Here is a 57671-nt window from a genome sequence, read left to right on the forward strand (position 1 = left end):
GCTCTGTCGGGTGGCATTCGCCCTGATGAAAAATCAGAGCGAATACTTGTCAGCCTGAGAATTCAGGGTTGCGGGGCAACATAGAATCTCCCACAGGAGTACGCATTCCAATGTAGGAGCGAGCCTGCTCGCGAAACTTTTGCTTTTAACGGCTCAACAACGACGCAGCCCCTGCACCACTGAACAACCCCGCACTCACCCGGTTAAACCAGCTCTGCCCCTTGCCGCTGCGCAGATACCGCGCCGCGCCATGGGCACCCAGCCCATAAGCCAGCTTGCACAGCAAATCCAGCACGGTCCAGGTCGCAATCATCACCAGCAACTGCGGCAGGAACGGCTGCTCGGCACTGAGGAACTGCGGGAGGAAAGCGGCGAAGAACAGAATGTCTTTCGGGTTGCTCGCGCCCAGCATGAACGCGCGCCCGAACAGTGCGCGAAAGCGTGGCACTGGCGCAGCCTGGGGCACTTGAGCGCCGTGGGAGGGCAGGCGCGATTGCTGCCAGCTCTGCCAGGCCAGGTAGAACAGGTACAGCGCACCAACGATCTTCAAAGCGCTGAACAGCTGTTCCGATGCCAGCAGCAAGGCGCCTAAACCCAGCGCCGACGCACTGAGCAAGCAGATCGACGCAATAACGCCCCCCAGAAACGCCGGGTAAGAACGACGCAAACCGTAATTCAGACTGTTGCTGATCATCAGCAAAGACAGTGGCCCCGGGATCAGGATTACCACCAGCGCAGCGCCGCTGAACAGCAGCCAGGTTTCCAGACTCATCACTTTCCTCCATTTGCACAAAAGCCTCACCCGACGGGGTGAGGCTGTTTTGAAACTAGACGGCTTACAAGAAAATGAACTTGGCGATGAAGATCGCGCAGAGCACCCACAGACTGACGGAAATTTCCTTGTGCTTACCGGTGAAAGCCTTCAGCACCACATACGTGATAAAGCCCAGCGCGATGCCGTCGGCGACCGAGAAGGTCAGGGGCATCATGATCGCGGTAACGATCGCCGGAATGCTGTCGGTCGCTTCGTCCCATTCGATGTGCGCCATGCCGCCCATCATCAGCATCGCCACATAAATCAGCGCACCGGCGGTTGCGTAAGCGGGGATCATGCCAGCCAGCGGTGCGAAAAACATGGCGGCAATAAATAGCACACCTACGGTCACGGCGGTAAGACCAGTCCGACCACCAGCGGCTACACCCGCGGCACTTTCCACGTAGCTGGTGACCGGCGGAACACCGACCATTGCACCGAATACGCTGGAAGCACTGTCGGCTTTCAGGGCGCGGGAGAGGTTTTCGATCTTGCCATCCGCGTTCACCAGGCCGGCGCGCTGGGCGACGCCCATCAGGGTGCCGGCGGTGTCGAACATGTGCACAAAGAGGAAGGCCAGCACCACGCTGATCATGCTGACGTTGAACACGCCGGCGATGTCCATGGCCATCCAGGTCGGTGCCAGGCTCGGCGGGGCGGACATGATGCCCTCGTAGTGCACCAGGCCCAGGCCCCAACCCGCGAGGGTGACGGTGATGATGCTGATGAGAATCGCGCCGAACACTTTGTGGTAGCTGAGCACAGCGATCATCAGGAAGCAGATGGCGGCCAGCAGCGGGCCAGGTTCACGCAGGGAACCGAGTTTGATCAGGGTGGCCGGGCTGTCGACCACGATGCCCGCGGTTTTCAAGCCGATCAGCCCCAGGAACAAGCCCACGCCGGCGCCCATGGCGAAACGCAAACTCACCGGGATGCTATTGAGCAGCCATTCGCGGATCCGGGAAAAGGTCAGGAACATGAACAACACACCGGAAACAAACACCGCGCCAAGGGCGGTTTCCCAGTTGTAGCCCATGGTGCCGACCACGGTGTAGGTGAAGAAGGCGTTGAGGCCCATGCCCGGCGCGAGGCCGACCGGCCAGTTGGCGTACAGACCCATCAACAGGCAACCCAGCGCGGCGGCGATGCAGGTGGCGACGAACGCAGCACCGTGATCGATCCCGGCGTCGGCCATGATGTTGGGGTTGACGAAGATGATGTAGGCCATGGTGATGAAGGTTGTCAGACCGGCAATCAACTCGGTCTTCACCGTGGTGCCATGCAAGCTGAGTTTGAAGATGCGCTCCAGCCAGCCATTGCGTAATGGCGGCGAGAGTTCCAGCGTCGGGGCTTCGGATTTGCGGCTTTCCACAGCGAGTACTCCTCAAGAGTTTTATTGTTATTTCCAGGGCCGGACCCATGAGGGTGGCAGCGACCCTTTGAGGTACTTGCGAATTTGTTGACCGCTTGGTCAGGAACTCGCACGAAGTGGATTATGCTTTTGTATACAAATAAAGCAAATAATGTTTTTGGTTTTGTAGACGAAAAGTTTGTCGATCGGGATATATCGGCTATAGACGATCGATCCCACGCTCTACGCGGGAACGATCCGTTACTCGGTTGGCGCTTGGGTTTTACCCAGCGCCAGATTCACCGCCAGCCAGCCATTCACCGCCGTCTCCCCAGCCTCGGCAAACACCCGCTCCAGTAATTTCACCTGCTCACGCCGCAACGACTGCTCAAACCGCGCGCCATCGCCGGTCAGCTCCAGCAACCGCTTACGCTTGTCGGTCTCGGACGCGACACTGTTCACCAGATGCATTTCCACCAATTGACGCAGCGGAATGTTCAGCGCCTGCTTCGTCACCCCGAGCAATGCCAGCAGTTCCTTGACGCTCAAATTCGGGTAGCGCGCGATGAAAAACACAATGCGTTGATGCACCCGACTCAAGCCACGACGCTCGAGCATTTCGTCGGCTTTCGCAGTGAATGCCTGGTAACCGAAGAAAAACGCTTCCATCGCCTGTTGCTGAGTTGCGGGGTTTTTAAGGTCAAGCATATTGACGTATCCGTTCGGTCTGTCGTAATTTCGGTCAAGCAGTTTGACTCATTTTCCTCAGGCCTCGCTACCGGTGACCCCATGGCATTTTCCGAACGTATCTCGCGCCTTAAAAGTTCTTTGATCCGTGAAATTCTCGCCGCCGCCCAGCGCCCGGAAGTGATGTCATTCGCCGGCGGCTTGCCCGCCGAAGCCATGCTGCCAAAAGTCGAGTGGGCCGACATGCCGCTGTCCATGGGCCAATACGGCATGAGCGAAGGTGAGCCGGCGCTGCGTGAAGCGCTGGCAGCAGAGGCGCGGGCGCTGGGCGTACCCTGCGAGGCGAGTCAGGTGTTGGTGGTCAGCGGCTCCCAACAAACCCTCGATCTGGCGGCCAAGCTGTACATCGACAACGGCACCGAGATTTTGCTCGAGGCACCGACTTATCTGGCGGCGTTGCAGATTTTTCAGCTGTTTGGCGCCGACTGCATCACTGTCCCGCTGGAGGCTGATGGCTCGAACCTGGCGCAACTGCGAACTCGACTGGAGAAACACAAACCCGCCTTCATCTACCTGATCCCGACTTTTCAGAATCCTTCGGCCGTGCGCTACAGCGAAGCCAAGCGCGATGCCGTGGCAGCCTTACTGGATGAGTTCGGCGTGACCTTGATCGAAGACGAGCCTTACCGCGAGCTGACCTTCGACGGTGGCCGCGCCACGCCAATTGTCAGTCGCTTGAAAAAGGCCAGCTGGATCTACACCGGCACGGTGTCGAAAACCCTGTTGCCCGGACTGCGGGTCGGCTATCTGATCGCCAGTCCGGATCTCTTTCCGCACTTGCTGAAACTCAAGCAATCGGCCGACCTGCACACCAATCGCGTGGGCCAGTGGCAAGCGCTGCAGTGGATCGGCACCGACAAATTCCAGCATCACTTGAGCGAGCTGCGGGACTTCTACCGGGTTCGTCGGGACGCGTTCCAGTCAGCCCTGGAAACGCATTTTGCGGATTTGGCAGACTGGAACGTGCCGCAGGGCGGGCTGTTTTTCTGGCTGACGCTCAAGCAGCCGCTGGACACGCGTACATTGCTCAAGGCTGCACTGGCAGCGGATGTGGCGTTTATGCCGGGCGAGCCGTTCTTCCCTGAGCCGGACAACAATCCGGGGCATTTGCGCCTGAACTTCAGCCACATCGACCCGGCACGGCTGGACGAAGGGCTTAAAAGGCTGGCAGCGGTGCTGCGTCAGGCCCAGGCGGCAAAAGCGGCTTGAGGCTGCTGGTGCGAAGGGTGCAAAAACAAATAAACCGGCCACTGGGCCGGTTTATTTTTATCCGAAATCTGTACGGATTCAGGCGGCGGCAAACCGCTTGTCCAGATAATCGATGATCACCTTGGACTCATACATCCAGGTCGTCTGGCCATTCTCTTCGATGCGCAGGCACGGCACCTTGATCTTGCCGCCCTGTTCCAGCAGGGCCTGGCGATCCTGTTCGTTGTTCTTCGCGTCGCGCAAGGCCACCGGTACGTTCAAGCGGCGCAGGGTGCGGCGGGTTTTCACGCAGAACGGGCAGGCGTGGAATTGATACAGGGTCAGGCCCTTGGCAGCCGTGTTGACCTGAGCCTGAACCTCGGCAGGGCGCTGCTTTTTGCCAGGGCGGGTAATGAAGTCGATGAAGATGATCAGTTGGCCAAGGCCGACACGAAGCGCTTTAACGAACACGGTATAAGCCTCACAAGGGCAAACAGAAGGGGCGCAGCTTACCTGATTTTTCACAGGCGAAAAAAAACCGGCGATGAATGCCGGTTTTCTTCTGCTGCGAATTACTTGATCAGGCTGAGAAACTCGCTGCGGGTGGCCGCGTTTTCGCGGAACTCACCCAGCATCACCGACGTGATCATCGACGAATTCTGTTTCTCCACACCGCGCATCATCATGCACATGTGCTTGGCCTCGATCACCACTGCAACGCCCAGGGCGCCGGTGACTTGCTGGACCGCATCGGCGATCTGGCGGCTGAGGTTTTCCTGGATCTGCAGGCGGCGGGCGTACATATCGACGATCCGCGCGACTTTCGACAGGCCCAATACCTTGCCGCTCGGGATGTAGGCGACGTGAGCCTTGCCGATAAACGGCAGCAGGTGGTGTTCGCACAACGAGTAGAGCTCGATGTCCTTCACCAGCACCATTTCGCTGTTGTCGGAGCTGAACAAGGCACCGTTGGTGACCTCTTCCAGTGTCTGTTCATAACCGCGGCAGAGGTACTGCATGGCTTTGGCGGCACGTTTTGGCGTGTCGAGCAGGCCCTCGCGGGAGACGTCCTCGCCCAATTGGCCGAGAATCGCGGTGTAGTTCTGTTCCAGTGTCACAGAGGCTGATTCCATACGGGTTTCAGAGGGGTACTGTTTCTGTCTGTACCAATTTTGTGCCAATCAAGCTGTTTTCGAGCGTCCCGGGTTCGCCCCAGTCTGTGCTGGCGTTGATCCATCGGGTGAGGTCGATAGCAACATCTGAACGCTATGACCGAGCTGAGTGGCAATAAACGCAGGGTTCATCCCCGACATGGGGCACATGGTAGCGTATGTGTGCCGGCAGTTGTATTGCCGGCGGGCGCGAATCCCCAAATCGGTCATTTCGGGGTTGCGCATCCCGCTGCACCCTGTCGCCAAGGTGCAGCAGTGATGCTTCCCTGAAGCCTGATTGCTCATCAGGCCGAGCAGGTCGTATCAGACGTGAGTGATCGACAGATCGCTGATGATGCAGACAGAACCGTCTAGCGGGTCGGTGGTGTCGGAGTAATCGATCTGGTTGTACACGCCACCGTGGAAGGCGAGTGTTTTCGTATCCCAGGTATTGTCGAGGCGCATGATCGCGGAAGTGGATTGGACGCCGTTACAGCTGGCCGATACAGAGACGGCGCCACTCGAATTGGCGTGAATGTTGATTGCGAAAAGTGCACCGAGCGGCACGTTCTCCAACACCGTCGAGTTGACGGGATCGTCCTGGAGGTAGCTTGACCGGAACCCCATGGTGATTTTTCCTTTGTTCCAGAACACCTTTACCGGAGGTCGTTCTGAACCCTTCACATGAATCTGGCCGATCACGACTTTCTGCAGCGAGTTGACTTTGGTCAGTCGCATTTCTTGTCGGTTCCAGTGGTCCGCTGCGCTGGAGAACAACCAGTAACCTGGCTCCTTCCACTCGCAGCGGGTTCGTAGCGTGCTCTTGCTCGAGGCTCCAAGTGTCGGCGCCGTCATCTGCAGCGAACCATCGTCAAGCATCTTGACGACGTCGGGGCATTCGATCAGTGCGCGCCAGCCGATGAGCTCAAGGGCAATCGGGTTGGTGTCGGAGATTGGAAGCGGGGTAGCGATGGTGAAGTTGCTGATGTCTACAGTCATGGTTTTTGCCTCAGTCCATTGATGTCGCCTTTTGCTCTAATGAGCCTTGCGTTTGATGCAGGCCTGCATCCCTCTGCCCACTCAGTGAATGGGCAGAAGTGATGCCTGGCAGCTTCCGGTCGATTTCCCGTTGGCTTGAATACAAATATGGGTGTTCCCATATTTTGTGTCAATGGGTATTCCCATATTTTATTCCGTGCCTATATTTCAGGTACAAAAAAACCCGCGCTTGGCGGGCTTTTCCTGGATGTCGATTTTATCGCGAATACATGGCCCACCAAAAGACATGACCCAGGATCGCAATCTGCTGCTCCTGAATCTCGGCGAACGTGTAGTCCTCGTCCGGGTGCTCGTCACGGTTGAAGCTGCGTAGGCGAATCCCGCTGGGCAAGCGGTAGAGCTGTTTCACGCGGAGCTGGCCGTTGTGGTTGATCGCGTACATTTCGCCGTCGACGATGTCGCCCAACGAGTTCTTTCCGACGTTCATGCCAACGGTAGCGCCGTCGCGCAGGACCGGGAGCATGCTGTTTCCGCTCACCACCACGCACTTGGCGTTGTTGAACTGCACGTTGTTGTGACGCAGGTCTTTCTTGAAGAAACGCAGCCTGGCGCTGTCGTTTTCTGCGATCACGAACCGGCCTGAACCGGCCGCCAGCTCAACTTCACGCAGGAAGGGGACATAAATCTCGTCGTCATCCAGGGGCGTGCTGTCGTCCCAGGGCTGGATGTCTGACATTAAAACGCTTGGAGGAGGGCGATTCAACGGAGCAGCATCGGACACGCCTTTAAGCATGTCGCCGACACCTTCAGCCAGCCACATCGGTGAAACGCCACACGTTGAAGCGATCTGGGCAACAAAGGCTGTTGCCTTCGATTTTCCGCGCTCGAGGTCGGAGATTGAGGTTTGCGTCAGGCCTGCGCGCTCGGCAAGCTCGGTCTGATTGAGCTTGGCGTGTTGGCGGGCTGCTTTGAGTCGTTCTTTAAATTCCATCTGCGGAGTATTACGGGAGCTCCCATATCATTGCAAATCGTTATGCCAATGATTTGCCAGGCGACCGCTTTATTCGTCGCGACCTTCCATCATGGTCCGTTTGAGCATCACATAAACCGCCCCGGCGCCGCCGTGTTTCGCTTGGCACGAGGTGAAGCCGAGCACTTGTGAGTGTTGGCGCAGCCAGGTGTTGACGTGGCTTTTGATCATCGGCCGTTTGCCGTCCAGACGCACGGCCTTGCCGTGGGTGACGCGCACGCAGCGGATTTCGAATTTGGTCGCTTCGGCCAGAAACGCCCAGAGGGTTTCCCGGGCCTTTTCCACGCTCATGCCATGAAGGTCGAGGCTGCCTTCGAACGGAATCTGTCCGATCTTGAGCTTGCGCATCTGGCTTTCCTGAACACCGTCACGTGCCCACATCAGCTCGTCTTCCGGGCCAACATCGATAACGAACTGATCGGACAGCCCGTCAACGGTGGTGGCATCGGTGCGCACGGTGGCGGCTTGTCGCAACTTGGCGATTTGTGCGCGGTCAGCTTTGGGTTTGCCGGTTTCGGCGCGATCGTGTTTGATCGGCTTGACGCCTTGGATCGCGCTTTTGAACAGGGAAAAATCGTCGTCTTGCATGTCAGCCTCCGCGAAGGGCGGCCAGTTTACCCAACTCGAGACGAATGGGGCGCGAGAAAACGCGCAGCACTCGGCTCAGTCGTGCTTTTTCATCAAATGCGGGGAGATGTTCAGCTCTTGCGACTGCCGCGAGCGGCGACGGCAGCGACGCCACAGCCACACACCGAGGTACAGCACGATCAGGCCGATCGCCAGAATCACTGCCGAACCGACCCGGTTGGTATTCAACTCGCCCAGGGCAGGTGCGTGGCCAAGCAGGCTGGCTATGCCTGCCATCGCCAGCAATACACCGCACATCGACAGCAAGGCTGCGAATGCCGCGCCGATTCGAAAACGCCAGTTGCGCTGGCCTTTGGGCCGCAAGCGGCGAGCGTCAAAACCATCGGATAACTTCATTCCGACCTTCCTCAATGGGTATCGGCCCTTCGACCGGGAGTTGACCGGGATGTTCCTGAGGCTAAGACAATTACAGCAAATGATAGGTTTTTGCGGATGAGCGGCGGCATGGGCCGCTCATCAAGCGCCGATCAGATCAGTTCGTGAGTCAACGCGAGGGTCGCGAAGTTGTCCGCCATGATCGCCATTTCGGTCTGCTGAACGTGGTCTGCGCTCAACACGCCGCCCTTGTAAGGCAGGTCGCGAGTCGCGCAGGCGTCTTCCACCAGCGTGCAACGAAAGCCCAGGTTCTTCGCGGCGCGTACCGTGGTGCTGACGCTGGAGTGGCTCATGAAACCGCACACGATCAGGTCCAGCGAACCGAGATTCTGCAGGCGTTCCAGCAGTTCGGTGCCGTGGAACGCACTCGGCAGCAATTTACCGATGATGGTTTCGTCGCCCTGTGGTTCCAGGCCCGGGATGAACTCACCGCGCTCACCTTGTGGATCGAACAGCCCACCGACGGTGCCGAGGTGGCGGACATGGACGATCGGCCGGCCGGCTGCACGGGCAGCGGCCACCAATTGCTTGATGTTCGCGACGGCAGCATCCATGCCGATCAGGGCCAACGGGCCGCTGAGGTATTCTTTCTGGGCATCGATGATGACAAGGGTCGCATGGCTCAGAACGGCTGCTGCATAACCGCGGCCGCTGAGTTGAAACATCGTTTTTGGAACGGACATTCTGGGGCTCCTTCGAGTGGGGCTTTTGCGACATTGTCCTCTGGCTGAGCGCTTCTGTGAATCGCTACCATCGTAGGCGCCGTCTTTTCTGGCTCGCAGCCTTGTCAATAGGCCCGTTTTGTTCAATAGCCGGCCGAAAAAACAGAATAGTCCTACATTCGCCCCGGTAGTTTTCCCGCGTCGTCGAGACGCGTTTTGGCTGTTAGAATCGCCAGTCGTTTTTTTTGGAGTTTGCCCCGTGATCACTTCCCGACTTCGTACCCTGCGTGACCATATCCGTTGGGCCGTCAGCCGCTTCCATGGGGAGGATCTGTTTTTCGGCCATGGGACCGACAACGCCTGGGACGAAGCGCGTCAGTTGGTGTTGGGTGCCTTGCACTTGCCGTGGGAAATCGCCGACAGCTACCTCGACTGCAATCTTGAAGAAGACGAGGTGGTCAAGCTGCAACGCATGCTCAAGCGCCGTATCGAAGAACGCATTCCGACCGCCTACCTGTTGGGTGAAGCGTGGTTTTGCGGCATGTCGTTCATTGTCGATGAGCGCGTATTGATCCCGCGTTCGCCGATTGGCGAGCTGATCGAAAAACGTTTCGAGCCGTGGCTGGGCGCCGAGCCTGCGCGGATTCTCGACCTGTGCACCGGTTCCGGCTGCATCGGTATCGCCTGTGCCTACGAGTTCCAGAACGCCGAAGTGGTATTGGCCGATCTGTCGTTCGAAGCGCTGGAAGTGGCCAACCAGAACATCGAGCGTCATGGCGTCGATGAGCGGGTGTACACGGTTCAGGGTGATGGTTTCGATGGTTTGCCGGGTCAGCGTTTCGACCTGATCGTGTCGAACCCGCCTTACGTCGATGCGGAAGATTTCGCTGACATGCCGGACGAATACCAGCACGAACCGGAGCTGGGCCTGGCCTGCGGTGATGATGGCTTGAACCTGGTGCGTCGCATGCTCGCCGAAGCGGCGGATCACCTGACCGAGAAGGGCTTGTTGATTGTCGAAGTGGGCAACAGCCAGGTTCACGTCTCGGCGCTGTACCCGGAAGTCGACTTCGCCTGGCTCGATTTCGAGCGCGGTGGGCATGGCGTGTTCATGCTGACGGCGGAGCAATGCCGTGATCATCAGGCGCTGTTCGCTTCCCGCGTCTGACCCCGAAAGCAATCGCGGGCAAGTCGGATCGCCGCACCGCCGCTCCCACAGGTTTTTGTGCCGTGCTCAAATGATGTGGCACACACAAAACCTGTGGGAGCGTGGCTTGCCCGCGATGGCCGCACCTCGGTCTCAAGCCTTCAGCGGTGCGTCGCAATCCAGATCAACAACCCCGCCTGAAACACCGCAAACGCCACCAGACAGCTAATGGTAAAGCGCAGCCCGGTGTCTTCACGCTTGTACTTGCTGACCTTTTCTTCGTGCTTCTTGAGTTTGACTTCCTGCTCGGCCAGATTTTGCTCGGCTTGCTGGAGCATCTGCGCCGCCTCAAGAATTTCCACGACCTGCAATTTTTCCGTGCTCCAGTCACCCAACAGGTCACCGACCTGTACCTCTTTGACGCTGCCCTTCAAATGCTGGGCGTCGGCGTAGATCACGTCGAAACCATGCATCCGCAAAAAGTGATCGCGGCGCAGGCGAGTGTCTTCGTTCAGCGCATCCTTGTTGTTCAGGTCGGTGCCGTCGACGGTGTAGCCGGGCCATCTCTTTTTCGCCCAGGTAATGCCCTGAGCGGCCATGAAGCGACCGATGCCACGGTTCATCGGTTCGATCTGCAAACCGCTGTCAGGTCCGAAATGCACGCGCTTGGTGGCGTGATCGACCCACACGTCCAGATGATTCTGTTCCTTGCGCACGCGCTGGCCGGGCAGCGAAATGCTCATGCGCATCAGGCTGTGTTCCTTGTTGTGGCGCTCGGCGTAACCGAATTCAACAAAGCGTAGCGGCCGTCCACCGGTGTTGCGGTCGGTTTTCAATGGCGCCAGACGGAGCATCTTGTGGTGCTCGGCGTGGACGTCCGCCCACGGCAGCTCGACCACTGGTGGTGCGTCTTTTTCGGCAGTGGTATCGGGTGAAGTCTGGGTATCAGTCATAACGGCGAGATCCTGTCCAAGCCCTGCTTGCCGCCAGTCATAGCGCTGGCGACAAAGGCTTATCGGCCGTTTTTTTCAAGACTGGAGGGCAAAAGCCGCTTAAAAGCCGCTTAACTGGTGCGAAGTCCGTCAATAAACCCGAGGATTCGCGCGCCGAGTTCGGCCGCCAGTGGCAATTGCGGATCTTTATAAGAGGCCAATTGCCGCTTTACGTCGTTGGGCACGATGCGCATCACGTGGTTCATGCCTTCGATCAGCGCCAGCTCGGCGTCCGGTTTGGCGGCCTTCAACAGCCTGGCGTCACCGACGCCGACCTGGATGTCATTGCTGCCCTGGATGATCAGCGCCGGCATCTTCAACTTGGCGAACGCCGCCGCCGGGTCCTGGCGGAACAATGAAATCAGATACGGCTGCACGCTCGGGCGGAAAATCACCTGCAACTGCGGCGGCACGTTGTCGTCGGTGTGTCCGGCCTTGAGGCTGTCGAGCAGTTCATTGCTGCGCAGCATCAGCGGTGGCGGCAGGCGATTGCTCAATTGTTGGCGCAGCACCTGATCGATCGGCCGGGCGCTGCCAGACATGGAAATGATCGCGGCGGCATCCAGGCTCGGCGCCGCGAGGCTGGCGATCAAGGCGCCTTCGCTGTGGCCCAGCAGGATCAGTTGGCCAAAGCGCGGGTCGGTTTTGAGTTTTCGGCCCCAGGCCTCGGCGTCGGCCACGTAGGCTTCAACTGACAGATTGCGTTCATCCGGGGTCGCCGCCAGGCTTGCCGCCACGCCGCGTTTGTCATAACGCACGCTGGCGATGTTGTGTTTGGCCAGCACCCAAGCGAGACGCTTGAGGCTGTCGTTGCGTCCGCCGTCGGGGTTGTTTCCGTCACGATCTGTAGGACCGGAGCCGGAAATGATCAGGACAACCGGTACCGGCGTGTCGGACTTGGGCAGCAATAACGAGCCGAAAAGCTCGCCGGTGCCGGTGTCCAAGGTGATCGGGCGTTGCAGGACAGTGGCCTGTACAAAGCCGGTAAAGAGGGTAAGGCTCAAGGCTATAACTCGCAGCATCATCACGCCATCATGAACAAGATGCCGGTTGGACTCGCAGGCACCCATAAGGTTCGAGGATGAACTAGTTGGGTAGCCTGCGTATACTGGCGCGCATTACGTATTTGGTTTGAATTCACGGAGCGTCCTGCATGTCCGGCAATACCTACGGCAAGCTGTTCACTGTCACCACCGCGGGCGAAAGCCATGGTCCGGCGTTGGTCGCCATTGTCGACGGCTGCCCGCCGGGCCTGGAGATCTCTCTGGAGGATCTGCAGCGTGACCTGGATCGCCGCAAACCCGGCACCAGCCGCCACACCACCCAGCGCCAGGAAGCCGACGAAGTCGAAATCCTCTCCGGCGTGTTCGAAGGACGCACCACCGGTTGCTCCATCGGCCTGTTGATCCGCAATACCGACCAGAAGTCCAAGGATTACTCGGCGATCAAGGACCTGTTCCGCCCAGCCCACGCCGACTACACCTATCACCACAAATATGGCGAGCGCGATTACCGCGGCGGCGGTCGCAGCTCGGCCCGTGAAACGGCCATGCGCGTGGCAGCCGGCGCTATCGCCAAGAAGTACCTGGCCACTCAGGGCATCGTCATTCGTGGCTACATGAGCCAGCTCGGCCCGATCGAAATCCCGTTCAAGACCTGGGATTCGGTAGAAGAGAATGCTTTTTTCAGCCCTGATCCGGACAAGGTCCCTGAGCTGGAAGCCTACATGGACCAGTTGCGCCGCGACCAGGATTCGGTTGGCGCGAAGATCACCGTCGTCGCTGAAGGCGTCATGCCGGGTCTTGGCGAGCCGATCTTCGACCGTCTCGATGCCGAACTCGCTCACGCGCTGATGAGCATCAACGCGGTCAAAGGCGTGGAAATCGGCGCCGGTTTCTCCAGCGTTGCCCAGCGCGGCACCGAGCACCGCGATGAAATGACCCCGCAAGGTTTCCTCAGCAACAATGCGGGCGGCATTTTGGGTGGCATTTCGTCGGGTCAGCCGATCGTCGCGCACCTGGCGCTCAAGCCAACCTCGAGCATCACCACGCCGGGTCGTTCCATCGACATCCATGGCAACCCGGTGGAAGTCGTCACCAAGGGTCGCCACGACCCGTGCGTTGGCATCCGCGCCACCCCGATCGCCGAAGCGATGATGGCCATCGTGCTGATGGATCACCTGCTGCGTCACCGTGGGCAGAACCAGGACGTGCGCGTGAGCACGCCGGTGCTGGGGCAGCTTTAATGGCTGACCTCATAGCCGCCGGGGTCTGACGACGTTGGCGGCGCTCCCGTACTGGCGGCTCTCCAGTTTCTATCTGTTCTATTTCGCCTTGCTCGGTTCGACAGCGCCGTTTCTGGCGCTGTACTTCGATCACCTGGGCTTTTCCAGCGCGCGCATCGGCGAGCTGGTGGCGATTCCGATGCTGATGCGCTGCGTGGCGCCGAATATCTGGGGCTGGCTCGGTGATTACACCGGCCGACGCCTGGCCATCGTGCGCTTCGGTGCGGTCTGTACGCTTCTGACGTTCTCGCTGATTTTCGTCAGCAAGACCTACGCCTGGCTGGCAATGGTCATGGCCTTGCACGCGTTCTTCTGGCACGCGGTGTTGCCGCAGTTCGAAGTCATCACGTTGGCGCACTTGCAGGGCCAGACTAACCGCTACAGCCAGATCCGACTGTGGGGTTCCATCGGTTTCATCATCACCGTGGTCGCGCTTGGCCGGTTGTTCGAAGGGTTGAGCCTGGATATCTACCCGGTGACGCTGGTGTTGATCATGGCCGGGATCGTGGTCAGCAGTTTGTGGGTGCCGAACGCCCAACCGGCTCAGGGCAATCGAATTGCGGGCGATGGGTTTCTCAAGCAATTGCGCAATCCCGGGGTGCTGGCGTTTTACGCTTGCGTGGCACTGATGCAGATGAGCCACGGTCCTTATTACACCTTTCTGACCTTGCACCTGGAGCGACTCGGGTACAGCCGTGGGTTGATCGGCTTGCTCTGGGCGGTCGGGGTGGTCGCCGAAGTCTTGATGTTCCTGGCCATGAGCAAGATCCTCGCGCGTTTCTCCGTGCGACGGGTGCTGCTGGCGAGTTTTCTGCTGGCAGCGCTGCGTTGGCTGTTGCTCGGTTCGTTCGCTGAGTTCCTCTGGGTGCTGTTGTTTGCCCAGGTACTGCACGCGGCGACATTCGGCAGCTTTCACGCGGCTGCCATCCAGTTCGTGCAACGTAGCTTCGGCGCACGCCAGCAAGGGCAGGGCCAGGCGTTATACGCCGCACTGGCCGGCACGGGCGGCGCACTGGGCGCGTTGTATTCCGGCTACAGCTGGAATGCCCTCGGCCCCGCATTGACCTTTAGTATTGCCAGCCTCGCAGCCTTCGCCGCAGCCGTTATCATTGCCACACGTATGCAAGAGGACAGGCCATGAGCCTCACCCGTGAGCACCTCGCCCAGGAAATCATCGATGCCGGGCGATTTCTGTATGGCCGCGGCTGGTCGCCGGCCACCAGCAGCAACTACTCGACGCGCCTGTCGCCGACTGAAGCGCTGCTGACAGTGTCCGGCAAGCACAAAGGCCAACTCGGCCCCGACGATGTGCTGGCTACCGATCTGTCTGGCAACAGCCTGGAACCGGGCAAAAAACCGTCCGCCGAAACCCTGCTGCACACCCAGCTCTACAACTGGCGCCCGGAGATCGGCGCGGTGCTGCACACGCATTCGGTGAACGCCACGGTGCTGTCGCGCCTGACGCCGCAAGACTTCATCGAGTTCGAAGACTACGAACTGCAAAAAGCCTTCAGCGGTGTGTCGACCCACGAATCCCGGGTGCGTGTGCCGATTTTCGACAATGACCAGGACATTGCGCGCCTCGCCGCCAAGGTGCAGCCTTGGCTTGAAGCCCATCCTGATTGCGTCGGCTATCTGATCCGCGGCCACGGTCTCTACACCTGGGGCGTTCGCATGAGCGATGCGCTGCGGCAGATCGAGGCCTTTGAATTTTTGTTCGAGTGCGAGTTGAAGACGCGCTCGCTGTTGAACCGTTAAGGAGTTGCCCTGATGAGCAGCCTGTCCGTTTACCACGTCTCAAGCCCTGACTTACCCAACAAGGTGCTGACGCATTTCGAAGACATCGCCTCGACCCTGGCCGAGCAGGGCGTGCGTTTCGACCGCTGGCAAGCCGCGGCGAAAATCCAGCCCGGCGCCAGTCAGGAAGAAGTGATCGCCGCGTATCAAGAGCAAATCGACCATCTGATGACCGAGCGTGGTTACCTCACCGTCGACGTCATCAGCCTGAACAGCGATCACCCGCAGAAAGCCGAATTGCGCGCCAAGTTCCTCGACGAACATTGCCATGGCGAAGACGAAGTACGATTTTTCGTCGCCGGCCGTGGGCTGTTCACCCTGCACATCGGCGATTACGTCTACGCGGTGCTCTGCGAGAAAAACGACCTGATCTCGGTACCGGCTGGCACCCCGCACTGGTTCGACATGGGCGAACATCCGCATTTTGTCGCGATCCGTCTGTTCAACAACCCTGAAGGCTGGGTAGCGAACTTCACCGGCGACGACATCGCCAGTCGCTTCCCGCGTCTTGAGGACTGAGGCGATGCCGATCAAAGCAATTCTCACCGACATCGAAGGCACTACGAGCGCGGTGAGTTTTGTGTTCGACGTGCTGTTTCCCTACGCGGCCAAACACTTGCCGGATTTTGTTCGCCAGCATGCTGAGCGTGCGGATGTTGCCGAGCAACTGGACGCCGTTCGCCGGGATACCAACCAGCCGAACGCCGACGTCGAGCGGGTGATCGACATCCTTCTGAACTGGATCGCCGAAGACCGCAAAGCCACGCCGCTGAAAGCGTTGCAAGGCATGGTCTGGGAACAGGGTTATCAGGCCGGGGAGTTGAAAGGCCACGTTTACCCGGACGCCGTAGAAGCGCTCAAACGCTGGCATCAGGACGGCTTCAAACTGTTTGTTTATTCGTCCGGGTCGATTCAGGCGCAAAAGCTGATCTTTGGCTGTTCGGAAGCGGGGGATCTGTCACCACTGTTCAGCGGTTATTTCGACACCACCTCGGGGCCCAAGCGTGAAGCGCAGTCCTACGAGCGCATTATCCAGTCCATTGGCCTGGACGCTTCGCAGATCCTGTTTCTGTCCGACATCGTCGAGGAACTGGACGCGGCACGCACGGCGGGAATGGTTACCTGCGGGCTGGCCCGTGAAGGCGCAGAGCTGGCGGGGCATGTGACCGTCGACAGTTTTGAGCGGATCAAACCTTCTACCTTGTAACCATCAGGGATTGCGCAACGCCAGAAACAACTCAGGCCGTGAAGCGAAAGCTCTCACGGCCTGTTTGTTTACAACGCGTTTATTTATACAACCGCAGGGTTTAAGCCGAGTGATACGTTGGCAGGGCAAACCGTTGCTGGCTTTGCAGCATGGAAATCTGTGGCAGTTCACTGGCCTGTTCGGCGATGTCACGGCGAATGGCACTGATCACCCAGGTCAACTGATCGCCAGCATGCAATTGCTGGTAAGAAATCGAGCGTTTGAAGAGTTTGCCGTCGGTGCTGCTCAAGGTCAGCAGAATGCCGCCGTCCGGACGTGGCTGGGTGGTCACTTCGAAGTTGGAGAACAGGGACGAAAATTTTTCTTGGATCAGGTTCATGTCTATCAGCTCCGTTAGCTCTTGAATGGCAAGCATGCAGAGGTAGTTGCAGTGATTGTGCCAGCACCTGATTTTTTAAAAGTCCTTATATATCAATTAGTTAGTTTTTAAGCGTTTTTGCACTTTCGTGCAAACTGCATGAAAGGCCATCGTGCATCCTGCATTTTGCGTGGTCGACGTCGATTCGATGGAACCAATAGCCCGACGCACGCTCACGATTTCGAATGCCGCAGCCGTGGATACAAATCATTTCAAAAACCGCGTGTACAGCTCAGGAACCGCTGACGTATTTTCGGCCTCAATCAACGCCGCCCGAACAATAAAAAGATCGACCGGGAGCAACCATGAGCCGCACGCCGCACGACACGATTACCTGGGGCATGATGCTCCGCAAGCTGCCTTCCATTGCCAAAGCCATTCCTCGCGTGGTGAAGGGCATGAAAGCCGCCAACGTCAAGGACCCGACCCAACCGTGCGGCCTGGGCTGGAGCTTCGAACAAGCGACGTTGCGCAATCCCGATGGCCCGGCATTACTGCAGGGCGAGGTGGCGCTGACTTATTTTCAGGTCAACCAATGGGCCAATCGGATTGCCCATCATCTGATTGCCCAAGGCATCCGCAAGGGCGATGTCGTGGCGGTGTTTATCGAGAATCGGCCGGAACTGCTGGTGACGATCCTGGCGGTGGCCAAGGTCGGCGCGATCAGTGCCTTGCTCAATACCTCGCAAACCCGCGATACCCTGGCTCACAGCCTGAACCTGGTGACGCCCGCGGCGATCATTGTCGGAGAAGAGCTGGTGCCGGCGTTTTCGGCGGTTCGCGAACGGGTGTCGATCGACGCGGCGCGCACCTGGTTCGTCGCTGATCAAGACACCTTCAGCCATCCGGGCATTGCGTCCGACGGGTTCATCAACCTGATGACCGCCAGTGCCGACAGCTCCAGCGCCAACCCCGCCAGCAGTCAGCAGGTTTTTTTCGACGACCCTTGTTTCTATATCTACACCTCGGGCACCACCGGCTTGCCCAAGGCCGGGGTGTTCAAGCACGGCCGCTGGATGCGCAGTTCCGCAAGCTTCGGGCTGATCGCCTTGGATATGCGCCCGGAGGATGTCGTCTATTGCACCTTGCCGCTCTACCACGCCACCGGGCTCTGCGTGTGCTGGGGCTCGGCGATCAGTGGCGCCTCGGGTTTTGCCATTCGCCGCAAGTTCAGCGCCAGTCAATTCTGGAACGATGTGCGCAAGTACCGCGCGACCACCCTCGGTTACGTCGGCGAATTGTGCCGCTACCTGGTGGATCAACCGCCCAGCGCCGACGACAGCAAGCACAGCGTGACGAAGATGATCGGCAATGGCCTGCGCCCCGGCGCGTGGGGCGAGTTCAAGACACGCTTTGCGGTGAATCACATCTGCGAGCTCTACGCCGCCAGCGACGGCAACATCGGCTTCACCAACATCCTCAACTTTGATAACACCGTCGGTTTTTCCCTGATGTCATGGGAGTTGGCGGCCTACGACCACGACAGTGGCGCTCCGATTCGGGATGCCAAGGGCTTCATGCGCAAAGTCGCCAAAGGCGAGCAGGGGCTGTTGCTGGCCAAGATCGACGACAAGGCGCCGCTGGACGGCTACACGGACCCACAGAAGACCGAAAAGGTTGTGCTGCACGACGTGTTCGAGAAGGGCGACCGTTACTTCAATACCGGTGACCTGCTGCGCAACATCGGTTTCGGTCATGCGCAGTTTGTTGATCGTTTGGGAGATACCTTCCGCTGGAAGGGTGAAAACGTCTCGACCACCGAGGTCGAGAACATCCTTTTGCAACACCCGAATATTTCCGAAGCCGTGGCCTACGGCGTGGAAATCCGCAACACCAACGGGCGAGCGGGGATGGCGGCGATTACGCCAGCGGAGTCCCTGGCGACCCTGGACTTCAGTGAGTTGCTGGCCTTCGCCCGGGAGCAAATGCCCGCCTATGCGGTGCCGTTGTTCTTGCGAGTGAAAGTCAAAATGGAGACCACCGGCACCTTCAAATACCAGAAGACTCGCCTGAAGGATGAAGCGTTCGACCCCGGCAAAACCGGCGATGATCCGATCTATGCCTGGTTGCCGGGGACCCAGACTTACGTGCAGGTCACTCCGCAGTTGCTGGCGGATATTCACGGCGGCGCTTTTCGTTATTGAATGCAGCACTATTGAATGTGCCTATGGCCGTCCATGAGAAAAAAGAAGTGACAGCCCCGGGGCTGCTCGGGAAACTGTCGGCTTTGCGAATAACAGAACGTGGAGTGCCCAATGTCAGACCAAAGCCGCCAGATGACCCCCGAAGAAGCCGCTGAATTTGCCGAACAGGTATTCAACAAGGCGCGCGAGGGCGATGCGGCCATGATGGCTGCGCTGTTGACCAAGGGCCTGCCGCCGAACCTGCGTAACCACAAGGGCGACACCTTGCTGATGCTGGCCGCTTACCACGGCCATGTGGAGACGGTAAAAGTCCTGCTCGAACACAAGGCTGACCCGGAAATCCGCAACGACAACGGCCAGAGCCCGATTGCCGGCGCGGCATTCAAGGGTGACCTGGCGGTGGTCAAGGCCCTGGTTGAAGGCGGCGCGCAAGTGGAAGGTTCATCCTTCGATGGCCGTACCGCGCTGATGATGGCGGCGATGTTCAATCGCGTCGAAATCGTCGACTACCTGATCAGCAAAGGCGCCGACCCGAAAGCCAAGGACGCCAATGGCGTCTCTGCGCTGGATGCCGCCAAGACCATGGGCGCGGCGGACACCACGGCGCAGTTGCAGAAATTGCTCGGCTAATTCTGGCCATGTAGCAGCTGTCGAGCCTGCGAGGCTGCGTTCGGCTGCGAAGCAGTCGTAAAACCTGTATGTGCGGTCTCCCTGAAACACCGCATCGTCTGATTTCACGACTGCTGCGTCCGAACGCGGCCCGAGCCGAACGCAGCCTCGCAGGCTCGACAGCTGCTACACACACACCATCAATACACCCACACCTCAACCCGCCGATTCTTGATTCGCCCCTCATCCGCGCTATTGGCCGCCACTGGCATCTCGGCGCCAAAGCCACGAATCTCGCGAAACACCACGCCGCTTTTCACCAGTTCCCGCCGCACCGCCATGGCGCGCAGTTTCGACAGCAGATCGGCCCGCGCCGGATCACTCTTGGCGTCGCCAAACCCCACCAGCGTCACCTGCCGATTGGTCTTGTCACGCTGCTTTATATAGTCGAGCACCCGCCACAGGTCCTGCCGGGCCTTGTTGTCCAGCGTCGCACTGCCTTCTTCGAAACGGAAATTCACCGTCAGTCGTTGGGCGTGACGGCTGAGCGCCTGATAACCCTCGGGCATCAGCGCGTTCGGTGTGACGGTCATCGCCTGGACGGTCTGAGCGATAAAACCGTTGGCCGCGACAATCGCCTGACCCTTGCTGCTTTGGGCGAACGCCACCAGTGCGTCAGCCCAGGGATTTTTCCCGTTGGGTGGCAGGTAAAAGAACAGCCGGCGGGACAACGGATAGTCTTCCGTGGCAATCAGGCTGTTGAGCGGCAGCATGGCTTGGGATTGGCCATCGGCAATCGCCACGGCTTTGGCCTGGCGCACGTAAGGCAAGCCGATGAAGCCGATACCTTGCGGGTCGAGGGCGACCGCGTCAGACAATTGCTCGCTGGATTCGAAACGTTTCGCCGCGCTGCTCAGCGTTTTCCCACGACGGCTGAGGACCAATTCCTTGAACGTATCGTAGGTGCCCGATTGGTCATCCCGCGCATAGAGATGAATCGTCCCACCGGTGCCGCCGAGTTCTTCCCAGGTTTTTGCCTCGCCGCTGAAAATTCGCGCCAGTTGTTCGGTGTCCAGTTCACTCAACGGATTTTGCGGATGAAGAATGATCGCCAGACCATCGATGGCGATGACCTGCTCGGAGCCGGCGCTTTTAAAGTCGCCCAAGTGTGCAAGGTCTGCCCGTTCGCTGTCCTTGATCGGGCGCGAGGAGGCGGCGAGGTCGGCGGTGGCGGTTTTCAGGGCGGTGAAACCGGTGCTGGAACCGTGTGCCGCGATGTCCACCGCGACCCGGCGGCCCTGAACGGTTTCGCCGATGACGCGCAGTTCGTTGGCTTTGTCCGGGGCTTCGCTGTGAATCTTCAGCAGGCCCTGTTCGCGCATCAATCCCTCAACCAGCGCCGGGCCCAGTGCGGCGCCAATGGTGTTGGAACCCTGGATGCGCAGCACCGGGCCAGACTCGGGCGTCGGCAACGCGCCAGCCGACGCCGTCAGCGGCAGCCAGGCGCACAGCATCAACAGGAACAACACGCGCAGCGTCATGCCGGCACCTTATAAGCCAAAGGAAGTGCCGGGAGAATAAGTCAGTAAGGTTTCTGAAAGATGACAGTTATCGACATTGTAGGAGCGAGCCTGCTCGCGAAAGCGGTGTTTCAGTCGACATCAATATCGAATGACACACCGCTTTCGCGAGCAGGCTCGCTCCTACAGTTGATCTATGTCGATAGATAGAGATCAGCTCAATTCAAGCCAGATCGGCGCATGATCCGATGGTTTTTCCATCCCGCGCAGTTCGTAATCCACACCCGCATCCTTTACGCGTGGCAACAATCCGTGGGACGCCATGATCAAGTCAATCCGCAGCCCACGCTTGGGCTCATCCTCAAAACCGCGGCTACGGTAGTCGAACCAGCTGAAACGGTCGGCCACCTCCGGGTTCAAGTGACGGAAGCTGTCCACCAGACCCCAGTTCTTCAAACGGGCCATCCACTCGCGTTCTTCCGGCAGGAAGCTGCATTTGCCGGTTTTCAGCCAGCGTTTCATGTTGTCCGGGCCGATACCGATGTCGCAGTCTTCCGGGGAAATGTTCACGTCGCCCATCACCACCAGCGGCTGATCGTTGCTGAACTGGCTTTCCAGCAATTGCTGCAGATCGTTGTAAAAGCGTTCCTTGGCCGGAAACTTGGTCGGGTGATCGCGGCTTTCGCCCTGTGGGAAATAGCCGTTCATGATGGTCACCGGCACGCCATTGGCGTCGGCGAATGTGCCCCAGATGAAGCGGCGCTGAGCGTCTTCTTCATCGGTGGCGAAACCTTTGTGCAGCGCGATAGGTTCCTGGCGCGAGAGCAGGGCCACGCCGTAATGACCTTTTTGACCATGGAAATACACGTGATAGCCCAGCGCCTGAACCTCGGCCAGCGGGAATTGGTCGTCGTGAACCTTGGTTTCCTGCAGTCCGATCACATCTGGTTGATGCTTTTCGATCAGCGCCGCCAGCTGATGGGGGCGAGCGCGCAGCCCGTTGATGTTGAAGGAGACGATCTTCATGGTCGGCAGTCCTGGCAAAAGGGCGATGCTAGCTGACATGTAGGAACGGGGCCAGTGTTGAGGCAGGGGAGTTACCTTGTTCTGTCAGACATGTGTTGTCTTTGCTGGCCCCTTCGCGAGCAAGCCCGCTCCCACAGGGTTCTCGAGCGAACACAAAATCTGTGTACGCCACAAAACCTGTGGGAGCGTGGCTTGCCCGCGAAGAGGCCAGTCCAGTCGATGAAGATCCAACCTTGGTCTATACCTGTGGGGGAACTGTATTACCACCCAAAGGCTCGTACCAATAAGAGCGCAGTCATTTGAGCTGTGCCCCGGGGAGAAATACCGTTATGCCCGAAACCTCGACCGTCATCGCCGATATTCACATGCTCGACAGCGGCTATTCCCGCGAAGCGCGTTCGTTGTTGTACCAGGCTTACCGGCATGAGCCGACGTTCGGCTACCTGTTCGAAGCGGAGCGTCCCGGTTATGAACAGCGGGTCCGCGCCACCGTGCGCGAGTTGGTCACACAACACTTTCTTCAGGACTTGCCGGCCATCGGCCTGCTGGTCAACGACCGGTTGATTGGCATCGCGCTGATCGCGCCGCCGCAACGCCGCCTGGGCATCACTGAAAGTTGGGCCTGGCGTCTGCGCATGGTGCTCAGCACCGGGTTTCGCTGCACCCGACGTTATCTCGAGTATCACGATGCCGTGATGGCTTGCGTGCCGTCCGACTCGGTGCACCTGCTGCCGTTGCTGGGGGTTCATCCGCAATTTCAGGGCAAGCACTTCGGCGAACAATTGCTGCAAGCGGTGCATAACTGGTGCGCGGTGGATGAGCACTCTGAGGGCGTCATCCTCGATACCGGGAATCCTCGTTATCTGGAGTTCTACAAGCGTCAGGGCTATGAGGAAATCGGTGAGGTCGCCGTAGGACCGATTCGCGAACACGTGTTTTTCCACGCCAACCCGCAGGTGTTACAAACAGCAACGGCATAAAGGTAGAACTTTCACTGCACGCCAGGCTCTATCACGCTCCCAAGCTCGTGATAGCATCCGCGCCTATGAAGTTTCCAGGAAGAATTACCAGCGGCGTGCTGATGCTGATTACCAGCTGCGCGGCGCTGGCGCAAAGTGAATTGGATGTTCGGATCAAACCGTCCAACGATGAACTGAAAGCCAATATAGAGGGCTATATCGGCAGCCTCGGCGATCGTGACGAGGAAGCCTTGCTGCGCTTCAGTCGTGGCGCCGAAGAACAGGCGCGCAAGGCCGCCCAGGCCTTGGGTTATTACCAGCCGCAGATCGACTCGGATGTGAAGGGCGGCAAGACGCCGCGCCTGGTGCTGAACATCGATCCCGGCGAGCCGGTGCATTTGCGCAACGTCACTATTCGCATCGACGGTCCGGCCGCCACCCTAAAATCCTTCCGTGTACCCAAAAGCAATGCGCTGAAAACCGGCGCAGTGCTCAACCACGGCCATTACGAAGACGCCAAGCGCCTGATTCAGAATCAGGCCTCGCGCTTTGGCTTTTTCAGTGGTTATTTCAGCAGCCAGAAATTGTTGGTCGACCCGCGGGCCGGCGTCGCCGACATCGAACTGATCTACAACAGCGGCCCGCGATATTCACTGGGCAAGGTCAGTTTCGAAGGTGACACGCCGTTCGACGAAGACTTGCTGCTGCGCATGGTGCCATTCAAGGCGGGCGCGCCCTATGACTCCGAACTGATCGCCGAACTCAATCAGGCGATGCAATCGAGCGGCTATTTCGAAAGCGTGCGGGTGGATGCGGCGCCGACGGCGTCCAAGAACGACGTGATCCCGGTGGACGTCAAACTCGAAACCCGCAAACCACGGACCATGGGTCTGGGGCTGGGTTATTCCACCGACGTCGGCCCACGGGTCAAGGCCAACTGGACCCGGCACTGGGTCAACCCTCAGGGGCACAGCTATGGCTGGGAGACCGAAGTTTCGGCGCCCCGGCAGAACGTCGGTGTGTTCTATGACATTCCCCTGGACCCGCCGCTGACCGACAAGCTGCGGTTCGCCGGTGGCTATCAGAACGAAGAAATTGCCGACAAGGACTCCCTCAGCAAACTGCTGACCCTCGGCCCCGAGTGGCACAGCAAGCTGCCCAGCGGTTGGCAGCGGGTGGTGTCGCTCAAATGGCAGCGCGAGGAATTCAGGCTCGGCGACGACTCGGGGCTCAGTACATTGCTGATGCCTGGCGTCAGCTATTCCTACCTGAAAAGCGACAACCGCATCGACCCGCACAACGGTTATCGCCTGGCATTTGAGACCAAAGTGGCCAAGGAAGGTTTGGGTTCGGACACCAATTTGGTCTACGGCACCGCGCTGGTGAAAGGCTTGACCACGGTCTTCGACAAACACCGCTTCCTCGGGCGGGTGCAGGTCGGCGGCAGCGCCACCAACGGCTACAAATCGGTGCCGCCGTCGCTGCGCTTCTTTGCCGGTGGCGATCAGAGCGTGCGCGGCTACGACTACCAGAGCCTGTCCCCGGAAAACTCCGAGGGCGACCGCATCGGTGGCCGCTACATGATCGCCGGCAGTGTCGAATATCAGTACTCCATCGCCGAGAAATGGCGGGTCGCGACCTTCATCGACCAAGGCAACTCCTTCAATACTCTCGAACTGCCGGACCTCAAGACCGGCGTCGGCATCGGTGTGCGCTGGGTTTCTCCGGTAGGGCCGATACGCCTCGACCTGGCCCATGCGATGGACGACGACGGCGGCATTCGATTGCACTTTTCCATGGGGCCTGAACTGTGAAGCGTGGTTTGAAAATAACGCTGCTGGCGATTCTGGCGCTGCTGATGCTGGTCGTCCTGACCGTGGCCACAGTGATTGGCACGGCAACGGGCAGTCGCTGGGCGCTGGGATTTGTGCCAGGTTTGACCGTCGAGAATTTCCAGGGTCGTCTGGGCGGACAGTGGAGTGCCGACCATGTGCTGTGGCAGCAGGACAGCAGTCGGGTTGAGCTGGATAAGGTGATTTTCGCCTGGTCGCCGCTGTGCCTGACGCGCATGACCCTGTGCATCGAACAATTGAAAGCCGATCAGGTCAGCCTGCAGTTCCCGCCAGGCACGGAAGAAGAAAGCAGCGGGCCGATCAGTCTCCCGGATTTGAAACTGCCCTTGGCCATCGAGCTGGGTGATGTCCAGGTCGGCAGCCTGCTGTTCAACGGCAGTGAAGAACTCAAGGGTCTGCAACTGGCGGCGCACTGGACGGCCAACGGTTTACAGATCGATTCCGTTCATTTGCAAAGGGATGACCTGAGCCTGAATCTGTCAGGCCTGCTGCAACCCGGCGGAAACTGGCCGCTCAAGGCCGAAGGCAAACTGACCCTGCCTGCCCCCGGCACCGGGCCTTGGACGCTGGCCCTGAAGGTCGACGGCGATCTGCTGAAAACCCTGAACCTGAAAGCCGACAGCAGCGGTTCCCTGAACGGGCAGTTGACCGGCGAACTGCAACCGCTGGTGGAAAACCTGCCGGCCAAGGTGCGGATCACCGCTGACGGCTTCAAGGCCAGCGCCGATCTGCCGGACACCTTGCAACTCAACCAACTGGAACTCACCGGTGACGGCAACTTGAAAAACGGTTACCAGTTGCTCGGCAAAGCCACGTTGCCCGCAGAATCCGGCCCGGTCGCGCTGTTGCTGCAAGGCAAGGTCGACGCCAATGGCGCTCATATCGCCGGGTTGGACCTCACGGCCAACGACAAGCAAAGCCTGAAACTCACCGGTAACCTCGACTGGAGCAAAGGCCTGAGCGCCGACGCAAAAATCGACTGGCTGGATTTCCCGTGGCATCGCCTCTACCCGCTGATCGACGAGCCAGAAGTGGCGTTGCGCAGCTTCAACGGTGAAGTCTCCTACACCGACGGCCAGTACATGGGGCACTTCAACGCCGCACTCGACGGCCCGGCCGGGGCGTTCAGCCTGACCAGCCCGTTCAGCGGCGACCTGACGAAAATCTACCTGCAACAAATTCAACTCGAAGCCGGGCAGGGCAAGGCCGAAGGGCACCTGAACCTGCAGTTCGCCGACGGCATTGCCTGGGACACGGCACTGGACCTGTCGGCGATCAACCCGGCGTACTGGGTCGCGGAGTTGCCGGGTACGCTGGCCGGACCCTTGCGCAGCAAAGGCGAGATGAAGAATGAAAAACTCAGCCTGACCGCTGATCTCGACTTGAAAGGCAAACTGCGCGGCCAACCGGCAGTGATCCAGGCCAAAGCCGATGGCGGCGGCGAGCAATGGAACCTCAACGCGCTGCAAATTCGCCTCGGTGATAACAGCATCAACGGCAAGGGCAGCTTGCAACAGAAGCTCGCTGGCCAGATTGATATCAAGCTGCCGCGCCTGGCTCAGCTGTGGCCGCAACTGCGCGGCCAGCTCAATGGTCGCATCGATGTCGCCGGGACGCTCAAGGCCCCTCAAGGCAAGCTCGGGCTGCAAGGTACGCAACTGGCGTTTGAAGACAATCGCCTGCAAAGCCTGAACCTGGACGCGACCCTCGACAGCGGGCAACGGGCCAAAATCGACCTCAAGGGCAGTGGCATTCAGGCTGGTGATACGTCGCTGGGGACACTGACCGCCAGCGGTCAGGGTGATATTAAAAATCAGAAACTCACCCTCGACCTGCAAGGGCCGAAGCTGAAACTCGCCCTCGGCCTCGACGGCAATCTGGACAAAGGCAATTGGCGTGGACGGCTGGCCAGTGGCGATATCCAGGCCGGCGGTCAGGACTGGAAGCTGCAAGGTCCGGCGAAGCTTGAACGGCTGGCGGACGGCAAGATCAATTTTGGCGCTCATTGCTGGACGTCCGGCCCGGCCAGCCTGTGCGGTGAGGATCAGCGCCTGATGCCTGAGCCGAAGCTGCGTTATCACCTCAAGCAGTTCCCGATCGATAGCCTGGCGCAGTGGTTGCCCAAGGATTTCGCCTGGAAGGGCCGGCTCAACGCCGACCTGCAACTGGACCTGCCGGCCAGCGGCCCGAACGGCCAGATCAGCGTCGATGCCAGCGGCGGCACGTTGCGCATCAAGGAGAAGGACCAGTGGCTGGACTTCCCGTACCAGACCCTGAAACTGAACAGCAAACTCACGCCCAAGCGAATCGACACTGACCTCAATTTCGTCGGCGGCAAGCTCGGTGAGCTGATGCTCCAGGCGCAGATCAATCCGTTACCGAAGGACAAGCCACTGACCGGCTCATTCCGTTTGAATGGACTGGACCTGTCGGTAGCGCGGCCGTTTGTGCCGATGGTCGAGAAACTGACCGGACGCTTGAATGGCAGCGGCACGCTTGCAGGTACGCTGCTGGCGCCCCAGGTCAACGGCAATCTGTTGCTCAGCGACGGCGAGATTTCCGGGCCTGAACTGCCGATGGACCTTGAAGCGCTGCAACTTAAAGCCGTGATCGCGGGCGAAACCGTGCAATTGAACGGCGGCTGGAAAAGTGGCAAGAACGGGCAGGGCAGCTTGAGCGGGAACATCGCCTGGGGTCAGGCGTTGGTGGTGGATCTGGCGCTCAAAGGCACGCAATTGCCCGTCAGCGTAGAACCCTACGCCAAGCTGGAAGTGGCGCCGGACCTGAAGATTTCGCTGAAGGACGACAAACTGGCCGTTGCCGGCAAGGTGCTGGTGCCGAAAGGCGAGATCACCGTGCGCGAGTTGCCGCCTTCGACGGTCAGGGTGTCCGCTGACACGGTGATCGTCGGCCAGCAGACCGAAGAGGGCAAACCTCCGATGGCCATGGCGATGGACATCGATGTGGTGGTCGGTCAGGACAAACTCAGCTTCGCCGGGTTTGGCCTGACCGCCAATCTGCAGGGGCATGTGCACATCGGCGACAACATGGACACCCGCGGCGAGCTCTGGCTCAACGATGGGCGTTATCGTGCCTACGGTCAGCGATTGACCGTGCGCCGGGCGCGTTTGCTGTTTGCCGGCCCGATCGACCAGCCGTATCTGGACATCGAAGCGATCCGCCAGACCGACGACGTGATCGCCGGCATTCGCCTGAGCGGCAGCGCCGAGCAGCCGACCACCCAGATATTCTCTGAGCCGGCGATGAGTCAGGAGCAGGCGTTGTCCTATCTGGTGCTGGGGCGTCCGCTGAGCACCAGCGGTGAGGACAACAATATGCTTGCCCAAGCCGCGCTGGGGTTGGGCTTGATGGGCAGTTCGGGGGTGACCAGCGGGTTGGCCAAGAACCTGGGCATTCAGGACTTCCAGCTCGACACCCAAGGCAGCGGCGCTGCAACCAGCGTGGTAGCCAGCGGCAATATCTCCGAGAAGCTCAGCCTGCGTTATGGCGTAGGCGTGTTCGAGCCGGCCAACACCATTGCCTTGCGTTACAAGCTGAGCAAGAAGGTCTACCTCGAAGCGGCGGGCGGCGTGGCCAGTTCGCTGGATATCTTCTACAAGCGGGATTTCTAACCCCCTGCACGAACCCTGTGGCGAGGGGGTTTACCCCCGTTGGGCCGCGTAGCGGCCCCAAAACCTGCAACTTCCTTCCTCCTGAAACCCTGCAAGTCGAAAAGCTACGACTGCTTCGCAGCCGAACGGGGGTAAACCCCCTCGCCACAGGAGTTGTGGGTCGCCATTGATCAACTAAATAGCAAGCAGCCTAACTATTACGTTGACATTCGCTGCCTAGGCAGTAACATCTCGACATACATTCTCTGCCTAGGCAGCTAATTGGTGGTCAGATGAAGCATTTCACCCCAGACGAATTCCACACTTGCCATCTCGGCCTCCTGCTCGGGCGCGCTGCGCTGCTCAAGGACCGGATCATCGACACGCACATGGAACCCCACGGCATCACCGCCGCGCAGTTCAAAGTGCTGATCATCATGGCCCAGTTCGGCGTCGATACCCCGGCCGAGCTGTGCCGTCACCTGTCGCTGGATAGCGGTTCGATGACCCGCATGCTCGATCGTCTGGAACAGAAAGGCTTCCTCGCCCGCCAGCGTTCCGAGGCGGATCGCCGTCAGGTGCAACTGGTGCTGACCGAACAAGGCCAGCAGTTGACGGATCGCCTGCCGGAGATCGGCGCCGACGCCATGAATGAATTGGCCGGCGCGATCACCCCTGAGGAGTTGAAAACCCTCGAACAGATCCTGAAGAAAATTTTGGTGGCAGCCGGTGACTCGATCACCCTGCTGCGGGTAGGTGACAAATGAGCAGTAAAACCCTGCGGACCGGACTGAGCCTGGTGCTGGCGGCCATGACCCTGGCCGGTTGCGCCAGCTACAGCGGCCTGACCACTGAAGGCGTCAGCCTCGATGCGAAAAACCTCAAGGCCGGGCAATCCCTCAGCGGCGTGACACTGTCGCCGGCGGCCTGGCCGAAAAGCGACTGGTGGAAAAGCCTCGGCGACCCGCAGCTCGACGGCTTGATCCGCGAAGCCCTGCACGACAGCCCCGACATGCAGATTGCCGACGCCCGCGCCCACCAGGCCAGCGCCGCCGCTTATGCAGCGGATGCCGCGCGCATGCCGACCCTCGATGCCAGCGCTGGCGTCAGCCGCTCGCGTCTGGCCCGTGATCAAGACCCGAGAGGCGAGGGCGGCGCGTACTCCACCGTGCGTAACATCGGCGCCAGCTTCAACTACAACTTCGACCTCTGGGGCGGTCAGCGTGACGCCTGGGAAGCCGCATTGGGCCAGGCCCGTGCTGCCGAAGTCGATCAGCAAGCGGCGCAACTGACGTTATCCGCCGACGTTGCCCGCGCTTATAGCGATCTGGGGCAGGCGCATATCGTTCACGACCTGGCGCAGGAAGACCTCAAGCGCACCAAACAAATGCTCGATCTGAGCCAGCGCCGCCTGAGCTCGGGGATCGACAGTCAGTACCAGTTCCAGCAAACCGAAAGCCTGGAAGCCACCTCCGAAGCCAGCCTGATCGACGCCGAGAAACGCCTGCAAAGCGCGAAGATCGCCTTGGCCGTCTTGCTCGGTAAAGGCCCGGATCGCGGCAATGAAATCGCCCGGCCGAAAATCCTCCAGGCCAGCGCCGTCGCGTTGCCCTCGGTGCTGCCGGCCGAGTTGCTCGGTCGTCGCCCGGACCTGGTGGCTGCGCGTTGGCGGGTCGAGGCGGCGAGCAAGAACATCGACGCCGGCAAAACCCGCTTCTACCCCAACCTCAACCTGAGCGCCGCGGCCGGTGCCGAGTCGTTGCTGGGCGATGCGATGTTCGGTTCGGCCAGTCGTTTCTTCAACATTGCGCCGACGATCTCGGTGCCGATCTTCGACGGCGGCCGCCTGCGCGCCGACCTCGATTCCCGCGACGCCGATTACGACCTCGCGGTGGCGCAGTACAACAAAAGCCTGGTGAAAGCCCTGGGTGATGTCAGCGACACCATCAACCAGTTGCGCGATATCGGCCGGCAGATCGGCGCTCAGCAGCACGCCACTGACATTGCCCAGGATTCTTACAACACCGTGGTCCAGCGTTACGGTTCCGGCATCGGTAACTACCTGGACGTGCTCAGCATCGAGCAGCAATTGCTCCAGGCCCAGCGTCAGCTGGCCAACCTGAATGCCGAGCAGATCGACCTGTCGATCCAACTGATGCAGGCGCTGGGCGGTGGCTTCCAGGGCGAAACCCTGACCGCAGCCAACGCAACCCCAGCCACGCAGCACAACTAATTCAAGGTATTTGTCATGGCCACTGCCGAAACAACAACTCAATCCCCTGACAACGCTCAAGACACCAGCAATCCGCGCAAACGCAAGGTCATGCTGGTGGTGTTGGCGATCGTGGTGATCCTCGCCGGTGTCGGCGTCTGGGGTTATCACGAATTCTACGGGCGCTGGAACGAAAGCACCGACGACGCCTACGTGAACGGCAACGTGGTGGAAATCACCCCGCTGGTCACCGGCACCGTGGTCAGCATCGGTGCCGACGACGGCGACCTGGTTCACGAAGGCCAAGTGCTGATCAACTTCGACCCGAACGACGCCGAAGTCGGACTGCAAAGTGCCCAGGCCAATCTGGCCCGCACCGTACGTCAGGTTCGCGGCTTGTACAGTAACGTCGACGGCATGAAAGCCCAGGTCAACGCGCAGCAGGCTGAAGTGCAGAAGGCCCAGGACAACTTCAATCGCCGGAAAAACCTCGCCGCTGGCGGCGCGATTTCCCAGGAAGAACTGTCCCACGCTCGCGACGACCTGACCTCGGCGCAAAACGCCCTGGCCAACGCCAAACAGCAACTGAAAACCACCAGCGCGCTGGTCGATGACACCGTGGTTTCGTCGCACCCGGACGTGATGTCCGCTGCCGCGCAATTGCGTCAGGCTTACTTGAACAACTCCCGCAGCACCTTGATCGCGCCGGTCACCGGTTATGTCGCCAAACGTTCTGTGCAACTGGGCCAACGCGTCCAGCCGGGCACCGCATTGATGGCGGTGATTCCGCTGGATCAGCTGTGGATCGACGCCAACTTCAAGGAAACCCAACTGCGTGACATGCGCATCGGTCAGCCAGTGGACATCGAAGCGGACCTGTACGGCAGCGACGTGAAGTTCAGCGGCACCATCGACAGCCTCGGCGCCGGTACCGGCAGTGCGTTTGCCTTGCTGCCAGCGCAGAACGCCACCGGTAACTGGATCAAGATCGTCCAGCGTGTGCCGGTGCGGATTCACATCAACGCCGAAGAACTGGCCAAGCACCCGTTGCGGGTCGGCCTGTCGACTCAGGTCGATGTGAACCTGCACGACCAGAGCGGCCCGGTGCTGGCGCAACAGCCGCCGCAAAAGGCCTCGTTCAGCACCAATGTGTATGACCGTCAGTTGGCCGAGGCCGATGCGATGATCACTCAGTTGATCCACGACAACAGCGCAGCGGTCAGCAAAACCGTCCAGCGCTGACACCGCCCCTGTGGGAGCGAGCCTTTGTGGCGAGGGAGCTTGCTCCCGCTGGGTCGCGAAGCGGCCCCAAAAGCTTTACGACTGCTTCGCAGCCGAGCGGGAGCAAGCTCCCTCGCCACAAAAGCTCCCATAAGGTCAGCTGCGTCTGTAACAGGCGTAGCGCCATTCAGGTTTCAAAGGATTTGCGATGAGCAATAATGCGTCTTTCACGCCGCCCAGCCTGCTGCTCAGCACCATTGGCCTGTCGCTGGCAACCTTCATGCAAGTGCTCGACACCACCATCGCCAACGTGGCGCTGCCGACGATTTCCGGCAACCTGGGCGTGAGTTCGGAGCAGGGCACTTGGGTGATTACCTCGTTCGCGGTGAGCAACGCGATTGCGCTGCCGCTGACCGGTTGGCTCAGCCGGCGGTTCGGCGAGGTGAAGCTGTTTCTCTGGGCGACGATTCTGTTCGTGCTGGCTTCGTTTCTGTGCGGTATTTCGACCTCGATGCCGGAGCTGATTGGCTTTCGAGTGCTTCAAGGTCTGGTGGCAGGTCCGCTGTACCCGATGACTCAAACGCTGCTGATTGCCGTCTATCCACCCGCCAGGCGCGGCATGGCCCTGGCGTTGCTGGCGATGGTCACGGTGGTGGCGCCGATTGCCGGTCCGATCCTCGGCGGCTGGATTACCGACAGCTATAGCTGGCCGTGGATCTTCTTTATCAACGTGCCGATCGGTGTTTTCGCGGTGATGGTGGTGCGCCAGCAACTCAAGGCGCGGCCAGTGGAAACCAGCCACCAGCCGATGGATTACGTCGGTTTGATTACCCTGATCATTGGCGTCGGCGCGTTGCAGGTGATCCTCGACAAGGGCAACGACCTGGATTGGTTCGAGTCGAACTTCATCCTCATCGGCGCGGCCATTTCGGTGATTGCGCTGGCGGTGTTCGTGATCTGGGAAATGACTGACAAACACCCGGTGGTCAATCTGCGGCTGTTCGCTTACCGCAACTTCCGCATCGGCACGATTGTGCTGGTGTTGGGTTACGCCGGGTTCTTCGGGATCAACCTGATCCTGCCGCAATGGCTGCAAACCCAGATGGGTTACACGGCGACCTGGGCGGGGCTGGCGGTGGCGCCGATCGGTATTTTGCCGGTGTTGATGTCGCCGTTTGTCGGCAAATACGCACACAAATTCGACCTGCGGCTGCTGGCTGGCCTGGCGTTCCTGGCGATTGGCCTGAGCTGCTTCATGCGTGCCGGGTTTACCAACGAAGTGGACTTCCAGCACATTGCCCTGGTGCAACTGTTCATGGGGATTGGTGTGGCGCTGTTCTTCATGCCGACCTTGAGCATTCTGATGTCGGACCTGCCACCGAGCCAGATCGCCGACGGCGCGGGCCTGGCGACGTTCCTGCGGACCTTGGGCGGCAGTTTTGCGGCGTCGCTGACGACCTGGATCTGGATTCGCCGGGCCGATCAGCATCATGCCTATATGAGCGAAAGCATCAGCACCTATGAGCCGGCGACCCGTGAGGCGCTGAACAGCCTGGGCGGGGCGAGCAATCCGGCGTATGCGCAACTGGATCATGTGCTGACCAGTCAGGCGTACATGCTCTCCACCGTGGATTACTTCACGTTGCTGGGGTGGGCATTCATGGGTTTGATTGTGCTGGTGTGGCTGGCGAAACCGCCGTTTGCGGCTAAAGCAGGCCCTGCGGCCAGCGGCCACTGACCCAACATGGTCAAATTGTAGGAGTGAGACCGGCTTGCCGGCGATAGCGGTGCATCAGTCAACAAAGTTGTTGAATGTGATACCGATATCGCGAGCAGGCTCACTCCTACAGGGGGGGGTGTTCGGCAGTTAGTTAGCGGGTGCTGCCAGTTGTGGCGGCGGGGCGAAGTCGAACGGCGCCAACGCAAACCCTTGCTCATCCACCTGCAACGCCCAGCCCTGACGATCCCAATCCCCCAGCACAATGCGCTTGGCCGCCTGCTCGCCAATCTGTAATTTGTGGATGGCCGGGCGATGGGTATGCCCATGGATCAAGGTCTTCACGCCAAAGGCCTGCATGATCCGCGGCACTTCTTCCGGCGTGACATCCACAATGTCATTGGCCTTCATCCGCGCCTGCGCACGGCTTTCACTGCGCAGCTTGCGCGCCAGTTTATGGCGAGTCCGCAAAGGCAAGTGGCGCAGGATAAACAGGGTGATCGGATTACGCAGATAGCGACGCAGCTTCATATAAGCCTCGTCGCGGGTGCAGAGGCTGTCGCCGTGCATCAACAGCACCGGCTCACCGTAAAACTGCACGACACTCGGGTCTTTCAACAACGTGCAGCCGGCCTGTTTGCAGAAGGCCTGGCCGAGCATGAAGTCGCGATTGCCGTGCATCAGAAAAATGGCCGTGCCGCTGTCGCTGAGTTCGCGCAGGGCCTGGCAGATGGAACGCTGGAACGGCGTCATGGCATCGTCGCCAATCCACGCCTCGAAAAAGTCGCCCAGGATGTACAACGCACTCGCCGAGCGGGCGCGTCCGGCGAGCAAATCCAGAAACGCCCGGGTAATGTCCGGGCGCTCCTCTTCCAGATGCAAGTCTGAAATCAGCAGTATCACTCAATGATCTCGGCTTTCTCGATGATCACGTCTTCTGCTGGTACGTCCTGGTGGCCGGACTTCATGGTGGTGGAAACACCTTTGATCTTGTCGACCACGTCGGTGCCTGCAACGACTTTGGCGAATACCGCGTAGCCCCAGCCCTGAGTGGTCTTGGCGCTGTGGTTCAGGAAGCTGTTGTCAGCCACGTTGATGAAGAACTGGGCGGAAGCCGAATGCGGCTCCATGGTGCGGGCCATGGCGACGGTGTACTTCTCGTTCGGCAGGCCGTTGTCGGCTTCGTTCTGGATGCTAGGGCGCTTGTCTTTCTTTTCTTTCATGCCTGGCTCGAAACCGCCGCCCTGGATCATGAAGTTACCGATGACGCGGTGGAAAACGGTGTTTTCGTAGTGACCGGCTTTGACGTACTCGATGAAGTTGGCCACGGTGATCGGGGCTTTTTCAGCGTTCAGTTCCAGGACGATGTCGCCATGGTTGGTGGTCAGTTTGACTTGAGTCATGATCGGTACTCTTTATAGGAATTCGTGGGTTTCGGGGCGTTGAAGCCCTCAACCGGTCCGGCCAATGTTGGCCAAGGTGCGCAGTTTAGCGTGCCGGGCGCGAATTTCGAGGCTGTTTTTCATTTGCATCCGATTAAATGCAGCCGTTTTCGGGCCTGCTCTGTCAGCGACTTGGCGGCATCGGCTATGATAAGCCCCTTTGTTTTAACAGCCGCTTTGATTTGGCCAACTGGCCGCGCACTTGTACGTTCAAGGATCCTATGAGCAAGCCCACTGTCGACCCTACCTCGAATTCCAAGACCGGCCCTGCCGTGCCGGTCAATTTCCTGCGCCCGATCATCCAGGCGGACCTGGACTCGGGTAAGCACACGCAGATCGTCACCCGTTTCCCGCCTGAGCCCAACGGCTACCTGCACATCGGTCACGCCAAGTCGATTTGCGTGAACTTTGGCCTGGCCCAGGAATTTGGCGGCGTCACGCACCTGCGTTTCGACGACACCAACCCGGCCAAGGAAGACCAGGAATACATCGACGCGATCGAAAGCGACGTCAAATGGCTGGGCTTCGAATGGTCCGGTGAAGTGCGCTACGCCTCGCAGTATTTCGACCAGTTGCACGACTGGGCCGTTGAGCTGATCAAGGCCGGCAAGGCCTACGTCGACGACCTGAGCCCTGAACAGGCCAAGGAATATCGCGGCACCCTGACCGAGCCAGGCAAGAACAGCCCGTTCCGTGACCGCTCCGTGGAAGAAAACCTGGACTGGTTCGCCCGCATGAAGGCCGGTGAATTCAAGGACGGCGCACGCGTGCTGCGGGCCAAGATCGACATGGCCTCGCCGAACATGAACCTGCGCGATCCAATCATGTATCGCATCCGTCACGCTCACCACCACCAGACCGGTGACAAGTGGTGCATCTACCCGAACTACGACTTCACCCACGGTCAGTCGGATGCCATCGAAGGCATCACTCACTCGATCTGCACCCTGGAGTTCGAAAGCCATCGTCCGCTGTACGAGTGGTTCCTCGAGAACCTGCCCGTGCCGGCGCAACCGCGCCAGTACGAATTCAGCCGTCTGAACCTGAACTACACGATCACCAGCAAGCGCAAGCTCAAGCAACTGGTCGATGAAAAGCACGTTCATGGCTGGGACGATCCGCGCATGTCCACGCTGTCCGGCTTCCGCCGCCGTGGTTACACGCCGAAATCGATCCGCAACTTCTGCGAAATGATCGGCACCAACCGTTCCGACGGCGTGGTCGACTTCGGCATGCTGGAATTCAGCATCCGTGACGACCTCGACCACAGCGCCCCGCGTGCCATGTGCGTGCTGCGTCCGCTGAAAGTCGTGATCACCAACTACCCGGAAGGCCAGGTCGAGAACCTCGAACTGCCGTGCCACCCGAAAGAAGACATGGGTGTGCGCGTTCTGCCGTTCGCCCGTGAGCTCTACATCGACCGTGAAGACTTCATGGAAGAGCCGCCAAAAGGCTACAAACGCCTGGAACCTGCTGGCGAAGTGCGTCTGCGCGGCAGCTACGTGATCCGCGCCGACGAAGCGATCAAGGACGCCGATGGCAACATCGTCGAACTGCGTTGCTCGTACGACCCGGAAACCCTGGGCAAGAACCCTGAAGGCCGCAAGGTCAAAGGCGTGGTTCACTGGGTGCCGGCCGCGGCCAGCGTCGAGTGCGAAGTGCGTCTGTACGATCGCCTGTTCCGTTCGGCCAACCCTGAGAAGGCCGAAGACAGCGCCAGTTTCCTGGACAACATCAACCCTGACTCGCTGCAAGTCCTCACCGGTTGTCGTGCTGAGCCTTCGCTGGGCAATGCACAGCCGGAAGACCGTTTCCAGTTCGAGCGCGAAGGTTACTTCGTCGCGGATATCAAGGACTCGAAACCCGGTCATCCGGTGTTCAACCGTACCGTGACCTTGCGTGATTCGTGGGGCCAGTGATTCAAGGAACCTAAAGTGCTTACGATCTACAACACGCTCACCAAGAGCAAAGAAGTCTTCAAGCCTCTGGATGGCAACAAGGTGCGCATGTACGTCTGCGGGATGACCGTGTACGACTACTGCCACCTGGGCCACGGCCGCAGCATGGTCGCGTTCGACCTGGTGACCCGCTGGTTGCGGTTCAGCGGCTACGACCTGACTTACGTGCGCAACATCACCGACATCGACGACAAGATCATCAATCGGGCCAACGAGAACGGCGAGTCGTTCGAAGCCTTGACCGAGCGCATGATCGCGGCGATGCACGAAGACGAAGCGCGCCTGAACATCCAGAAGCCGGACATGGAACCGCGCGCCACCGGGCATATCCCCGGCATGCACGCGATGATCCAGACCTTGATCGACAAGGGTTACGCCTACGCCCCGGGCAATGGCGACGTGTATTACCGCGTCGCCAAGTTCATGGGCTACGGCAAGCTGTCGCGCAAGAAGATCGAAGACCTGCGCATTGGCGCGCGGATCGAAGTCGACGAGTCCAAGCAGGACCCGCTGGACTTCGTGCTGTGGAAGGGCGCCAAACCGGGCGAGCCGAGCTGGCCTTCGCCTTGGGGCGACGGTCGTCCGGGCTGGCACATCGAGTGCTCGGTGATGTCGACCTGCTGCCTCGGTGAAACCTTCGATATTCATGGCGGCGGCAGCGACCTCGAGTTCCCGCACCACGAAAACGAAATCGCCCAGAGCGAAGCGGCCACCGGCAAGACCTACGCCAACGCGTGGATGCATTGCGGCATGATTCGCATCAATGGCGAGAAGATGTCCAAGTCCTTGAACAACTTCTTCACCATTCGCGACGTGCTGGAAAAGTATCACCCGGAAGTCGTGCGTTACTTGCTGGTGTCGAGCCACTACCGCAGCGCGATCAACTATTCGGAAGACAACCTCAAGGACGCCAAAGGCGCTCTCGAGCGTTTCTACCACGCGTTGAAAGGCCTGCCGAACGTGGCACCGGCCGGTGGCGAAGGCTTTGTCGAGCGCTTCACCCAGGTGATGAACGACGACTTCGGCACGCCGGAAGCTTGCGCGGTGTTGTTCGAGATGGTGCGCGAGATCAACCGCCTGCGCGAGAGCGATCTCAATGCGGCAGCAGGTCTGGCGGCGCGCCTGAAAGAACTGGCGAGCGTGCTGGGCGTGTTGCAGCTTGAGGCCGATGACTTCTTGCAGGCCGGCGCTGAAGGGCGGGTTGATGCGGCTGAAGTTGATGCGTTGATTGCCGCGCGTCTGGCGGCTCGTGCGGGTAAAGACTGGGCCGAATCCGACCGTATCCGCGACCAGCTCACCGCCATGGGCGTGGTGCTGGAAGACGGGAAGGGCGGCACGACCTGGCGACTGGCTGACTGATTGCTGCGTTTGCTACAAACAAAACCCGCCTTGTGCGGGTTTTTGTTTATGCGCAGGGTTTAGGTTTGCGGGGACAGGGCTGACGCCATCGCGAGCAGGCTCGCTCCTACATTGGATCTTCGTCGCGGCATAAATCCCCTGTAGGAGTGAGCCTGCTCGCGATTGACTGCGCAGCAGTCAGCTGTCTGACTGGCGCAATCGCTTGTAAAGGGTATTGCGGCTAACCCCCAGCCGTCGGGCCAAGTGCGAGATATTGCCTCCCGCCGCCTGCAACTGCCGATTCAAATCCTCGGCATCATTCAAATCCACCGCCAACGGCTCTGGTAAATCCACCGGCTCCATCTCCAAATCCACAAAAAAATCATCCGGCAAATGCTCCAGCCGCACCGGTTGTTCCTCGGCCATGGCCAGCGCTACCTGCATCACGCTGCTGACCTGTCTTAAATTACCCGGCCACGGATGACGGCTGAACAACTCCAGCACCTCTCGACTCAACCCGGCCCACTGCGAGGGCTCGCGGTGCTGTTCCCACAGGCGTTTGAACAAGGCCTCTTTATCACTGCGCTCTCTTAACGGCGGCAGTTCCAGGGTCAAGCCACCAATCCGGTAATACAAATCCTCGCGGAATCGCCCCAACTGCACCTGCTCGCGCAACGAGCGGTTGGTCGCGGAAATAATCCGGATATCCACCGGGAACAACTCGCTGCTGCCCACCGGTTGCACGCAACGCTCCTGCAACACTCGCAGCAGTCGAGCCTGAGTCGGCAGCGGCATATCGCCGATTTCATCGAGGAACAGGGTGCCTTTGTCGGCCTTGCGGATCAGCCCGATGCTGCCTTTCTGGTTGGCACCGGTGAACGCGCCTTTCTCGTAGCCAAACAGCTCGGACTCCACCAGTTCGGCGGGGATGGCTGCACAGTTGACGGCGATGAACGGTTTTTTGCTCCGAGAGCTGGCCTGATGCAGGGCTTTGACGAAGACTTCCTTGCCGACTCCGGTTTCGCCGTGGATCAGCAGTGGAATGTCTTTTTCCAGCAACCGCTCGGCCTGGCGTACGGCTTTTTCCACGCGGCTGTCACCGAAATGCAGGGTGCTGAGGCTGATCGCTGCCGGTGCCTCCACCGCGGGCTCAGTAAACACTCGCGCCTGAATCACTGCCTGTTTCGGCCGCTTCAACAGGCACTGGAAGCGGTTGCGTCCCGAGGTTTGCAAGGCGAAGGGCAGGCCGTCCGGCTGGTTCAGCAACTCCAGCAGCGAGACTTTGAACAGACTTTCGACACTGACCCGCGACAGGCTGATGCCCAGCAGATTGTCGGCCCGCCGGTTGGCGGACAGCACCTGGCCGGTTTCATCAAAGATCAGCAGCCCGGCCCATTGGCTGTCGAGGTTGTTCAGTCCGGTGTTGAAGGTCAGCTGGAATTGCTGGCCATGGAACAGGTTGAGGATCAGCCGGTTTTCCACGGTCTGACTCATCATCTTGACCATGCCGAGGGTGTGGGACGGCGGCAGGTAGCTGTCGCTGGACACGTCCAGCACCGCGATGACCTTGCGCTCGGCATCGAAAATCGGTGCGGCGGAACCGGTCATGAAACGGTTGGCCTTGAGGAAATGTTCGTCGTGCTCAATGTGCACCGCCTGCTCGCAGGCCAGCGCGGTGCCGATCGCATTGGTGCCGCTGCAGCGTTCCATCCAGCTGGCACCGGCACTGAAACCGCGGGTCAGGTTCGGCTCGATAAAACGCTGGGTGCCCCAGGACGTCAGCACCTGGCCCTGATTGTCGGCGAGCATGATCAGGCAGTTGGAGTTACTGAGGATGTTCTCGTAGTACGGCAGGACTTCCTGGTGAGTGGTTTGCACCAGTGAGTGCTGGCTCTCCAGCAATTGCGCAATGCCCTCGGCCGGCAACTGATCAAACGCCGGGGCGCTCTGATGATTGAGGCCGAACGCGCGGCATCGGGACCAGGAGTCCTGGATGATGGCGTCGTGGGAGAGCGGCAAGGCGGGTGCGGCCATGGCAATCGATCTCTGAGCATTATTATTTTTGTTATGAGTATTTTTACGTGACGCCAATGCCCGACGCGATCTTTGTAGCAGCTGGCGAAGCCTGCGTTCGGCGACGCAGTCGTCGTAAAACCTGAATACACGGTAATCCTGATACACCGTGCCGCCTGATTTCACGACGACTGCGTCGCCGAACGCAGGCTTCGCCAGCTGCTACACAGGATCGCGGGGGATTCGAGTAATCGTATTGCTAAAGCATCCGTAGAGTGTTGTTCACTATTGTTCATTGTCAACCACCGGGTTGTTCAATTGTTCAGTCGCGGTTGTTCATTTCTGTTCAGCAACGAACGCGGTTTTTCTTCCACTTTAAGGATTCTCTAGCCAGATCAACGGCTTGCAATTTCTGGCACGAATGTCGCTCTGTAGCTCCGGTCGCTTGACTCCAATAATAAAAAGGCCGAGCCATGTCATTAACCCTGGAGCACGTCAGCCGTACCGTCGAGGGCCAGACCTGGATCGACGATGCGTGCCTTAGTTTCGAAGCCGGATCTTTCAACGTTTTGCTCGGGCGTACGCTGTCCGGCAAAACCAGTCTCATGCGCTTGATGGCCGGTCTGGACAAGCCCGACAGCGGCCGCATCCTGATGAACGGCGTCGACGTCACCCAGCGCCCGGTGCGTTTGCGCAACGTGTCGATGGTCTATCAGCAGTTCATCAACTACCCGACCATGACGGTGTTCGAGAACATCGCCTCGCCCTTGCGCCAGGGCGGTGTGTCCGATGAGCTGATCCAGAGCAAAGTGCTGGAAACCGCGAAGATGTTGCGCATCGAGAAATTCCTCCAGCGCCACCCCCTCGAACTCTCCGGTGGTCAGCAACAGCGCACGGCCATGGCCCGGGCGCTGGTCAAGGATGCCGAGCTGATTCTGTTCGACGAGCCGCTGGTGAACCTCGATTACAAACTGCGCGAAGAACTTCGTCAGGAAATGCGCGAGTTGTTCAAGGCTCACCACACCATCGCCATCTACGCCACCACCGAACCCAACGAAGCCCTGGCGCTGGGCGGCACCACCACCATTCTTCACGAAGGCCGGGTGATTCAGAGCGGCAAGTCTTCCGAGGTGTATCACCAGCCGCAAACCGTGCTGGCGGCAGAGCTGTTCTCCGAGCCGCCGATCAACCTGATGCCGGGGCGTATCGCCGGCAACGAAGTCAGCTTCGCCAATTTCGTGCACTTCCCGCTGAACGTCGATTTGCGGCCGGTGGGCGAGGGCGAGTTCCGCTTTGGCGTTAGGCCCAGCCATATTTCGCTGGTGCCGAGCAACGACGATGACCTGGAACTGGCGGTGACCGTCGAGGTGGCCGAGATCAGCGGGTCGGAAACCTTCCTGCACGTGCGCAACGAGCATTTCCTGCTGGTGCTGCACTTGCCCGGCGTTCACGAATACGACGTCGATGCGCCGATTCGTATCTATATCCCGACCCATAAACTGTTTGTCTTCGATACGCAGGGGCGGCTGGTCCAGGCGCCCGGTCGCCGTATCGCGAGGGTTGCCTGATGGCCGAAATTCGTTTGCAGCACCTCGCCCACAGTTACACCCGCACGCCGGCCGGTCCCGAGGATTATGCGATTCGTGAGATGGACCACGTCTGGGAGCAGGGCGGTGCCTATGCCTTGCTCGGGCCTTCGGGCTGCGGCAAGTCGACCTTGCTCAACATCATTTCGGGGCTGCTCAGTCCGTCTCAGGGGCAGGTGCTGTTCGACAGCAAAGTGGTCAACGATCTGACCCCTGAGAAGCGCAACATCGCTCAGGTTTTCCAGTTTCCGGTGGTCTACGACACCATGACGGTGTTCGATAACCTGGCCTTCCCGCTGCGCAATCAGGGCATGGCCGAGGCGAAAATTCACACCAAGGTGCAGGAAATCGCCGAAGTCCTCGACCTCCAGGCTTTGCTGTACAAGAAGGCGCGCAACCTCACCGCCGATGAAAAGCAGAAAGTCTCCATGGGCCGTGGGCTGGTGCGCGACGACGTGTCAGCGATCCTGTTCGATGAGCCGCTGACGGTGATCGACCCGCACCTGAAGTGGAAGCTGCGGCGCAAGCTCAAGCAGATCCACGAGCAGTTCAACATCACCATGGTCTACGTCACTCACGATCAGCTGGAGGCCTCGACCTTCGCCGACAAGATCGCGGTGATGTACGGCGGGCAGATTGTGCAATTCGGCACGCCGCGAGAACTGTTCGAGCGGCCGAGCCACACCTTTGTCGGCTATTTCATCGGCAGTCCGGGGATGAACCTGATCGAGGTGCAGCCGCAACCGGGTGGAGTCGGGTTCGCCTCGACGCATTTGCCACTGTCCGATCCTCAGCAGAAACGCGTTGCCGAGTCCGAGTGGAAAACCCTGAAGGTCGGCATTCGTCCGGAGTTCGTGCATGTGTGGGACGAGCCGTTTGATGAGGCGATGCAGGCACAGGTCGTACACGTCGAAGACCTTGGCACCTACAAAATCATGACCCTGAACCTCGACGGCGCCCCTTTGAAAGTGCGTCTGGCCGAAGACAAGCCCGTGCCTGAGGGAACCGCCTACATCAGCTTCCCGGCGCAATGGTTGATGGTGTATGCCGACGAATATCTCCTGGAGACGTAGCCATGAACAAGGTGCAGAACAACAAGGCCTGGTGGCTGGTGTTGCCGGTGTTTTTGCTGGTGGCGTTCAGTGCGGTGATCCCGATGATGACCGTGGTCAACTACTCGGTGCAGGACATTTTCGACCAGTCCAGCCGCTACTTCGTCGGCGCCGACTGGTACAAGCAAGTGCTGCTCGATCCGCGCCTGCATGACTCATTGCTGCGCCAGTTCATCTATTCCGGCTGTGTGCTGCTGATCGAAATCCCGCTGGGCATCGCCATCGCCCTGACCATGCCGACCAAGGGTCGCTGGTCGTCGCTGGTGCTGATCATCCTGGCGATTCCGTTGCTGATTCCGTGGAACGTGGTCGGCACCATCTGGCAGATCTTCGGTCGGGCGGACATCGGCCTGCTGGGCTCGAGCCTCAATGCCATGGGCATCAGCTACAACTACGCGGCCAACACCATGGACGCCTGGGTCACGGTGCTGGTGATGGATGTCTGGCACTGGACGTCGTTGGTGGCGCTGTTGTGTTTCTCGGGGCTGCGGGCGATTCCGGACGTGTACTACCAGGCGGCGCGGATTGATCGGGCATCGGCCTGGGCGGTTTTCCGACACATCCAGTTGCCCAAGCTCAAGAGCGTGCTGTTGATCGCGGTGATGCTGCGGTTCATGGACAGTTTCATGATCTACACCGAGCCGTTTGTGCTGACCGGTGGCGGTCCGGGGAATGCCACGACGTTCTTGAGTCAGACCCTGACCCAGATGGCTGTAGGCCAATTCGACCTCGGCCCGGCGGCGGCTTTCTCGCTGGTGTACTTCCTGATCATCCTGTTGGTGTCCTGGCTGTTCTATACGGCCATGACTCACTCTGACGCCAACCGCTGAGGTCTGCCATGAGCAAGAGAAAGCTTATTCCGTTGCTGATCTACATCCTGTTCTTGCTGGTGCCGATCTACTGGTTGCTGAACATGTCCTTCAAGAGCAACACCGAAATCCTCAGCGGCCTGACGTTGTTTCCGCAGGATTTCACCTTCGCCAACTACAAGGTGATCTTCACCGATCCGGCCTGGTACACCGGTTACCTCAACTCGTTGTACTACGTGAGCATGAACACGGTGATTTCGCTGAGCGTGGCATTGCCGGCCGCGTATGCGTTCTCGCGCTATCGGTTCCTCGGTGACAAGCACCTGTTTTTCTGGCTCCTGACCAATCGCATGGCACCGCCGGCGGTGTTTTTGCTGCCGTTCTTCCAGCTGTATTCCTCGATCGGTTTGTTCGATACGCACATCGCCGTCGCGCTGGCTCATTGCCTGTTTAACGTGCCGTTGGCGGTATGGATTCTTGAGGGCTTCATGTCCGGGGTTCCCAAGGAAATCGACGAAACCGCCTACATCGACGGCTACAGTTTCCCCAAGTTCTTCGTGAAGATTTTCGTTCCGCTGATTGGCTCCGGGATCGGTGTGACGGCGTTTTTCTGCTTCATGTTTTCCTGGGTCGAACTGCTGCTGGCGCGAACCCTGACGTCGGTCAACGCCAAACCGATTGCGGCGGTGATGACGCGCACGGTCTCGGCGTCCGGCATCGACTGGGGCGTGCTGGCGGCGGCGGGGGTGTTGACCATCCTGCCGGGCATGCTGGTGATCTGGTTTGTTCGCAACCACGTGGCCAAGGGCTTTGCCCTGGGCCGGGTCTGAGGAGCTGATGATGGAATGGATGAGTTGGACCGGCCCTACGGCGGCCTTCTTCAGTGTCATTGCCTTGATCCTGGTGGGCATGACGACCTGGGAACTGCGTTCGCCGAGCATTCTTCGGCGTGGTTTGTTGCCGATAGCCACCACCCGTGGCGATCGGTTGTTTATCGGTCTTCTCGGCAGCGCCTACCTGCATTTGCTGGTAATCGGCGTCACCGACTGGAGCATCTGGGTTGCGTTCGCGTTGTCCCTGGTGTGGCTGTTGGCTGTGATGCGTTGGGGCTAGTCGAATCGCTCGGCAAAGTTGCTCCGAAACCCTAAAAGGAGGTCTCTATGTTCGACAAAAACAATAAGCTGCGACATAGCGTTTCATTGGCAGCCATGCTGGCACTCAGCGGGCTGAGCGCTGCAGCCTGGGCCGATGCCTATGAAGACGCGGCCAAGAAATGGATTGGCAGCGAATTCAAACCGTCGACCCTGACGGCGGATCAACAGCTTGAAGAACTGAAGTGGTTTATCAAGGCTGCAGAGCCGTTTCGCGGGATGGACATCAAGGTTGTTTCCGAAACCCTGACCACGCACGAGTATGAATCCAAAGTATTGGCCAAGGCCTTTACCGAGATCACCGGGATCAAAGTCACCCACGACCTGCTGCAAGAAGGCGATGTCGTGGAGAAACTGCAGACCGTGATGCAGTCGGACAAAAGCATCTATGACGGGTGGGTCAACGACTCGGACCTTATCGGTACCCATTTCCGTTACGGCAAGACCGAAGCCATCACCGACCTGATGGCCAATGAGGGTAAAAACTTTACGTCGCCGACCTTGGACCTCAAGGATTTCATCGGCATCTCCTTCACCACCGCGCCCGACGGCAAGCTCTATCAATTGCCCGATCAACAGTTCGCCAACCTCTACTGGTTCCGCGCCGACTGGTTCGAGCGGCCGGAGCTGAAAGCCAAGTTTAAGGAAAAATACGGTTACGAGTTGGGCGTGCCGGTGAACTGGTCTGCCTATGAAGACATTGCCAAATTCTTCAGCGAAGACGTCAAGGAAATCGACGGCAAGCGGGTCTATGGGCACATGGACTATGGCAAGAAAGACCCATCCCTGGGCTGGCGCTTTACCGATGCCTGGTTCTCCATGGCCGGCGGCGGTGACAAGGGCTTGCCCAACGGTTTGCCAGTGGATGAGTGGGGCATTCGTGTCGAAGACTGCCATCCGGTCGGCTCCAGCGTGACCCGCGGGGGTGATACCAACGGCCCGGCAGCGGTTTTTGCCACCACCAAATACGTCGACTGGATGAAGAAATACGCGCCACCGGAAGCGGCGGGCATGACCTTCTCCGAATCCGGCCCGGTGCCGTCCCAAGGCAACATCGCCCAGCAAATTTTCTGGTACACCGCATTCACTGCGGACATGACCAAACCGGGCCTGCCGGTGGTCAATGCCGACGGCACGCCGAAATGGCGCATGGCGCCATCGCCACGCGGACCGTATTGGGAAGAGGGCATGAAGCTTGGGTATCAGGACGTGGGTTCGTGGACGTTCCTGAAGTCCACGCCTGAGAAACAGAAACTGGCGGCCTGGCTGTACGCGCAGTTCGTGACCTCGAAAACCGTATCGTTGAAGAAAACCATCGTCGGCCTGACGCCAATCCGCGAATCGGACATCAACTCGCAAGCGATGACCGACCTGGCGCCGAAACTCGGTGGCCTGGTGGAGTTCTACCGCAGCCCGGCCCGCGTGCAATGGACCCCGACCGGGACCAACGTGCCGGACTATCCGCGTCTGGCTCAACTGTGGTGGAGCCATATTGCCGAAGCCGCCAGCGGCGACAAAACCCCGCAACAGGCGCTGGATGGTTTGGCCAAGGATCAGGACGCGATCATGACCCGTCTGGAGCGCTCGAAGGCGCAAGCCACCTGCGCACCGAAAATGAACCCCGAGCGCGATGCGCAATACTGGTTCGATCAGCCGGGTGCACCGAAGCCAAAACTGGCGAACGAGAAGCCTAAAGGTGAAACCGTGAGCTACAACGAACTGCTGAAATCGTGGGCTGATGCACGGAAGTAAGAGGCTTTAATGTGAAACGCGAACGGCACCGAAAGGTGCCGTTCGCATTTGTGCCTGATGGACCGCTTTTGCAAGCAAGCGACCCAGCGGGAGCAAGCTCCCTCGTCACAGATACCTTTCAGGCTACATGACGAATATGTAATTTGCGCGCCACCGTCATGAAAGGTTCGGATTGTTACCTTGACCTCGTTAGTAATTAAACGAGGAATCAAACATGAAACTTGCAGAACTGAGTGCGTTTGTAGCAGCGTTGGTGATGTCTTCTGTTGTTTTGGCAGAAGGTGGCGGCGACAGAGCCTTTGAAAAAATGATGGCGGCCAATGACCGCTCTGTGGAGGCGTTTGTCGCCAAAGAACAGGCGTGTAACCCCGTCGTGTTGAATGAAAAAAAGGACGACAAGACCAAAAACTTGTAAGCGTGTCGCACCTGAACTAGCCCGTCATCGAATGCCGATGGTGGGCTTTTTTTTTGAGCCTGGATTTGAAGGTATTGGATTTGAAAGTTTTTAAGTTGATGGCGTTCGTCGGTGTGATGGCGATGTCGTTGAATGCGCTGGCAGAAGGCGGCGGTGACAGGACGTTTGAGAAGGCGTTCAGTGCCAACGTCAAAGCCATGGAGCAATACGCGGCCAATCAGGGCAAACCTGCGCCGGTGGCTTGCGCATCGCTGCACAGATGATCTGTTTGGGGACCTTGCCGTTGGCCTTCAAGCGATCCTTCATGGCAATGGCGTGTTCAGAGGTCACAGGCAACCTTCAAAAGCATCGAGCATGCCGTCAGGCAGTGGGGCGTCAAAGTCTTCTGGGAGCACCTGTTTGCCTTTCATCGCTCCGGTACGCTCGCCGTGGGTTTTTCCCTCCGGAACCAGATGCGCAAGGGCCCGACCATGTTTGGCAATCGTGATGATCTGTCCGGCAGCCGCGTCATCGACGAGTTTGGACAGATCGTTTTCTGCTTCGGCCAACGGAACGACGATGTCACGGTTCATTGTTTTTTCTCGCGTTTATTTATCGATCCAGCCAGTCACTCAAGATAGAGCCAAGTGCTCAATGCTGGCTGTAGGACGAGGCGGATAGTCCGGCGAGAGCTTTCGGGGATTGCGAGAGGAGGGGAGTGCAGCGGTAACAAATCGTACAGATGCAAAAACGGCACCCGAAGGTGCCGTTTCTGTTTTCTACCGAGTGTCGCTTAAGCGATCAACCCGCCAACCCCGCCTGCTGAACCAGCACCAGCAACGGCTGCGGATACAGCCCGAGGAAGAACGCCAGTGCGGCGATGGCCAGCAGCATCACGCCGCCTGCACGTTGTTCCCAGTGCAGCTGCGCATCGTGGCGACGCAGGTTCGGTTCGATCAGGTACAGGGTGACCATCACACGCAGGTAGTAGAAGACGCCGATGGCGCTGCCCAATACCAACGAACCGACCAGCCACCATTGGTGCGACTCGACACCGGTAGCGATGATGTAGAACTTGCCGATGAAGCCCGCGGTCAGCGGGATACCGGCCAGGGACAGCATCATCACGGTCAGTACGGCGGTCAGGTACGGACGGCGCCAGAACAGGCCGCGGTATTCGTACAGGGCATCCGCATCACGGCCGTTGTACGGCGAGGACATCAGGGTGATCACGCCGAACGCGCCGAGGCTGGTGATCACGTAGGTGACCAGGTACACGCCGATGGCTTCCACGGCCAGGCCCTTGCTCGCCACCAGGGCGATCAGCAGGTAACCGAAGTGTGCGATGGACGAGTAACCCAGCAGACGCTTGAGGTTGCTCTGGGTCAGTGCCAGCAGGTTACCGAACAGGATCGACGCGATGGCGATGATGGTCAGTACGTCGCTCAGTACACCGCTGCTCGCCGCCGGCGAGATCTGGAACAGACGCACCATCACTGCGAACACAGCGACTTTCGACGCGGTGGCCAGGAACGCGGCCACCGGTGCCGGAGCACCTTCGTACACGTCCGGGGTCCAGAGGTGGAACGGTACCAGCGACAGCTTGAACGCCAGACCGATCAGCATCATGCCCAGGCCCAGTTGCGCCAGCGAGCTTGGCAGGCCGGTGGCCGCGAGGGCCTGGCCGATACCGACGAAGCTCAGGCTGCCGGAGTCGGCGTAGAGCAGGGCCATGCCGAACAACAGGAACGCGGAACCGGCGGCCGACAGCACCATGTACTTGATACCGGCTTCCAGCGAACGCTTGTTGAAGAAGGCATAAGCCACCAGACCGTAGACCGGTACCGAGAGCAGTTCCAGACCGATGAACAACCCGGCCAGGTGCTGCGCGCTGACCAGTACCAGGCCACCAGCGGCGGCCATCAGGATCAGCAGGTAAAGTTCTTCACGGTTGCCCGGGTAACCCGAACCGCCATCGCCGAGGTAGGCGTGGGCGAGGGTTACACAAGCGAGGGTGGCGACCAGGATCAGCGCCATATACAAGCAAGCGAAGGTGTCGATCTGCAGCAGTGGAGTCACCGCCAGAGGCGCGACTTTCAGGGCTGGCAGGATCGACAGCAACGCCAGGTTCAGACCCGCCACGGAAATCAGGAAGGTCTGCGAGTGGTTGCGGCGCCAGGCGATTGCCAGCATCACCACGATGATCGTGGCGCTGGTGATCAACAACGGCGCAAGCGCGATAAAGTGTTGAGTCGTGAATTCCATAGCGCTCTTACCGGGCCGAAGCGAGTTGAGTGAAGGCGGTGCCGAGCCATTGCTGCACGCCATGCATCGTCGCAGCAGAGGTATCGAGGAACGGTTGCGGGTACACGCCGATGAAAATCAGCAACGCTGCCAGACCGACCACCATGATCAGTTCGCGACCATCCATGCCATGCAGCACCGCGTCCGATTTGGACGGGCCGAAGTAGGCACGGTGGATCATGATCAGCGAGTAGACCGAACCGAACACCAGACCGGACGTCGCGAGGATAGTGATGATTGGAGCGCTCGGGAACGTGCCGATCAGGATCAGGAACTCACCCACAAAGTTACCGGTAGCCGGCAAGCCCAGGGACGCGGCTGCGAAGAACAGGCTGACGGCCGGCAGGTAAGCGATCTTCGACCACAGGCCACCCATCTCGCGCATGTCGCGGGTGTGGGTACGCTCGTACAGTTGACCACTGAGGATAAAGAGTGCCGCCGCCGACAGACCGTGCGCCAGCATCTGCATCACAGCGCCTTGCAGCGCCAGTTGGCTGCCGGAGTAGATGCCGATCAACACGAAACCCATGTGGGAAACGGAGGAGTAGGCGATCAGACGCTTGATGTCGGTTTGGGCGAAGGCCAGGAACGCACCGTAGAAGATCCCGATCAGACCCAGGGTCATGGCGAACGGCGCGAACTCGGCCGAAGCATTCGGGAACAGCGGCAGGGCGAAACGCAGCAGACCGTAAGCAGCCGTTTTCAACAAGATACCGGCCAGGTCGACCGAACCCGCTGTCGGTGCCTGTGCGTGAGCGTCAGGCAGCCAGGAGTGGAACGGCACGACCGGCAGTTTCACCGCGAAGGCGATGAAGAAGCCGAGCATCAGGATGTACTCGGTGGTCAGCGACATCTTGGTTTTCAACAGATCGGCGTAGTTGAAGGTAATCACGCCGGTGTCGTTGAAGTTGACCAGTACCAGGCCCAGGATCGCCACCAACATGATCAGGCCGGACGCCTGAGTGAAGATGAAGAACTTGGTCGCCGCGTAGATCCGGGTTTTCTTGCCGTCCGAAGAACTGTGACCCCAGAGCGCGATGAGGAAGTACATCGGCACCAGCATCATTTCCCAGAAGAAGAAGAACATGAACAGGTCGAGGGCGAGAAACACGCCGACGACACCGCCCAGGATCCACATCAGGTTCAAGTGGAAGAAGCCAACGTGACGCTGGATCTCTTTCCACGAGCAGAGTACCGAGAGGATACCCAGCAGACCGGTCAGCAGGATCATCAACAGCGACAGGCCGTCGAGGGCCAGGTGCACGCTGATGCCGAAGCGCTCGATCCAGATGTGCTTGAACTCAAGCGCCCAGGTCGGATCGGCGCCAGGGGCCGGAGCAAATGAATAATTACCGTGGGCCCACAGCCAGAGGCCGAGTGCGAGTTCCAGGGTCATGGTCAACAGCGCAATCCAGCGGGGGAGGGTAGCGCCGAAGCGCTCACCCATCCAGCACAGCAGGCCGCCGATGAAGGGGATCAGGATTAGCCAAGGCAGAATCATGACGGGCTCAATTCCTTTCGCAAGTTCGCAAGGTTCATATCAGACCGCTACCAGCACGATGGCGCCGATGACCAGCACGGAGCCGGCTGCCATCGATGCCGCGTACCAACGCAGTTGACCGGTTTCGGTACGGCTCAGGGCAGTGTGACCACCTTTGGCCATACGCGGGATCAGACCGATGGTCTGGTCGAGCGGGTCTCTGCGCAGTGCGTGGCTGATCGCAAGGTATGGCTTGACGAACAGTTTGTCGTAGATCCAGTCGAAGCCCCAGGCAGCGAACCACCAGGCCGAAAGGAAGCGGCCAATGCCGCTGTTGGCGATTGCAGTGACGAAGCGACGCTTGCCGAGGAACAGCAGTGCGGCCAGCAGGATCCCGGACAGGGCGATGGCGCCCGACGCGATTTCCAGACTGTGCTTGGCTTCGCCACCGGCATGGCCGACGCTTTCCGGCAGCACGCCGTGCAGCGGTGGAACGATCATCGCGCCAATGGCGGTAGACAATACGATCAGCACCGACAGTGGCAGCCAGTGAGCGATGCCGTGACCGGCGTGCGCTTCGGTCTTCACTTCACCGTGGAACGTGATGAAGATCAGGCGGAAGGTGTACAGCGACGTCATGAACGCACCGACCAGACCGGCGTAAAGCAGGCCGTGGTTGCCGCTGGCGAACGCTTCCCAGAGGATTTCGTCCTTGGAGTAGAAGCCTGCGGTCACCAGTGGCAGGGCCGCCAGGGCCGCGCCGCCGACGATGAAGCTGGCGTAGGCCAGTGGCAGTTTCTTCCACAGGCCGCCCATCTTGAAGATGTTCTGCTCGTGGTGGCAGGCAACGATCACCGCACCGGACGCAAGGAACAGCAGCGCCTTGAAGAAGGCGTGGGTCATCAGGTGGAAGATCGCGCCATCCCACGCACCAACGCCCAGCGCCAGGAACATGTAGCCGATCTGGCTCATGGTCGAGTAGGCGAGGATACGTTTGATGTCGGTCTGAACCAGTGCGGCAAAACCGGCGAGTACCAGGGTCACACCGCCGACAACGCCAACCAGGTGCAGGATGTCCGGCGCCAGGGAAAACAGGCCGTGAGTACGGGCGATCAGGTAGACACCGGCGGTTACCATGGTTGCGGCGTGGATCAGTGCCGAAACCGGAGTAGGACCGGCCATCGCGTCCGCCAGCCAGGTTTGCAGCGGCAGTTGCGCGGATTTACCGACAGCGCCGCCCAGCAGCATCAGGGTGGCCATGACCATCCAGAAGTCGCCAGACTGGAATTTCTGTGGTGCCAGAACCAGCAGTTCCTGGATGTTCAGCGTGCCCAGTTGTGCGAACAGGATGAACAGGCCGATGGCCATGAACACGTCGCCGATACGGGTGACGATGAAGGCTTTGAGTGCCGCGTTACCGTTGTTGCGGTTGCTGTAGTAGAAACCGATCAACAGGTACGAGCACAGGCCCACGCCTTCCCAACCGAAGTACAGGAACAACAGGTTATCGCCCAGGACCAGGAACAGCATGCTGGCGATAAACAGGTTGGTGTAGGCGAAGAAGCGCGAGTAACCGGCTTCACCGCGCATGTACCAGGACGCGAACAGGTGGATCAGGAAGCCGACGCCGACCACCACACCCAGCATGGTCAGGGACAGACCATCCAGGTACAGCGCGAAGTTAGGCGTAAAGCCTTCCACCGCCATCCACTGCCACAACACCATGGTGTAGTGACCGCCTTCCGGCGGGGCGACGTTGAATTGCCAGATCACATAAGCCGTGACGATGGCCGACAGTCCAATGGAACCGACGCCAATCAGCGCCGACAGGTTTTCCGAGAGGCGGCCGCGTGAGAACGCCAGCAGCAGGAAACCTATGAGAGGGAATACGAAAGTCAGATAGAGAAGATTCATCCGCGCATCTCGCTGGCAGCGTCGATATCGAGAGTGTGGAAGCGGCGATACAGCTGCAACAGAATCGCCAGGCCAATACTGGCCTCGGCGGCTGCCAGGCTGATCACCAGGATGAACATGATCTGTCCATCCGGCTGCGCCCAGCGGCTACCGGCAACGATGAAGGCCAGTGCGGAGGCATTCATCATGACCTCCAGGCTCATCAGCACGAAGAGAATGTTGCGGCGGACCATCAGGCCGACCAGACCGAGGCAGAACAGGATGCCGGCGACCGCCAGACCATGCTCCATAGGGATAGCAGGCATCGTCATTGCTCCTTGGCTTCGTTGCGGCCCAAGTGGAACGCCGTGACGGCTGCGGCGAGCAGCAGCATCGAGGCGAGTTCGACCACCAGCAGGTAAGGACCGAACAGGCTGATGCCCACGGCCTTGGCGTCTACGGTGGTGTGGCCGACGGCCTGACCGCTGGAGTGGCTGAACAGCACGTACAGCAGTTCAACCAGCAGCAGGGCGCCGAGTGCGACCGGGCCGAGCCAGATGCCGGGCTTGAGCCAGACGCGCTCTTGCTGAACCGAGGCGGGCCCCAGGTTCAGCATCATCACCACGAACACGAACAGCACCATGATGGCGCCAGCGTAGGCGATCACTTCCAGCACACCGGCGAACGGCGCGCCGAGGGCGAAAAACGTCATCGCCACGGCAATCAGCGAAATGATCAGGTAGAGCAGGGCGTGCACGGGGTTGGTGTTGGTGATCACGCGAAGCGTGGACACAACAGCGATACCCGATGCGAAATAGAAAGCGAATTCCATCTTTCTTCCTTAAGGCAGCAAGCTCTTCACGTTGATCGGTTCGGCTTCATTCTGCGCGGCGCCTTTCGGCTTACCGGCAATCGCCATACCTGCAACACGATAGAAGTTGTAATCAGGGTTTTTGCCGGGGCCGGAGATCAACAGATCTTCTTTCTCGTACACCAGGTCCTGACGTTTGAACTCGGCCATCTCGAAATCCGGTGTCAGCTGGATCGCGGTGGTCGGGCAGGCTTCCTCGCAGAGGCCGCAGAAAATGCAGCGCGAGAAGTTGATACGGAAAAACTCCGGGTACCAGCGACCGTCATCGGTTTCAGCTTTCTGCAGCGAGATGCAACCGACCGGGCACGCCACGGCGCATAGGTTGCAGGCTACACAACGCTCTTCGCCGTCGGGGTCGCGGGTCAGGACGATACGGCCACGGAAGCGCGGCGGCAGGTACACGGCTTCTTCCGGGTACTGCAGCGTGTCGCGCTTGCGGAAGGCATGGCCGAAGATCATCACCAGGCTGCGAAGCTGGGTGAAGAAGCCATGCACGATGTCAAATATGTACTTCATGATTCTCTATCCTCACTGAGCCGCGACGGCGGGCGTGTTGAGCAACACGATCGCAGCGGTCACCAGCATGTTGACGAGGGTCAGCGGCAGGCAGAACTTCCAGCTGAAATCCATCACTTGGTCATACCGTGGGCGCGGAATCGAGGCGCGCAGCAGGATGAAGAACATGATGAAGAACGCGGTTTTCAGTGCGAACCAGATGAACGGGATCTGCGGCAGAATACCGAACGGACCGTGCCAGCCACCGAAGAACAGGGTCACCAGCAGCGCCGAAATCAACACGATGCCGATGTACTCGCCGACGAAGAACATGCCCCATTTCATGCCGGCGTATTCAATGTGGTAACCGTCGGCCAGTTCCTGCTCCGCTTCCGGCTGGTCGAACGGGTGACGGTGAGTCACGGCGACGCCAGCAATGAAGAAGGTCAGGAAACCGAAGATCTGCGGAATGACGAACCACAGGTTCTGCGCCTGGTATTCAACGATGTCGCGCATGTTGAACGAGCCAACCTGGATCACGATGCCCATCAGCGACAGGCCCATGAACACTTCGTACGACACGGTTTGTGCCGAGGCCCGCAAGCTGCCCAACAGGGCGAACTTGTTGTTACTCGACCAGCCGGCGAACAGCACCGCGTAGACCGACAGACCGGCCATGGCGAAGAAGAACAGGATGCCGATGTTGATATCCGCCACACCCCAGGTCGGGGTGATCGGGATGATCGCGAAGGCAATCAGCAAGGCGCTCATGGCCACGACCGGTGCCAAGGTGAAGATCACCTTGTCGGCGAACGGCGGGGTCCAGTCTTCCTTGAAGAACATCTTGATCATGTCGGCCGCGATCTGGAACGCGCCGAACGGGCCGACGCGGTTCGGACCGTAACGGTCCTGCCAGAGGGCGAGCAAACGACGCTCGACCCAGCTCAACAGCGCGCCGCACACCACGACGGCGAGCAGAATCACGATGGCCTTGAGGACCGCGATGATCACGTCAATCACTTCAGGCGTGAACCAGGTCATTGAGCTGCCTCCTGCAGACCGTCAACGGATTTGCCAAAGATCGCTGGCGGAATGCCGGCGATACCGGCCGGCAATGCGACCAGGCCGGCACCCAGCTCTTCGTTGATGCGCAGCGGCAGACGCAGGGTCTGGCCAGCAACGCTCAAGCTCAGCATGGCACCGTCATTGACACCCAGACGGTCGGCTTCGGATTTGGCCAGCGACACGTAAGCGGCCGGGATGCGCTCCTGAACCGGCTCGGCTTTGGAAGAGTTCTCTTCGCTGCCGAACAGGTGGAAGAACGGCACAACCTGCCAGGTGCCTGGAGCCGGGTTGAACGCGCGAGGAACACTGGCGAACCAGTTCAGCGAGTCACCGGTGCTTTCGATCAGGCGGGTGCCCGGGTCGCCAGCGCGGATGTGACCACCGACTTCGTCCTGGAACTTGTTCCAGGCTTGCGGCGAGTTCCAGCCCGGAGACCAGGCGAATGGCACTTGCTGACGCGGTTCGACCGAGCCCGAGTAACCTTCCATGGAGAACGAGAACGCGGTGTCGTTGTCCTGGGAAGTACGCGGTTCGTGCACGCTGATGTCGGCGCGCATGGCGGTCCGGCCGCTGTAACGCAGCGGTTCGCGAGCCAGTTTCAGGCCCTTGATGCGGAACGCGGCGGACGGTGCGGCGCTGACAATGCCGGCCAGTTGCGGAGTGCTTGCGGCACAGGCAGCGGTGACGTGGTCCAGTTGGGTCCAGTCGATCGGCTGGTTCAACAGGGTGGCGCGCAAGGCATGCAGCCAGCGCCAGCCTTCGTGAACCATGATGCTTGCGTCGAGGTAAGTCGGGTCGAAGACCTGGAAGAAGCGCTGGGCGCGACCTTCCTGGCTGACCAGCGTACCGTCGCCTTCAGCGAAGCTGGCCGCTGGCAGAACCAGGTGCGCGCGATCGCTGGTGGCGGTCTTCTGATGGTCCGCCACGATCACCACTTTCGCGGCGTTCAGGGCAGCATCGACCTTGGCTTTGTCAGTACGGGTGTACAGATCGTTTTCCAGCACGACGATGGCGTCAGCCTTGCCGTCGATCACGGCTTGCAGCGCTGCATCGACCGAGTCGCCACCGAGCATGGCCAGGCCGAGGCTGTTGGCCTCTGGCACGATCAGGCTGATGGAACCGTTCTTCTCGCGAAGCTTCAGGGCCTTGGCGATGTTTGCCGCGGCTTCGATCAGTGCCTTGGAACCCAGCGAAGTACCGGCAATGATCAGCGGACGCTTGGCGGCAAGCAGGGCGTCGGCAATGCGCTTGGCCAGCTCAAGAGCTTCAGCGTCCAGGCCTTCAACGGCAGGCGCGCTGGCGTCGAGGGCGTGAGCCACGGCGAAACCGATGCGGGCCAGGTCGTCTGGCGCAGCGTGAACGCATTCTTCAGCGATGTCGTCGAGCTTGGTTTCAGCCAGGCTGGCGATAAACAGCGGGTTCAGAGCGTTCTGACCGATGTTCTTCACCGCGGCGTCGAGCCAAGGCTGAACGCGCATGGCGTCGGCCATGTCTTCGGCTTTGCCTTTGACCGATTGACGCAGGGACAGGGCCATACGCGCAGCGGTCTGGGTCAGGTCTTCGCCGAGGACGAAGATCGCATCGTGGTCTTCGATGTCGCGCATGTTCGGGATCGGCAGCGGGCTGTCTTTCAGCACCTGCATGACCAGACGAATGCGTTCCAGCTCGGCGGCTTCGATACCGGAGTAGAAGTGCTCGGCACCGACCAGTTCGCGCAACGCGTAGTTGCTTTCGAGGCTGGCACGTGGCGAACCGATACCGACGATGTTGCGACCGCGCAGCAGGTCGGCGGCTTTATCCAGCGCTTCGTCGAGGGTCAGCTTGGCGCCGTTGGCCAGCAATGCCTGACGCGGGCGATCCTTGCGGTTGACGTAGCCATAGCCGAAACGGCCACGGTCGCACAGGAAGTACTGGTTTACCGAACCGTTGAAACGGTTTTCGATACGACGCAGTTCACCGTAGCGCTCGCCCGGGGAGATGTTGCAACCGCTGGAGCAGCCATGGCAGATGCTCGGCGAGAACTGCATGTCCCACTTGCGGTTGTAGCGCTCGGAGTGAGTCTTGTCGGTGAACACACCGGTCGGGCAGACCTCGGTGAGGTTGCCGGAGAACTCGCTTTCCAGGGTGCCGTCTTCAACGCGACCGAAGTACACGTTGTCGTGGGCGCCGAATACACCGAGGTCGGTGCCGCCGGCGTAGTCTTTATAGAAGCGCACGCAGCGGTAGCAAGCGATGCAGCGGTTCATTTCGTGGGAAATGAACGGGCCCAGTTGCTGGTTCTGGTGAGTACGCTTGGTGAAGCGATAACGGCGCTCGTTGTGGCCGG

The 57671-nt window shown here is 59.7% G+C and carries 52 protein-coding genes and 2 pseudogenes (1 of these 54 running past the window's edge); 26 read left to right on the top strand and 28 right to left on the bottom strand.

The features are described 5' to 3' along the window. Positions 1-145: 145 nt before the first annotated feature. The 3 genes from QF010_RS08425 to QF010_RS08435 all read right to left on the bottom strand — a co-directional run bounded on the left by QF010_RS08425 (position 146) and on the right by QF010_RS08435 (position 2873). Complete coding sequence (locus QF010_RS08425; RefSeq protein WP_429532883.1) at positions 146-772, bottom strand: LysE family translocator; 627 nt, start codon at positions 770-772, stop codon at positions 146-148. A gap of 64 nt (positions 773-836) precedes the next feature. Further along, positions 837-2186, bottom strand: coding sequence for an NCS2 family permease (locus tag QF010_RS08430; protein WP_429510575.1), 1350 nt, complete (start codon positions 2184-2186; stop codon positions 837-839). 240 nt (positions 2187-2426) lie between these two features. After that, positions 2427-2873: a MarR family winged helix-turn-helix transcriptional regulator gene (locus tag QF010_RS08435; RefSeq protein ID WP_429532884.1), complete on the bottom strand. Its 447-nt coding sequence runs from the start codon at positions 2871-2873 to the stop codon at positions 2427-2429. An 81-nt stretch (positions 2874-2954) separates the two neighbouring features. On the opposite strand from QF010_RS08435, the gene QF010_RS08440 reads away from it, so the two are divergent. Further along, the gene (locus QF010_RS08440; RefSeq protein WP_429532885.1) at positions 2955-4121 is read left to right on the top strand and encodes an aminotransferase-like domain-containing protein; all 1167 of its coding nucleotides are present in this window, start codon (positions 2955-2957) and stop codon (positions 4119-4121) included. 78 nt (positions 4122-4199) lie between these two features. On the opposite strand, the gene QF010_RS08445 is transcribed toward QF010_RS08440, so the two are convergent. The 8 genes and pseudogenes from QF010_RS08445 to QF010_RS08480 all read right to left on the bottom strand — a co-directional run bounded on the left by QF010_RS08445 (position 4200) and on the right by QF010_RS08480 (position 8986). Then, the gene (locus tag QF010_RS08445; protein WP_429510572.1) at positions 4200-4571 is read right to left on the bottom strand and encodes a glutathione S-transferase N-terminal domain-containing protein; all 372 of its coding nucleotides are present in this window, start codon (positions 4569-4571) and stop codon (positions 4200-4202) included. 101 nt (positions 4572-4672) lie between these two features. Beyond that, a complete protein-coding gene (gene folE, locus QF010_RS08450; protein WP_010456659.1) occupies positions 4673-5218 on the bottom strand; it encodes a GTP cyclohydrolase I FolE in 546 nt (181 codons plus the stop codon). A 22-nt stretch (positions 5219-5240) separates the two neighbouring features. Beyond that, positions 5241-5488, bottom strand: a pseudogene (locus QF010_RS08455) (site-specific integrase); the annotation flags it as partial. An 87-nt stretch (positions 5489-5575) separates the two neighbouring features. Beyond that, complete coding sequence (locus QF010_RS08460; RefSeq protein ID WP_033057150.1) at positions 5576-6250, bottom strand: polysaccharide lyase family 7 protein; 675 nt, start codon at positions 6248-6250, stop codon at positions 5576-5578. Positions 6251-6506: 256 nt separating this feature from the next. Continuing rightward, positions 6507-7241 carry an XRE family transcriptional regulator gene (locus tag QF010_RS08465; protein ID WP_429532886.1) on the bottom strand — a complete coding sequence of 245 codons (735 nt, stop codon included), beginning with the start codon at positions 7239-7241 and terminating at the stop codon, positions 6507-6509. A 69-nt stretch (positions 7242-7310) separates the two neighbouring features. After that, the gene (locus QF010_RS08470) at positions 7311-7868 is read right to left on the bottom strand and encodes a Smr/MutS family protein (protein WP_008146127.1); all 558 of its coding nucleotides are present in this window, start codon (positions 7866-7868) and stop codon (positions 7311-7313) included. A 75-nt stretch (positions 7869-7943) separates the two neighbouring features. Beyond that, a complete protein-coding gene (locus QF010_RS08475) occupies positions 7944-8264 on the bottom strand; it encodes a hypothetical protein (RefSeq protein ID WP_429532887.1) in 321 nt (106 codons plus the stop codon). A 131-nt stretch (positions 8265-8395) separates the two neighbouring features. Then, entirely contained in the window at positions 8396-8986 is a 591-nt protein-coding gene (locus QF010_RS08480; RefSeq protein WP_033057146.1) for a cysteine hydrolase family protein, read from the bottom strand. A 238-nt stretch (positions 8987-9224) separates the two neighbouring features. Between QF010_RS08480 and prmB the strand changes: the two genes are divergently transcribed. Continuing rightward, positions 9225-10133: a 50S ribosomal protein L3 N(5)-glutamine methyltransferase gene (gene prmB / locus QF010_RS08485; RefSeq protein ID WP_033057145.1), complete on the top strand. Its 909-nt coding sequence runs from the start codon at positions 9225-9227 to the stop codon at positions 10131-10133. 140 nt (positions 10134-10273) lie between these two features. Here the strand turns inward: prmB and QF010_RS08490 are convergent, their stop codons facing one another. Then, on the bottom strand, positions 10274-11065 hold the full coding sequence (locus QF010_RS08490; RefSeq protein ID WP_429532888.1) for a hypothetical protein: 792 nt from the start codon (positions 11063-11065) through the stop codon (positions 10274-10276). Positions 11066-11175: 110 nt separating this feature from the next. Further along, a complete protein-coding gene (locus tag QF010_RS08495; protein ID WP_429532889.1) occupies positions 11176-12174 on the bottom strand; it encodes an alpha/beta hydrolase in 999 nt (332 codons plus the stop codon). Positions 12175-12257: 83 nt separating this feature from the next. Here QF010_RS08495 and aroC point away from each other — a divergent pair, with 83 nt between their 5' ends. The 5 genes from aroC to mtnC are packed head-to-tail and all read left to right on the top strand — an operon-like array spanning position 12258 to position 16392. Then, the gene (gene aroC, locus QF010_RS08500) at positions 12258-13349 is read left to right on the top strand and encodes a chorismate synthase (RefSeq protein WP_429532890.1); all 1092 of its coding nucleotides are present in this window, start codon (positions 12258-12260) and stop codon (positions 13347-13349) included. A gap of 34 nt (positions 13350-13383) precedes the next feature. Continuing rightward, complete coding sequence (locus QF010_RS08505) at positions 13384-14529, top strand: MFS transporter (protein ID WP_033057139.1); 1146 nt, start codon at positions 13384-13386, stop codon at positions 14527-14529. Continuing rightward, entirely contained in the window at positions 14526-15146 is a 621-nt protein-coding gene (locus QF010_RS08510) for a methylthioribulose 1-phosphate dehydratase (protein WP_429532891.1), read from the top strand. Before QF010_RS08505 ends, QF010_RS08510 begins: the two co-directional genes overlap by 4 nt. Positions 15147-15158: 12 nt before the next feature. Beyond that, a complete protein-coding gene (locus QF010_RS08515; RefSeq protein WP_429532892.1) occupies positions 15159-15704 on the top strand; it encodes a 1,2-dihydroxy-3-keto-5-methylthiopentene dioxygenase in 546 nt (181 codons plus the stop codon). Between the two features lie 4 nt (positions 15705-15708). Continuing rightward, on the top strand, positions 15709-16392 hold the full coding sequence (mtnC, locus tag QF010_RS08520) for an acireductone synthase (RefSeq protein ID WP_429532893.1): 684 nt from the start codon (positions 15709-15711) through the stop codon (positions 16390-16392). Between the two features lie 100 nt (positions 16393-16492). On the opposite strand, the gene QF010_RS08525 is transcribed toward mtnC, so the two are convergent. Next, positions 16493-16771, bottom strand: a complete 279-nt coding sequence (locus QF010_RS08525; RefSeq protein WP_033057131.1) for a DUF3509 domain-containing protein — start codon at positions 16769-16771, stop codon at positions 16493-16495. 344 nt (positions 16772-17115) lie between these two features. Between QF010_RS08525 and QF010_RS08530 the strand changes: the two genes are divergently transcribed. Both QF010_RS08530 and QF010_RS08535 read left to right on the top strand, forming a co-directional pair. Beyond that, a complete protein-coding gene (locus QF010_RS08530; protein WP_429532894.1) occupies positions 17116-18954 on the top strand; it encodes a long-chain-acyl-CoA synthetase in 1839 nt (612 codons plus the stop codon). A gap of 111 nt (positions 18955-19065) precedes the next feature. Further along, on the top strand, positions 19066-19584 hold the full coding sequence (locus QF010_RS08535) for an ankyrin repeat domain-containing protein (protein ID WP_429532895.1): 519 nt from the start codon (positions 19066-19068) through the stop codon (positions 19582-19584). Between the two features lie 179 nt (positions 19585-19763). Here the strand turns inward: QF010_RS08535 and QF010_RS08540 are convergent, their stop codons facing one another. Together QF010_RS08540 and xthA are read right to left on the bottom strand one after the other, a co-directional pair. Beyond that, entirely contained in the window at positions 19764-21104 is a 1341-nt protein-coding gene (locus tag QF010_RS08540; protein ID WP_429532896.1) for a substrate-binding domain-containing protein, read from the bottom strand. A gap of 192 nt (positions 21105-21296) precedes the next feature. Continuing rightward, positions 21297-22109 carry an exodeoxyribonuclease III gene (xthA, locus tag QF010_RS08545; protein WP_429532897.1) on the bottom strand — a complete coding sequence of 271 codons (813 nt, stop codon included), beginning with the start codon at positions 22107-22109 and terminating at the stop codon, positions 21297-21299. 329 nt (positions 22110-22438) lie between these two features. On the opposite strand from xthA, the gene QF010_RS08550 reads away from it, so the two are divergent. The 7 genes from QF010_RS08550 to QF010_RS08580 all read left to right on the top strand — a co-directional run bounded on the left by QF010_RS08550 (position 22439) and on the right by QF010_RS08580 (position 33703). Then, the gene (locus QF010_RS08550) at positions 22439-23089 is read left to right on the top strand and encodes a GNAT family N-acetyltransferase (RefSeq protein WP_033057121.1); all 651 of its coding nucleotides are present in this window, start codon (positions 22439-22441) and stop codon (positions 23087-23089) included. A 65-nt stretch (positions 23090-23154) separates the two neighbouring features. Continuing rightward, positions 23155-24882, top strand: a complete 1728-nt coding sequence (locus QF010_RS08555) for an autotransporter assembly complex protein TamA (protein ID WP_429532898.1) — start codon at positions 23155-23157, stop codon at positions 24880-24882. After that, positions 24879-28553 (top strand): translocation/assembly module TamB domain-containing protein, encoded by a 3675-nt coding sequence (locus QF010_RS08560; protein ID WP_429532899.1) that lies wholly within the window; start codon positions 24879-24881, stop codon positions 28551-28553. Before QF010_RS08555 ends, QF010_RS08560 begins: the two co-directional genes overlap by 4 nt. A 272-nt stretch (positions 28554-28825) precedes the next feature. Then, positions 28826-29299, top strand: a complete 474-nt coding sequence (locus QF010_RS08565) for a MarR family winged helix-turn-helix transcriptional regulator (RefSeq protein ID WP_033057114.1) — start codon at positions 28826-28828, stop codon at positions 29297-29299. After that, a complete protein-coding gene (locus tag QF010_RS08570; RefSeq protein ID WP_033057113.1) occupies positions 29296-30765 on the top strand; it encodes an efflux transporter outer membrane subunit in 1470 nt (489 codons plus the stop codon). Before QF010_RS08565 ends, QF010_RS08570 begins: the two co-directional genes overlap by 4 nt. 15 nt (positions 30766-30780) lie before the next feature. Continuing rightward, complete coding sequence (locus QF010_RS08575; RefSeq protein ID WP_429532900.1) at positions 30781-31986, top strand: HlyD family secretion protein; 1206 nt, start codon at positions 30781-30783, stop codon at positions 31984-31986. 187 nt (positions 31987-32173) lie between these two features. Beyond that, complete coding sequence (locus tag QF010_RS08580; RefSeq protein ID WP_033057107.1) at positions 32174-33703, top strand: DHA2 family efflux MFS transporter permease subunit; 1530 nt, start codon at positions 32174-32176, stop codon at positions 33701-33703. A 129-nt stretch (positions 33704-33832) separates the two neighbouring features. On the opposite strand, the gene lpxH is transcribed toward QF010_RS08580, so the two are convergent. Beyond that, positions 33833-34585 carry a UDP-2,3-diacylglucosamine diphosphatase gene (gene lpxH / locus QF010_RS08585; protein ID WP_429532901.1) on the bottom strand — a complete coding sequence of 251 codons (753 nt, stop codon included), beginning with the start codon at positions 34583-34585 and terminating at the stop codon, positions 33833-33835. Continuing rightward, positions 34582-35085 (bottom strand): peptidylprolyl isomerase, encoded by a 504-nt coding sequence (locus tag QF010_RS08590; protein ID WP_033057103.1) that lies wholly within the window; start codon positions 35083-35085, stop codon positions 34582-34584. The genes lpxH and QF010_RS08590 overlap by 4 nt, the downstream gene beginning before the upstream one ends. Before the next feature lie 260 nt (positions 35086-35345). On the opposite strand from QF010_RS08590, the gene QF010_RS08595 reads away from it, so the two are divergent. Together QF010_RS08595 and cysS are read left to right on the top strand one after the other, a co-directional pair. Then, positions 35346-37043 (top strand): glutamine--tRNA ligase/YqeY domain fusion protein, encoded by a 1698-nt coding sequence (locus QF010_RS08595; RefSeq protein ID WP_429532902.1) that lies wholly within the window; start codon positions 35346-35348, stop codon positions 37041-37043. A gap of 15 nt (positions 37044-37058) precedes the next feature. Continuing rightward, the gene (cysS, locus tag QF010_RS08600; RefSeq protein ID WP_033057099.1) at positions 37059-38441 is read left to right on the top strand and encodes a cysteine--tRNA ligase; all 1383 of its coding nucleotides are present in this window, start codon (positions 37059-37061) and stop codon (positions 38439-38441) included. 177 nt (positions 38442-38618) lie between these two features. On the opposite strand, the gene QF010_RS08605 is transcribed toward cysS, so the two are convergent. Continuing rightward, positions 38619-40454, bottom strand: a complete 1836-nt coding sequence (locus tag QF010_RS08605; protein WP_429510558.1) for a sigma-54-dependent Fis family transcriptional regulator — start codon at positions 40452-40454, stop codon at positions 38619-38621. 452 nt (positions 40455-40906) lie between these two features. Between QF010_RS08605 and QF010_RS08610 the strand changes: the two genes are divergently transcribed. The 8 genes and pseudogenes from QF010_RS08610 to QF010_RS08645 form a co-directional block, all read left to right on the top strand. Next, positions 40907-42001, top strand: a complete 1095-nt coding sequence (locus QF010_RS08610; RefSeq protein WP_033057095.1) for an ABC transporter ATP-binding protein — start codon at positions 40907-40909, stop codon at positions 41999-42001. Next, positions 42001-43092, top strand: a complete 1092-nt coding sequence (locus QF010_RS08615) for an ABC transporter ATP-binding protein (RefSeq protein WP_429532903.1) — start codon at positions 42001-42003, stop codon at positions 43090-43092. The genes QF010_RS08610 and QF010_RS08615 overlap by 1 nt, the downstream gene beginning before the upstream one ends. Before the next feature lie 2 nt (positions 43093-43094). Then, positions 43095-43961 carry a carbohydrate ABC transporter permease gene (locus QF010_RS08620; RefSeq protein ID WP_046052483.1) on the top strand — a complete coding sequence of 289 codons (867 nt, stop codon included), beginning with the start codon at positions 43095-43097 and terminating at the stop codon, positions 43959-43961. 8 nt (positions 43962-43969) lie between these two features. After that, positions 43970-44770 carry a carbohydrate ABC transporter permease gene (locus QF010_RS08625; RefSeq protein ID WP_033057089.1) on the top strand — a complete coding sequence of 267 codons (801 nt, stop codon included), beginning with the start codon at positions 43970-43972 and terminating at the stop codon, positions 44768-44770. 10 nt (positions 44771-44780) lie between these two features. Then, positions 44781-45053, top strand: coding sequence for a DUF2160 domain-containing protein (locus tag QF010_RS08630; protein WP_008146061.1), 273 nt, complete (start codon positions 44781-44783; stop codon positions 45051-45053). Between the two features lie 47 nt (positions 45054-45100). After that, complete coding sequence (locus QF010_RS08635; RefSeq protein ID WP_429532904.1) at positions 45101-46843, top strand: ABC transporter substrate-binding protein; 1743 nt, start codon at positions 45101-45103, stop codon at positions 46841-46843. A 214-nt stretch (positions 46844-47057) separates the two neighbouring features. Continuing rightward, positions 47058-47258: a co-regulatory protein PtrA N-terminal domain-containing protein gene (locus QF010_RS08640; protein WP_429532905.1), complete on the top strand. Its 201-nt coding sequence runs from the start codon at positions 47058-47060 to the stop codon at positions 47256-47258. Positions 47259-47338: 80 nt separating this feature from the next. Then, positions 47339-47497 (top strand): annotated as a pseudogene (locus tag QF010_RS08645) (co-regulatory protein PtrA N-terminal domain-containing protein); the annotation flags it as partial. 87 nt (positions 47498-47584) lie between these two features. On the opposite strand, the gene QF010_RS08650 reads toward QF010_RS08645, so the two are convergent. The 9 genes from QF010_RS08650 to nuoG form a co-directional block, all read right to left on the bottom strand. After that, positions 47585-47830: a type II toxin-antitoxin system Phd/YefM family antitoxin gene (locus tag QF010_RS08650; RefSeq protein WP_429532906.1), complete on the bottom strand. Its 246-nt coding sequence runs from the start codon at positions 47828-47830 to the stop codon at positions 47585-47587. Positions 47831-48038: 208 nt separating this feature from the next. Further along, the gene (gene nuoN, locus QF010_RS08655; protein ID WP_033057078.1) at positions 48039-49502 is read right to left on the bottom strand and encodes an NADH-quinone oxidoreductase subunit NuoN; all 1464 of its coding nucleotides are present in this window, start codon (positions 49500-49502) and stop codon (positions 48039-48041) included. A 7-nt stretch (positions 49503-49509) separates the two neighbouring features. Next, positions 49510-51042, bottom strand: coding sequence for an NADH-quinone oxidoreductase subunit M (nuoM, locus tag QF010_RS08660; RefSeq protein ID WP_033057076.1), 1533 nt, complete (start codon positions 51040-51042; stop codon positions 49510-49512). A gap of 39 nt (positions 51043-51081) precedes the next feature. Further along, positions 51082-52935: an NADH-quinone oxidoreductase subunit L gene (gene nuoL, locus QF010_RS08665; RefSeq protein WP_429510556.1), complete on the bottom strand. Its 1854-nt coding sequence runs from the start codon at positions 52933-52935 to the stop codon at positions 51082-51084. Next, positions 52932-53240, bottom strand: a complete 309-nt coding sequence (gene nuoK, locus QF010_RS08670) for an NADH-quinone oxidoreductase subunit NuoK (RefSeq protein ID WP_007946416.1) — start codon at positions 53238-53240, stop codon at positions 52932-52934. Before nuoK ends, nuoL begins: the two co-directional genes overlap by 4 nt. Positions 53241-53242: 2 nt before the next feature. Continuing rightward, positions 53243-53746 (bottom strand): NADH-quinone oxidoreductase subunit J, encoded by a 504-nt coding sequence (nuoJ, locus tag QF010_RS08675; RefSeq protein WP_033057072.1) that lies wholly within the window; start codon positions 53744-53746, stop codon positions 53243-53245. Positions 53747-53755: 9 nt separating this feature from the next. Then, positions 53756-54301 carry an NADH-quinone oxidoreductase subunit NuoI gene (gene nuoI, locus QF010_RS08680; RefSeq protein ID WP_019648466.1) on the bottom strand — a complete coding sequence of 182 codons (546 nt, stop codon included), beginning with the start codon at positions 54299-54301 and terminating at the stop codon, positions 53756-53758. A 12-nt stretch (positions 54302-54313) separates the two neighbouring features. After that, positions 54314-55321 carry an NADH-quinone oxidoreductase subunit NuoH gene (nuoH, locus tag QF010_RS08685; protein WP_008146046.1) on the bottom strand — a complete coding sequence of 336 codons (1008 nt, stop codon included), beginning with the start codon at positions 55319-55321 and terminating at the stop codon, positions 54314-54316. After that, positions 55318-57671, bottom strand: partial view of an NADH-quinone oxidoreductase subunit NuoG gene (nuoG, locus tag QF010_RS08690; protein WP_429532907.1) — the 3' portion only. The gene runs 361 nt beyond the window's last position; the window shows 2354 of its 2715 coding nt (coding positions 362-2715); the start codon falls outside the window, past its right edge; the stop codon is at positions 55318-55320. Before nuoG ends, nuoH begins: the two co-directional genes overlap by 4 nt.

The organism is Pseudomonas silensiensis, from assembly GCF_050434865.1.
Classification (GTDB): domain Bacteria; phylum Pseudomonadota; class Gammaproteobacteria; order Pseudomonadales; family Pseudomonadaceae; genus Aquipseudomonas; species Aquipseudomonas fluorescens_W.

What these genes read in the sequence shown, in the direction of transcription:
- QF010_RS08425 (WP_429532883.1), bottom strand. Translation starts at nt 772, where the DNA reads ATGAGTCTGGAAACCTGGCTGCTGTTCAGCGGCGCTGCGCTGGTGGTA.
- QF010_RS08435 (WP_429532884.1), bottom strand. Translation starts at nt 2,873, where the DNA reads ATGCTTGACCTTAAAAACCCCGCAACTCAGCAACAGGCGATGGAAGCG.
- QF010_RS08440 (WP_429532885.1), top strand. Translation starts at nt 2,955, where the DNA reads ATGGCATTTTCCGAACGTATCTCGCGCCTTAAAAGTTCTTTGATCCGT.
- QF010_RS08460 (WP_033057150.1), bottom strand. Translation starts at nt 6,250, where the DNA reads ATGACTGTAGACATCAGCAACTTCACCATCGCTACCCCGCTTCCAATC.
- QF010_RS08465 (WP_429532886.1), bottom strand. Translation starts at nt 7,241, where the DNA reads ATGGAATTTAAAGAACGACTCAAAGCAGCCCGCCAACACGCCAAGCTC.
- QF010_RS08470 (WP_008146127.1), bottom strand. Translation starts at nt 7,868, where the DNA reads ATGCAAGACGACGATTTTTCCCTGTTCAAAAGCGCGATCCAAGGCGTC.
- QF010_RS08475 (WP_429532887.1), bottom strand. Translation starts at nt 8,264, where the DNA reads ATGAAGTTATCCGATGGTTTTGACGCTCGCCGCTTGCGGCCCAAAGGC.
- QF010_RS08480 (WP_033057146.1), bottom strand. Translation starts at nt 8,986, where the DNA reads ATGTCCGTTCCAAAAACGATGTTTCAACTCAGCGGCCGCGGTTATGCA.
- QF010_RS08490 (WP_429532888.1), bottom strand. Translation starts at nt 11,065, where the DNA reads ATGACTGATACCCAGACTTCACCCGATACCACTGCCGAAAAAGACGCA.
- QF010_RS08495 (WP_429532889.1), bottom strand. Translation starts at nt 12,174, where the DNA reads ATGGGTGCCTGCGAGTCCAACCGGCATCTTGTTCATGATGGCGTGATG.
- aroC (WP_429532890.1), top strand. Translation starts at nt 12,258, where the DNA reads ATGTCCGGCAATACCTACGGCAAGCTGTTCACTGTCACCACCGCGGGC.
- QF010_RS08510 (WP_429532891.1), top strand. Translation starts at nt 14,526, where the DNA reads ATGAGCCTCACCCGTGAGCACCTCGCCCAGGAAATCATCGATGCCGGG.
- QF010_RS08515 (WP_429532892.1), top strand. Translation starts at nt 15,159, where the DNA reads ATGAGCAGCCTGTCCGTTTACCACGTCTCAAGCCCTGACTTACCCAAC.
- mtnC (WP_429532893.1), top strand. Translation starts at nt 15,709, where the DNA reads ATGCCGATCAAAGCAATTCTCACCGACATCGAAGGCACTACGAGCGCG.
- QF010_RS08525 (WP_033057131.1), bottom strand. Translation starts at nt 16,771, where the DNA reads ATGAACCTGATCCAAGAAAAATTTTCGTCCCTGTTCTCCAACTTCGAA.
- QF010_RS08530 (WP_429532894.1), top strand. Translation starts at nt 17,116, where the DNA reads ATGAGCCGCACGCCGCACGACACGATTACCTGGGGCATGATGCTCCGC.
- QF010_RS08535 (WP_429532895.1), top strand. Translation starts at nt 19,066, where the DNA reads ATGTCAGACCAAAGCCGCCAGATGACCCCCGAAGAAGCCGCTGAATTT.
- QF010_RS08540 (WP_429532896.1), bottom strand. Translation starts at nt 21,104, where the DNA reads ATGACGCTGCGCGTGTTGTTCCTGTTGATGCTGTGCGCCTGGCTGCCG.
- xthA (WP_429532897.1), bottom strand. Translation starts at nt 22,109, where the DNA reads ATGAAGATCGTCTCCTTCAACATCAACGGGCTGCGCGCTCGCCCCCAT.
- QF010_RS08550 (WP_033057121.1), top strand. Translation starts at nt 22,439, where the DNA reads ATGCCCGAAACCTCGACCGTCATCGCCGATATTCACATGCTCGACAGC.
- QF010_RS08555 (WP_429532898.1), top strand. Translation starts at nt 23,155, where the DNA reads ATGAAGTTTCCAGGAAGAATTACCAGCGGCGTGCTGATGCTGATTACC.
- QF010_RS08565 (WP_033057114.1), top strand. Translation starts at nt 28,826, where the DNA reads ATGAAGCATTTCACCCCAGACGAATTCCACACTTGCCATCTCGGCCTC.
- QF010_RS08570 (WP_033057113.1), top strand. Translation starts at nt 29,296, where the DNA reads ATGAGCAGTAAAACCCTGCGGACCGGACTGAGCCTGGTGCTGGCGGCC.
- QF010_RS08575 (WP_429532900.1), top strand. Translation starts at nt 30,781, where the DNA reads ATGGCCACTGCCGAAACAACAACTCAATCCCCTGACAACGCTCAAGAC.
- QF010_RS08580 (WP_033057107.1), top strand. Translation starts at nt 32,174, where the DNA reads ATGAGCAATAATGCGTCTTTCACGCCGCCCAGCCTGCTGCTCAGCACC.
- QF010_RS08590 (WP_033057103.1), bottom strand. Translation starts at nt 35,085, where the DNA reads ATGACTCAAGTCAAACTGACCACCAACCATGGCGACATCGTCCTGGAA.
- QF010_RS08595 (WP_429532902.1), top strand. Translation starts at nt 35,346, where the DNA reads ATGAGCAAGCCCACTGTCGACCCTACCTCGAATTCCAAGACCGGCCCT.
- QF010_RS08605 (WP_429510558.1), bottom strand. Translation starts at nt 40,454, where the DNA reads ATGGCCGCACCCGCCTTGCCGCTCTCCCACGACGCCATCATCCAGGAC.
- QF010_RS08610 (WP_033057095.1), top strand. Translation starts at nt 40,907, where the DNA reads ATGTCATTAACCCTGGAGCACGTCAGCCGTACCGTCGAGGGCCAGACC.
- QF010_RS08615 (WP_429532903.1), top strand. Translation starts at nt 42,001, where the DNA reads ATGGCCGAAATTCGTTTGCAGCACCTCGCCCACAGTTACACCCGCACG.
- QF010_RS08620 (WP_046052483.1), top strand. Translation starts at nt 43,095, where the DNA reads ATGAACAAGGTGCAGAACAACAAGGCCTGGTGGCTGGTGTTGCCGGTG.
- QF010_RS08625 (WP_033057089.1), top strand. Translation starts at nt 43,970, where the DNA reads ATGAGCAAGAGAAAGCTTATTCCGTTGCTGATCTACATCCTGTTCTTG.
- QF010_RS08630 (WP_008146061.1), top strand. Translation starts at nt 44,781, where the DNA reads ATGGAATGGATGAGTTGGACCGGCCCTACGGCGGCCTTCTTCAGTGTC.
- QF010_RS08635 (WP_429532904.1), top strand. Translation starts at nt 45,101, where the DNA reads ATGTTCGACAAAAACAATAAGCTGCGACATAGCGTTTCATTGGCAGCC.
- QF010_RS08640 (WP_429532905.1), top strand. Translation starts at nt 47,058, where the DNA reads ATGAAACTTGCAGAACTGAGTGCGTTTGTAGCAGCGTTGGTGATGTCT.
- QF010_RS08650 (WP_429532906.1), bottom strand. Translation starts at nt 47,830, where the DNA reads ATGAACCGTGACATCGTCGTTCCGTTGGCCGAAGCAGAAAACGATCTG.
- nuoN (WP_033057078.1), bottom strand. Translation starts at nt 49,502, where the DNA reads ATGGAATTCACGACTCAACACTTTATCGCGCTTGCGCCGTTGTTGATC.
- nuoM (WP_033057076.1), bottom strand. Translation starts at nt 51,042, where the DNA reads ATGATTCTGCCTTGGCTAATCCTGATCCCCTTCATCGGCGGCCTGCTG.
- nuoL (WP_429510556.1), bottom strand. Translation starts at nt 52,935, where the DNA reads ATGAATCTTCTCTATCTGACTTTCGTATTCCCTCTCATAGGTTTCCTG.
- nuoK (WP_007946416.1), bottom strand. Translation starts at nt 53,240, where the DNA reads ATGCCTGCTATCCCTATGGAGCATGGTCTGGCGGTCGCCGGCATCCTG.
- nuoJ (WP_033057072.1), bottom strand. Translation starts at nt 53,746, where the DNA reads ATGGAATTCGCTTTCTATTTCGCATCGGGTATCGCTGTTGTGTCCACG.
- nuoI (WP_019648466.1), bottom strand. Translation starts at nt 54,301, where the DNA reads ATGAAGTACATATTTGACATCGTGCATGGCTTCTTCACCCAGCTTCGC.
- nuoH (WP_008146046.1), bottom strand. Translation starts at nt 55,321, where the DNA reads ATGACCTGGTTCACGCCTGAAGTGATTGACGTGATCATCGCGGTCCTC.